Annotated in this window: 51 protein-coding genes, 1 tRNA gene and 1 pseudogene (1 of these 53 only partly in view); 23 read left to right on the plus strand and 30 right to left on the minus strand. The window is 70.6% G+C overall.

What is annotated here, in order from left to right; all coding sequences use genetic code 11:
- The first annotated feature begins 616 nt into the window (after positions 1-616).
- Positions 617-693: transfer RNA gene (locus HNR01_RS25255), tRNA-Arg, on the plus strand.
- A 212-nt stretch (positions 694-905) separates the two neighbouring features.
- A complete protein-coding gene (locus HNR01_RS25260; protein ID WP_246417654.1) occupies positions 906-3,227 on the plus strand; it encodes a xanthine dehydrogenase family protein molybdopterin-binding subunit in 2,322 nt (773 codons plus the stop codon).
- A gap of 64 nt (positions 3,228-3,291) precedes the next feature.
- Here the strand turns inward: HNR01_RS25260 and HNR01_RS25265 are convergent, their stop codons facing one another.
- The 4 genes from HNR01_RS25265 to HNR01_RS25280 all read right to left on the minus strand — a co-directional run bounded on the left by HNR01_RS25265 (position 3,292) and on the right by HNR01_RS25280 (position 11,240).
- Positions 3,292-7,164, minus strand: a complete 3,873-nt coding sequence (locus HNR01_RS25265; protein WP_183670543.1) for a glycosyltransferase — start codon at positions 7,162-7,164, stop codon at positions 3,292-3,294.
- 1,105 nt (positions 7,165-8,269) lie between these two features.
- Positions 8,270-9,040 (minus strand): anti-sigma factor family protein, encoded by a 771-nt coding sequence (locus tag HNR01_RS25270; protein ID WP_183670545.1) that lies wholly within the window; start codon positions 9,038-9,040, stop codon positions 8,270-8,272.
- An 83-nt stretch (positions 9,041-9,123) separates the two neighbouring features.
- On the minus strand, positions 9,124-9,696 hold the full coding sequence (locus tag HNR01_RS25275) for a sigma-70 family RNA polymerase sigma factor (RefSeq protein ID WP_017484733.1): 573 nt from the start codon (positions 9,694-9,696) through the stop codon (positions 9,124-9,126).
- Positions 9,697-9,923: 227 nt separating this feature from the next.
- Positions 9,924-11,240 carry a L,D-transpeptidase family protein gene (locus tag HNR01_RS25280; RefSeq protein ID WP_017484734.1) on the minus strand — a complete coding sequence of 439 codons (1,317 nt, stop codon included), beginning with the start codon at positions 11,238-11,240 and terminating at the stop codon, positions 9,924-9,926.
- Between the two features lie 342 nt (positions 11,241-11,582).
- Between HNR01_RS25280 and HNR01_RS25285 the strand changes: the two genes are divergently transcribed.
- From HNR01_RS25285 to HNR01_RS25320, 8 genes are all read left to right on the plus strand, one after another.
- Positions 11,583-11,984: a hypothetical protein gene (locus HNR01_RS25285; RefSeq protein ID WP_183670547.1), complete on the plus strand. Its 402-nt coding sequence runs from the start codon at positions 11,583-11,585 to the stop codon at positions 11,982-11,984.
- A gap of 48 nt (positions 11,985-12,032) precedes the next feature.
- A complete protein-coding gene (locus tag HNR01_RS25290) occupies positions 12,033-13,127 on the plus strand; it encodes a copper chaperone PCu(A)C domain-containing protein (protein WP_183670549.1) in 1,095 nt (364 codons plus the stop codon).
- Positions 13,128-13,251: 124 nt separating this feature from the next.
- Positions 13,252-13,818 (plus strand): copper chaperone PCu(A)C, encoded by a 567-nt coding sequence (locus tag HNR01_RS25295; protein WP_183670550.1) that lies wholly within the window; start codon positions 13,252-13,254, stop codon positions 13,816-13,818.
- Positions 13,808-14,452, plus strand: coding sequence for an SCO family protein (locus tag HNR01_RS25300; RefSeq protein ID WP_183670628.1), 645 nt, complete (start codon positions 13,808-13,810; stop codon positions 14,450-14,452). The genes HNR01_RS25295 and HNR01_RS25300 overlap by 11 nt, the downstream gene beginning before the upstream one ends.
- Positions 14,453-14,651: 199 nt before the next feature.
- Positions 14,652-15,008 carry a hypothetical protein gene (locus HNR01_RS25305; protein WP_183670552.1) on the plus strand — a complete coding sequence of 119 codons (357 nt, stop codon included), beginning with the start codon at positions 14,652-14,654 and terminating at the stop codon, positions 15,006-15,008.
- A gap of 43 nt (positions 15,009-15,051) precedes the next feature.
- The gene (locus HNR01_RS25310) at positions 15,052-17,247 is read left to right on the plus strand and encodes a TonB-dependent receptor family protein (protein WP_183670554.1); all 2,196 of its coding nucleotides are present in this window, start codon (positions 15,052-15,054) and stop codon (positions 17,245-17,247) included.
- Between the two features lie 150 nt (positions 17,248-17,397).
- A complete protein-coding gene (locus tag HNR01_RS25315; protein ID WP_183670556.1) occupies positions 17,398-17,640 on the plus strand; it encodes a type II toxin-antitoxin system VapB family antitoxin in 243 nt (80 codons plus the stop codon).
- Positions 17,641-18,042 (plus strand): type II toxin-antitoxin system VapC family toxin, encoded by a 402-nt coding sequence (locus tag HNR01_RS25320; RefSeq protein ID WP_183670558.1) that lies wholly within the window; start codon positions 17,641-17,643, stop codon positions 18,040-18,042.
- Positions 18,043-18,090: 48 nt separating this feature from the next.
- Here the strand turns inward: HNR01_RS25320 and HNR01_RS25325 are convergent, their stop codons facing one another.
- Together HNR01_RS25325 and HNR01_RS25330 are read right to left on the minus strand one after the other, a co-directional pair.
- Positions 18,091-19,515, minus strand: a complete 1,425-nt coding sequence (locus HNR01_RS25325) for a carbohydrate porin (protein WP_246417660.1) — start codon at positions 19,513-19,515, stop codon at positions 18,091-18,093.
- Positions 19,516-19,654: 139 nt separating this feature from the next.
- A complete protein-coding gene (locus tag HNR01_RS25330; RefSeq protein ID WP_083920668.1) occupies positions 19,655-20,326 on the minus strand; it encodes a GntR family transcriptional regulator in 672 nt (223 codons plus the stop codon).
- A 164-nt stretch (positions 20,327-20,490) separates the two neighbouring features.
- On the opposite strand from HNR01_RS25330, the gene dctP reads away from it, so the two are divergent.
- The 4 genes from dctP to HNR01_RS25350 all read left to right on the plus strand — a co-directional run bounded on the left by dctP (position 20,491) and on the right by HNR01_RS25350 (position 24,054).
- Positions 20,491-21,513: a TRAP transporter substrate-binding protein DctP gene (gene dctP / locus HNR01_RS25335; RefSeq protein WP_017484745.1), complete on the plus strand. Its 1,023-nt coding sequence runs from the start codon at positions 20,491-20,493 to the stop codon at positions 21,511-21,513.
- Positions 21,510-22,235: a TRAP transporter small permease gene (locus HNR01_RS25340; protein WP_183670562.1), complete on the plus strand. Its 726-nt coding sequence runs from the start codon at positions 21,510-21,512 to the stop codon at positions 22,233-22,235. The genes dctP and HNR01_RS25340 overlap by 4 nt, the downstream gene beginning before the upstream one ends.
- Positions 22,232-23,584 (plus strand): TRAP transporter large permease, encoded by a 1,353-nt coding sequence (locus HNR01_RS25345; protein WP_017484747.1) that lies wholly within the window; start codon positions 22,232-22,234, stop codon positions 23,582-23,584. Before HNR01_RS25340 ends, HNR01_RS25345 begins: the two co-directional genes overlap by 4 nt.
- Before the next feature lie 272 nt (positions 23,585-23,856).
- Positions 23,857-24,054: a hypothetical protein gene (locus tag HNR01_RS25350; RefSeq protein WP_183670564.1), complete on the plus strand. Its 198-nt coding sequence runs from the start codon at positions 23,857-23,859 to the stop codon at positions 24,052-24,054.
- 100 nt (positions 24,055-24,154) lie between these two features.
- Here HNR01_RS25350 and HNR01_RS25355 read toward each other — a convergent pair whose 3' ends face one another.
- The gene (locus HNR01_RS25355) at positions 24,155-24,373 is read right to left on the minus strand and encodes a hypothetical protein (protein WP_183670566.1); all 219 of its coding nucleotides are present in this window, start codon (positions 24,371-24,373) and stop codon (positions 24,155-24,157) included.
- A gap of 218 nt (positions 24,374-24,591) precedes the next feature.
- Here HNR01_RS25355 and HNR01_RS25360 point away from each other — a divergent pair, with 218 nt between their 5' ends.
- The 3 genes from HNR01_RS25360 to HNR01_RS25370 all read left to right on the plus strand — a co-directional run bounded on the left by HNR01_RS25360 (position 24,592) and on the right by HNR01_RS25370 (position 26,191).
- Entirely contained in the window at positions 24,592-24,825 is a 234-nt protein-coding gene (locus tag HNR01_RS25360; RefSeq protein WP_183670568.1) for a hypothetical protein, read from the plus strand.
- Between the two features lie 59 nt (positions 24,826-24,884).
- Positions 24,885-25,931: a cysteine synthase A gene (locus HNR01_RS25365; RefSeq protein WP_017484751.1), complete on the plus strand. Its 1,047-nt coding sequence runs from the start codon at positions 24,885-24,887 to the stop codon at positions 25,929-25,931.
- A gap of 107 nt (positions 25,932-26,038) precedes the next feature.
- A complete protein-coding gene (locus HNR01_RS25370) occupies positions 26,039-26,191 on the plus strand; it encodes a DUF3309 family protein (RefSeq protein ID WP_012453303.1) in 153 nt (50 codons plus the stop codon).
- A 15-nt stretch (positions 26,192-26,206) separates the two neighbouring features.
- Here HNR01_RS25370 and HNR01_RS25375 read toward each other — a convergent pair whose 3' ends face one another.
- Positions 26,207-27,649 carry a S1 family serine peptidase gene (locus HNR01_RS25375; protein ID WP_183670570.1) on the minus strand — a complete coding sequence of 481 codons (1,443 nt, stop codon included), beginning with the start codon at positions 27,647-27,649 and terminating at the stop codon, positions 26,207-26,209.
- Between the two features lie 292 nt (positions 27,650-27,941).
- Between HNR01_RS25375 and HNR01_RS25380 the strand changes: the two genes are divergently transcribed.
- The 3 genes from HNR01_RS25380 to sugE all read left to right on the plus strand — a co-directional run bounded on the left by HNR01_RS25380 (position 27,942) and on the right by sugE (position 35,844).
- On the plus strand, positions 27,942-33,248 hold the full coding sequence (locus tag HNR01_RS25380) for an alpha-2-macroglobulin family protein (RefSeq protein WP_183670572.1): 5,307 nt from the start codon (positions 27,942-27,944) through the stop codon (positions 33,246-33,248).
- A gap of 1 nt (position 33,249) precedes the next feature.
- Positions 33,250-35,388, plus strand: a complete 2,139-nt coding sequence (gene pbpC / locus HNR01_RS25385) for a penicillin-binding protein 1C (RefSeq protein WP_183670574.1) — start codon at positions 33,250-33,252, stop codon at positions 35,386-35,388.
- Positions 35,389-35,523: 135 nt separating this feature from the next.
- Entirely contained in the window at positions 35,524-35,844 is a 321-nt protein-coding gene (sugE, locus tag HNR01_RS25390; protein ID WP_017484755.1) for a quaternary ammonium compound efflux SMR transporter SugE, read from the plus strand.
- Between the two features lie 9 nt (positions 35,845-35,853).
- On the opposite strand, the gene HNR01_RS25395 is transcribed toward sugE, so the two are convergent.
- Genes HNR01_RS25395 through HNR01_RS25405 form a run of 3 tightly spaced genes read right to left on the minus strand, consistent with a single transcriptional unit; the run spans position 35,854 to position 39,505 of the window.
- Complete coding sequence (locus tag HNR01_RS25395) at positions 35,854-36,645, minus strand: helix-turn-helix domain-containing protein (protein ID WP_017484756.1); 792 nt, start codon at positions 36,643-36,645, stop codon at positions 35,854-35,856.
- Positions 36,646-36,695: 50 nt separating this feature from the next.
- Complete coding sequence (locus HNR01_RS25400; protein WP_017484757.1) at positions 36,696-37,304, minus strand: class GN sortase; 609 nt, start codon at positions 37,302-37,304, stop codon at positions 36,696-36,698.
- Entirely contained in the window at positions 37,301-39,505 is a 2,205-nt protein-coding gene (locus HNR01_RS25405; protein WP_246417656.1) for a marine proteobacterial sortase target protein, read from the minus strand. The genes HNR01_RS25400 and HNR01_RS25405 overlap by 4 nt, the downstream gene beginning before the upstream one ends.
- 239 nt (positions 39,506-39,744) lie before the next feature.
- Here HNR01_RS25405 and HNR01_RS25410 point away from each other — a divergent pair, with 239 nt between their 5' ends.
- The gene (locus HNR01_RS25410; RefSeq protein ID WP_183670578.1) at positions 39,745-40,353 is read left to right on the plus strand and encodes a histidine phosphatase family protein; all 609 of its coding nucleotides are present in this window, start codon (positions 39,745-39,747) and stop codon (positions 40,351-40,353) included.
- Here HNR01_RS25410 and HNR01_RS25415 read toward each other — a convergent pair.
- The 8 genes from HNR01_RS25415 to HNR01_RS25450 all read right to left on the minus strand — a co-directional run bounded on the left by HNR01_RS25415 (position 40,344) and on the right by HNR01_RS25450 (position 49,213).
- Entirely contained in the window at positions 40,344-41,066 is a 723-nt protein-coding gene (locus HNR01_RS25415) for a hypothetical protein (RefSeq protein WP_183670580.1), read from the minus strand. The genes HNR01_RS25410 and HNR01_RS25415 overlap by 10 nt on opposite strands.
- A 64-nt stretch (positions 41,067-41,130) precedes the next feature.
- A complete protein-coding gene (locus HNR01_RS25420; RefSeq protein WP_183670582.1) occupies positions 41,131-42,144 on the minus strand; it encodes a nickel/cobalt transporter in 1,014 nt (337 codons plus the stop codon).
- A complete protein-coding gene (locus HNR01_RS25425; protein WP_183670584.1) occupies positions 42,135-42,812 on the minus strand; it encodes a DUF1007 family protein in 678 nt (225 codons plus the stop codon). The genes HNR01_RS25420 and HNR01_RS25425 overlap by 10 nt, the downstream gene beginning before the upstream one ends.
- A gap of 93 nt (positions 42,813-42,905) precedes the next feature.
- On the minus strand, positions 42,906-43,376 hold the full coding sequence (locus HNR01_RS25430) for a cytochrome c-type biogenesis protein (RefSeq protein ID WP_017484763.1): 471 nt from the start codon (positions 43,374-43,376) through the stop codon (positions 42,906-42,908).
- Complete coding sequence (locus tag HNR01_RS25435; RefSeq protein ID WP_183670586.1) at positions 43,373-45,373, minus strand: heme lyase CcmF/NrfE family subunit; 2,001 nt, start codon at positions 45,371-45,373, stop codon at positions 43,373-43,375. Before HNR01_RS25435 ends, HNR01_RS25430 begins: the two co-directional genes overlap by 4 nt.
- A 46-nt stretch (positions 45,374-45,419) precedes the next feature.
- Complete coding sequence (ccmE, locus tag HNR01_RS25440; RefSeq protein ID WP_017484765.1) at positions 45,420-45,941, minus strand: cytochrome c maturation protein CcmE; 522 nt, start codon at positions 45,939-45,941, stop codon at positions 45,420-45,422.
- 170 nt (positions 45,942-46,111) lie between these two features.
- Entirely contained in the window at positions 46,112-47,650 is a 1,539-nt protein-coding gene (ccmI, locus tag HNR01_RS25445; RefSeq protein ID WP_183670594.1) for a c-type cytochrome biogenesis protein CcmI, read from the minus strand.
- 147 nt (positions 47,651-47,797) lie between these two features.
- The gene (locus HNR01_RS25450; RefSeq protein WP_017484767.1) at positions 47,798-49,213 is read right to left on the minus strand and encodes an ATP-binding protein; all 1,416 of its coding nucleotides are present in this window, start codon (positions 49,211-49,213) and stop codon (positions 47,798-47,800) included.
- Positions 49,214-49,305: 92 nt separating this feature from the next.
- Between HNR01_RS25450 and HNR01_RS25455 the strand changes: the two genes are divergently transcribed.
- Both HNR01_RS25455 and HNR01_RS25460 read left to right on the plus strand, forming a co-directional pair.
- Positions 49,306-49,542, plus strand: coding sequence for a type II toxin-antitoxin system VapB family antitoxin (locus tag HNR01_RS25455; protein WP_153873858.1), 237 nt, complete (start codon positions 49,306-49,308; stop codon positions 49,540-49,542).
- Entirely contained in the window at positions 49,542-49,940 is a 399-nt protein-coding gene (locus tag HNR01_RS25460) for a type II toxin-antitoxin system VapC family toxin (protein WP_183670596.1), read from the plus strand. Before HNR01_RS25455 ends, HNR01_RS25460 begins: the two co-directional genes overlap by 1 nt.
- A 4-nt stretch (positions 49,941-49,944) precedes the next feature.
- Here HNR01_RS25460 and HNR01_RS25465 read toward each other — a convergent pair whose 3' ends face one another.
- The 11 genes and pseudogenes from HNR01_RS25465 to HNR01_RS25515 form a co-directional block, all read right to left on the minus strand.
- Entirely contained in the window at positions 49,945-50,622 is a 678-nt protein-coding gene (locus tag HNR01_RS25465) for a response regulator transcription factor (protein WP_026105562.1), read from the minus strand.
- 49 nt (positions 50,623-50,671) lie between these two features.
- Positions 50,672-51,043 (minus strand): PepSY domain-containing protein, encoded by a 372-nt coding sequence (locus HNR01_RS25470; RefSeq protein ID WP_017484771.1) that lies wholly within the window; start codon positions 51,041-51,043, stop codon positions 50,672-50,674.
- A 188-nt stretch (positions 51,044-51,231) separates the two neighbouring features.
- On the minus strand, positions 51,232-51,468 hold the full coding sequence (locus tag HNR01_RS25475) for a hypothetical protein (protein WP_183670598.1): 237 nt from the start codon (positions 51,466-51,468) through the stop codon (positions 51,232-51,234).
- A gap of 20 nt (positions 51,469-51,488) precedes the next feature.
- On the minus strand, positions 51,489-51,842 hold the full coding sequence (locus tag HNR01_RS25480) for a hypothetical protein (protein ID WP_183670600.1): 354 nt from the start codon (positions 51,840-51,842) through the stop codon (positions 51,489-51,491).
- Positions 51,843-51,904: 62 nt separating this feature from the next.
- A complete protein-coding gene (locus HNR01_RS25485) occupies positions 51,905-52,108 on the minus strand; it encodes a hypothetical protein (RefSeq protein ID WP_246417657.1) in 204 nt (67 codons plus the stop codon).
- Positions 52,109-52,262: 154 nt separating this feature from the next.
- Positions 52,263-52,601, minus strand: coding sequence for a hypothetical protein (locus HNR01_RS25490; RefSeq protein WP_183670602.1), 339 nt, complete (start codon positions 52,599-52,601; stop codon positions 52,263-52,265).
- A gap of 175 nt (positions 52,602-52,776) precedes the next feature.
- Positions 52,777-52,986: a hypothetical protein gene (locus HNR01_RS25495; RefSeq protein ID WP_017484776.1), complete on the minus strand. Its 210-nt coding sequence runs from the start codon at positions 52,984-52,986 to the stop codon at positions 52,777-52,779.
- Positions 52,986-55,157: an AAA family ATPase gene (locus HNR01_RS25500; RefSeq protein ID WP_183670605.1), complete on the minus strand. Its 2,172-nt coding sequence runs from the start codon at positions 55,155-55,157 to the stop codon at positions 52,986-52,988. The genes HNR01_RS25495 and HNR01_RS25500 overlap by 1 nt, the downstream gene beginning before the upstream one ends.
- A gap of 435 nt (positions 55,158-55,592) precedes the next feature.
- Positions 55,593-55,877: pseudogene (locus HNR01_RS25505) on the minus strand (nitrilase-related carbon-nitrogen hydrolase); the annotation flags it as partial.
- A 428-nt stretch (positions 55,878-56,305) separates the two neighbouring features.
- Positions 56,306-56,506 carry a hypothetical protein gene (locus HNR01_RS25510; RefSeq protein ID WP_157228180.1) on the minus strand — a complete coding sequence of 67 codons (201 nt, stop codon included), beginning with the start codon at positions 56,504-56,506 and terminating at the stop codon, positions 56,306-56,308.
- A gap of 132 nt (positions 56,507-56,638) precedes the next feature.
- Positions 56,639-56,709: the final stretch of a dihydrofolate reductase family protein gene (locus HNR01_RS25515; protein ID WP_183670607.1), read on the minus strand. The gene runs 487 nt beyond the window's last position; the window shows 71 of its 558 coding nt (coding positions 488-558); the start codon falls outside the window, past its right edge; it ends in the stop codon at positions 56,639-56,641.

The raw sequence follows: 56,709 nt of genomic DNA on the forward strand, positions 1-56,709 counted from the left end.
CAGTTACCCGGATCAGCTCCGCTCCACCGACAATCCCGAAGACCGTCGAAGCCCTCGCCCACCAAGCGGTGGACCGCGGCGCCCCGTCGGTGAAACGGGGTATAGGGAGCCCGCGGCCGGAGGTCAATCGAAAAGTCGCGGAAAACGCATCCGGCGCCGTGGCGGAGCATCCTCGGGGCACGATGGGGCGCGTCAGGGCACGGGGTGTTGTCGCCGGCCTCCGCTCCGAAGCGTGCGGCTCGCTTGCTGACGCAGGACAGCGTGCGTCTTCTCTCCCTGCGAGATACCGAACAGCGACGTCCGGCACTCGCGAGCATCCCCTTCGACGTCGCCCTCGTGCTCACGCCACTTTTTCTCGCCCCCCTCGTCGCCCCGACGCGCTTCGGCATGGCGATCCCTCAAAGCCACGGCCGGCGACAGACCGTTTCCGTGCGGCTCTGGAGGAAGCTCGAAGGCGCCGTCCCGTTGCGGCCAGGGGATGCTTTAAGATGACGCCCGTCGCGCCGTCGAACCGGTCGGCGGCTTGTCTTTCGCGCGTCTCCGGACGGGAAAGCGCGAGCCGGCGGCGAGGCTTGACCCGGGCCCGGTCCCGTGCCTTTTGGCCCCTCTGGTACCAGACTCCGTAGCTCAGCTGGATAGAGCAGCCGCCTTCTAAGCGGCAGGTCGTAGGTTCGAGCCCTACCGGGGTCGCCAAACTCCCTCAAAGCCGATCCATGGCCGTCGAGCATGATGCTCGGCGCCACCCATCGCCTCCGCACCGGATGACGCGTCCTCGATGAGCGTCGTTTCGACGCCGCGGGGAGACCGGCCGCGCCGGCCGTCGTTGCCAAGCGATCAGGTAGCACGCCGCACTCCCGGCCGGGTCAATCCCGACGGGACGGCCTCCGGTGCGGGAGATGATTGCGATGGATCAGGCCGACACAGCCCTGGAAGGTGCCAAGAACGGTGACATGGACGGAGCCCCGGAGCGTGTCCTGGGTCGCCCGCAGGTCCGGATCGAGGGACGGGCCAAGGTCACCGGAGCGGCGCTCTACGCGTCCGATCGGCGCGTGCGCAGCACTGCGCACGCCGCCCTCGTCACCAGCACGATCGCGCGCGGGCGGATCCGCAGCTTCGATCTCGCCGCAGCCGAGGCCGTACCGGATCTGCTCGGGATCTTCACGCATCGCGACTTCGCGGGTGCGATCGCACCCGTCCCCCACCTGATGGCCGGCGGATACGCCAATTCCTCGCATCTCCCGCTCGGGTCGGACCGGGTGGCCTATGCCGGCCAGATCGTCGCCCTCGTGGTCGGACGAACGCCGGAGGCCGCGGCTCGAGCGGCCGCCCTCGTCGGCGTGGATTACGCACCGGAGCCCGCCGCCGCGACCTTCGACGATCCGGGCGCCGAAACCGTGCGGCTCGCCGATCTCAAGGCCCACCACGAGGACATCGCCACGGGCGATCCCGTCGCCGCATGGCGGGAGGCCGCGGCGCGGGTGCAGGTGCGCTACACGACGCCGGTCCAGCATCACAATCCGATCGAGTTGTTCACCACCTGCTGCGCCTGGGAGGGTGACCGACTCACCGTCCACGAGCCGAGCCGCTATATCGGCGCCGTCCGGCACGGGCTCGCGGCCCAGCTCGGCCTCGATCCCGCCCAGGTGCAGGTCGTCTCCGGCCCGATCGGCGGACATTTCGGATCGAAATTCGCCCTCGCGCAGTACACCGCCCCCGTCGCACTGGCTGCCAAGCGTCTCGGCTGCCCGGTCTCGCTGGTGCCGACCCGGCGGCAATGCTTCACCATCGCCAATCACCGTCCGGAGACGCGCCACGACATTCGGCTGTCGGCGGATCGTGACGGGCGGTTCACCGGCCTCGTTCACGCGGCGGAGGTCGTCACCTCGCGCTTCGATCCCTTCGCCATGGAGGGGACGGACGTGACCGCGAGCCTCTACGCATGCCCGGCGATCCGCACGGAGGAGCGTGCGGTCCGGGTCGACCGCAACACCCCCGGCCCGATGCGGGCGCCGCCGGAGGTCCCCTACCTGTTCGCGCTGGAGAGCGCCGTTGACGAGATGGCTTGGCAGCTCGGTCTCGATCCGATCGAACTGCGCCGCCGCAACGACACCGCCCGCGATCCGGTCTCGGGCAAGCCGTTCTCGAGCCGGCCGCTGATGGCCTGCTTCGACGCGGGGGCGGCCGCCTTCGGCTGGGCGCGGCGGTCGTCGCGACCGGAATCGAGGCAGGTGGGCACCATCCGGGCGGGATCTTGGCGCGTCGGCCTCGGCTGCGCCGCCTCCGTGCGGCCGGTGAAGATCGCCGCGGCAACGATGCGGTTGCGGCTCGCCGCGGACGGCACGGCGGAGGTGGCGTGCGCTCACCACGAGATCGGCAACGGCATCACCACGCTGCTGGCGATGGGGGCGGCCGAGGGACTCGGCGTGCCGCTGGAGCGGGTCCGGGTCGAACTCGGCGACACCGCCCTGCCTGCGGCCGGCCTCTCGGGCGGATCGAGCACCTCGACGAGCCTGATGAGCGCCTTGGCCCTCGGCTGCGAGCAGCTGCGCGAGCGGCTGGCGCGGGAGGCCACGGCCCCGGACCGACCGCTGGCGGGGCGTGATCCGGCCGGGCTGCGCCTCGCCGGCGGCCGGCTCACCGCGCCCGGCGGCGGCGCGCTGCCGCTCGCCGAGGCGGTCGCGCTGATCGACGCGGACGGGGTGGAGGCGCTCGCCGAATTCGTGCCGCCGGGCAGTGCCCCCGATGCGCTGGACGTCCTGCGCAGGGGTCATATCGGGCTCACCACAGGGGGAGATGCGCTGAAATGGGCATTCGGCGCACAGTTCGCGGAAGTGCATGTCCACGCCGAGACCGGGGAGATCCGGGTGGCGCGGCTGACCGGGGCTTTCGCGGCCGGCCGCATTCTCAACCCGCTGACGGCGCGCAGCCAGCTCCTCGGCGGGATGATCTGGGGGCTGGGATCGGCGCTTCTGGAGGAGACCGTCCTCGACGGCGCCGCCTACCGTAATCCCGATCTCGCCGAGTACCTCGTTCCCACCGCCATGGATACCGGCGCGGTCGAGGCGTTGCTTGTGCCGGATCCCGACGAAACCGTGAACCCGCTCGGCGTGAAAGGACTCGGCGAACTCGGTATCATCGGTGTCAACGCCGCGATCGCCAACGCCGTCTACCACGCCACCGGTCGCCGCATCCGCACGCTGCCGATCCGCATCGAGGACATGCTGTAGCCCGCGTCGGACTTGGCCGGCGCTTCGATCGACGGAAAGCCGGCGACCGATCGGCCGCGTCGCCTTACGGTACCAGCAGCCTGTCGTAGAGCGCGATCAGATCCTCGCCCTGATCCGCTGCGGTCCGGGGCGGTTGCGAGGGTTGCGGCGGGCTGGCCCGGAACCGCTCGGGATCGGCATCGATGCGCTGGAACACCGCGCGCAGCCCCTCCGGGGATCCGACATCGACCCGGAAGCCGTTGACGCCCTCGTCGATATCCTCGCCGATCGCGCCGAGCCGGCTTGCCACGACCCAGAGGCCCGCCGCGCGCGCCTCCCGGGTCACCAACCCGAAACTCTCTGGCCAGAGCGAGGGGGCGAGCAGCACGTCCATGTCCGCGTAGAGTTCGCAGATCTGCTCCTGCGGCACCTTCCCGACGATCCGGACGGCGGTGGCGCCCCAGGTCTCGTCGCTGACGTAATCCGTCGCCCGGGCATGGTCGACGAGGATCAGGCTCAGGTTCTCGAACCGGCCCGCCCGGAGGATCGTCTCAACCAGGGTGGCGCCCTTGTGGGCCGTCCGGCCGCCGATATGACCGAGGCGGACGCGGCCCGTCGCACTCTCCCGCCGCGCGACCGGCGTCAGGCGCGGGACGCCGTTCGGAATGGCGATCGTCTGCGGAAACCCCGCCTTGCGATAGATGTCGGCGAAGGGCTCCGATACCGCGGCGACGGTCGCCGCCGCATCGAGCACCCGCGCCAGCCCGCGGCGGCGCGCGATGGAGCCGGTCGGTGTGACGGAGCGGCTCGTTGCGTCGGCGAGGATGTCGGGCGTCGGCATCTGCACCAGCCCGTCCTCGTCGATGAGGAACTGGAAGTCCGAGATCCACCACGCGTCGTGGACGGTGACGATGTAGGGGATGCCCCTGGCCCGCACCGCCTCGACCACGCTCGCGGTCAGTTGCTGCACGCAGTGGACATGGACGAGATCGGGCTCGAAGCGATCGAGCAGGGCCTCGAATTCCGCCCGCACGCTCGGGTTGAACGGGCGCCAGTCCATGTTCCGTTCGCGCGGCGTGGCGATGCGGAAGACGGGAATGCCGCGATAGGCGTCGATGCGGGTCCGATAGGGAGGCTCGGCTTCCATGTCCGACGCGGCCACCGCGAGTTCGAACCGGTCGGCAGCATGATCGAGGGTGTGATCGATGTTGTCGCGCACGACCCGCGTGGCGCCGCCGACGGTCTGGGGCGGAAAGTAGACGTTGATTACCAGGATCCGCGGTCGGCCCTCCCGGCGCGTCCGCGCTACGGGTCCCGATGCGTCCGCGGCGGTGAGACCGGCCCAGGTCTCGGCAGCAGGCATGGGGGCGCCCTGGGTCGGACCGGCCGGCGGGCGTGACGCGACCCGTCGCTGCGACGCCTCGTGCGGAGCGGGGAAGACGCCGCTCAGGACCTCGACGGCGGCATCCAGTCCGTAGGACGCCAAGGCCTTGGCCCGCGCCTGATCCCCGATCTTCCGGCGCAGAGCCGGATCGCCGATCAGCGTGGTGAGGGCCTTCGTCCAATCCTGGACCGTCTCGGCCAGAAGGGCATCCTGCCGGTCGACGAGAATCTCCCGGTAGGTGCGCGTCGCGCTGACGATCGAGGGAATGCCGCACATGGCGGCTTCCAGCCATTTGATCTCGCTCTTGGCGTCGGCGAAGGGGCCGGGCGCGAGAACCGCGAGGTTGATGTCCGCCCCCGAGAGCGCTTCCCAGTAGGCCGCTACATCGTCGGTGAAGCCGAGTTGGCGGACGCGGTGCGCGAACCGCCGGAAGCCGTCGCCGAGGCGCAGATAGCCGGCGATCACCAGGCGGACATGGGGGTTGCGCTCCAACACCGTGAGGAGCGCGGGCGCGGCGAGGTCGTTGAAGTCCTTGTTGTGCGCGCGAGTCCCCGATCCATAGAAGATGGTCAGGGTCTTGTCCGAGAAGGGCACGCGCGGGCGTTTCAGGAAGGGGAGATTGCGCGCGTCGAGAGCGTTGCGCAGGACGTGGCAGACGCCCGAACGGACGAGCGGGCGCATCCGCTCGGCCAGGGCCGGTGTCGAGGCGAGTCCGATGTCGCAGGCCCGCATGGCGTAGCGGAACAGCGGCACGCCGTATTGCAGATCGACGTATTGCTTGTGCGTGATCTGGCCCTCGAAGCTTTCGAGGGGATCCGGGAACATGGCCGCGTCGAAGACGATGTCGTCGATCTCGTAGATTGTCGGCAGGCCGAGCGCGCGCGCGTAGAGGATCGCGTGCAGGACACCGGGAAAGGCCGCCACGCGGTAGAAGATCACCGCCGAGGCCCGGTCGAGGGCCGAGCGGCAATCGGCCGCCTCATCCTGCCGGAAGACCTCGACCGTCCAGCCGCCATGCTCGAGCTGCTGGATCTTCTGCACGACGCGGTAATGGTCGCATTGCGGAAGGTCGCGGTTGGCGACGATGACGATGTGTCCGTTCGCCGGCACCGGGAGCGGTGCCGGCAGCGGGTCGACCGACGCGATCAGGCTGGCGATCTCGTCGAGGCAGGCAGTGAGGCGGTCGTCCGCCTCCTGCCGCCGGCCGGCGGCATAGTCGGCGCACGCCTTCTCGCTCGTCAGAGCGAAGGACGCCGCGATGGCGCGATGCGCGGCGGCGCGCCACTGCGCATTGGCATGCCATTCCTCGGCTGAGCGCCGGACGCGATCGAGCGCCTCGGTCACACCGCTCGGCCGCGCGAGCAGGCCGTCGATCGCGTGGACATGGCTCCATACGACGGCGCCCGGCACGTCCGCCGCATCCGCGAAGGCCCGCGCGGCATCCTTGGTGCGGTTGAGCGCGCGCAGCGCGTCGCCACGGCGATGATGGAGGCGGCCGGAGACGCGACCGGCCCTCAGCGCCCGGTCGAAGGCTTCCTTGGCCGTGACCGCGTTGCCCTGGACGAGGTGGTACTCGCCGATCCGCTCGAGGAGCTGGGCCGAGCAGGCCTGCCGCACCGCCTCGAGATCCCAGAGCGGGAAGCCCGCCGTGATGAAGTGCCGAAGGGCGTTCAACCGACCGGGCGGCGGCGGATCGACGCCTTCGGGCAGCAGGGAACGATAGACGGTCTCGTCGAAGCTCTCGGGAAAGCGCTCCTCGCCGAGCAACCGGAGCAGCGCCGCCGCCTCGGTGCCGGGCTCCCCCTTCCGGATGCCCTGACCGAGCCAGTGACGGTACAGTTCGGCATCACGGGCGCCGGCAGGAGCCTCCGGGTTGTTCGAGCGATAGAAGGCCGGGTCGAAGCGGAGGCTCAGGGAGATCGGGGCAAGCCGGTCCACCCCTTCGGTCAGGAAGGCGACGAGGCCTTCCATTCGCGAGGTGGGCGTGCGCGGCAGCCACGCCTCGTTCAGCAGAGCGAATTCGTGGAGCACGAAGAGGTCGAGCCATCCCCCCGGGAGGACCCGTGCGGCGACCAGCAGCTGTGCGAAGCTCTCGGGATGGCGCGCCGCGGCACGTCCCCCACCCGACGCGCCACCCGACGCGAGCAGGCGCTCGTATTCCTGATCGAGGAGCGAGAGATCGGCCCGGTAGGCACGCCCCTCGAGCCGCCCGAAGCGCAGATAATGCTCCCTGAGTTCCCACGGCTCGGACAGGCCGGCCAGATCGTCGTGGAGCGCCCGGTAATGCTCCGGGATGAAATCCTTCGGCAGCGGGCTGCTGTCCCGCTCCAGGGCGGCGATGAGCGCGGCAGCGTTCCGGGCGCGGCCCTCCTTCCGTCCGTGCTTGACGTAGTGTTCCCTGAGCACTGCGCCGTCATCGCCCAGAATGGCGAGGTCCGGGTAGTAACGCCGGTAGAAGACCGGATCGAAGCCGCCCTGGCCTGTCGGCTCTCCGGAGGCTCGTAGCCCTGGTCCGCGCGGGATCCTCGTGAGCCCGACCCGCTTCGAGAGCGATTGCAAGCTGCGCCTGAACACCGTCAGCAACCTCGCGCGTGGATTGATCCACGATTTTTCGGTGGGAGCCCGGCCGAGGCCCCTGCACCGATCGGGCGACCGATGATCGGATGTGACATCAGTCCGGACGGTGCATGGGAGAGGATTTGATCGCTTCCTGCACGCTGCCTCCGCACGGGACAGCATCGAGCCCAGGGGATGCCTGTCCCGGACCCTCGTACGGATTGCCAGACGTCACATGTCGCCTCTCGACCGCACTGCAACAAGCGAAGCAGTAACCATTGCGACCCCTGGGGGCAATCCTCCTCCCGCAACCAGAAAGAGAAAACCGGCCGCGACAGATGAAGAGCGTCCGGCTGCGTAGTCCAAATCCGCCTTCGGAGGGCAGGCCGCACTGACTCGATCGTGATTGAGCAATTCTCAGAGCAGCAACTCAGCAAACTCTAAGACCTCATTTCGGATTTCTAAAAATTTGCACAATGATTTATGATCTTATATATATATCGAATTACATCGATCAGACAAAATGACCAAATATCGAACATGCCTGATGCCTTGATGATTGTATCACATCGGACGAAGCATCCTGGATTGAAATTTTAAAACCGGCAAAATATCACTAGCAAAATACTAGCAAGTCCGCACAGCTGCACTGCGCGCATCAGAATTTACTTGGCACGCATCGAAATAGCTGAAAGCGCATCGCAAGTCGTTTGCCGGCTCGAGGAGACCAGTGCCTTGAGCCCTGTGCTGGGTGTGGAACAGAATTCCGGCGACACCGTCCACCCGGAGCGGAACGCTCAAGCCGCCGATATCGCGTATCAGTCGGACCGCCGCTGCCGTCGATGCTGAGCCGCCGATTCCGACCCGCCATCGCAGAAGGTCGGCGGTATCCAAGCGGCTGCGACATGCATCTTTGCCGAGCCGATTTCTCGACCGAATCGCGTTCACGTAAGCGCCCGAAGCGGAACCCAGAGGGCCGCCCCTCAATCGGGCGCCGCGACAATCGATGCAGCTGTCCAGTGACGGAACATCGACGGGCCACGCGCCTCGGCCCGGATGAGTCGGGGCGGCGCACACGGCGCTCCGTCGAAGCCGTGCCCCGTGATCCCGCGTCGACCGCGCCTTACTCCCGGATCGCGGCGAGTCGGGCAGCGGCGGCGTGAAGGGCCGGATCGTCACGTGATCCGCTCAGCGCGTAGGCGGTGCGGCCGTTGCGCCAATAGGCGGTCGTCCCGTCGCTCGAACGGGCCACCGGCTCGCCACCTTCGACCAGAGCCAGACCGCTACTGCTCTTGGCAAACAGGGCCAACTCACCAATTTCGGCCGATTGAATCGACACCTCGATTCCGGTGCCCTTGCGGCTCGGGAAGATCTGCACGTCCCGAACCACCCAGCCCTCCGGCAGCGGCGGCAGATCGACGCCGGTCGCGGCTTCGAGATCGGCGGGATCGTAAACCGAGGCCATCGGCTGGCTGTTCGTGCGGGCGCGGATCTGGACCGCTTCCCGGGCCTGCTTCGCCTCCTCGGCGAGGGAGGGATCGATCGGCGAGGCGAAGGAGCCGGGCACGCCGAAGCTGCCGCTCTCAGTGTGGGCGAGCCACCCTGCCCCGACCAGGACGACGACCGCCGCCGCCCGGCGCAGACGGGAGCGAACCCGCTGCCAGGCGAAGGCGCGGTCGATCCGGCGCGCGCCCATGCGCAGCCGCTCCGGCGGCAGGCTCGGCACCGACAGGTAGGCTTCGCGCAGGGCGTCGCGGTCGCGCAGGTCGGCCATGACCTGCAGCGCGTCCTCCGGATTGCGCGCGAGATGCGCCTCAACTTCCAGGCGGCGCATCGGATCGAGCTCGCCGTCGACATAGGCGATAAGATCGGTTTCCGTGACTGGATCGAGCATCAGCCCACTCCGACTGTCCTGCTTGCCCACCGCCCAGCCTTGCCGCTCGCCGGTGCTGCTCGTTCAACGCTTCACCAGGGCCGTCAATTCCCGCTGACGACACGCAGATGTGAGCGGCCGCGGTCGGGCCCCTCGTCGGACGCGCCGGCCTTGCCCTTGCGGCTGCCCTCTTCGAAGGCGCGCAGGGCGGCCCGGCCGCGACCGAGCCGCGACATCAGGGTGCCGATCGGGATGCCCAGCACGGCTGCGGCATCGGCGTAGGCCATCCCCTCGAGGGTCACGAGATGAAGCGCGGCGCGCTGCTCCTCGGGCAGACTCTCGAAGGCCTTGCGGATCTGCATGAGCCGCACCTGCCCCTCCTGGGCCGGCGGGGCCATCTCCTCGGAGAGCTGCACCAGCACGTCGGCATGGCGCGCCTCGACCCGCTTGCGGCGCTGCTCGTCGATGAAGACGTTGTGCAGCACCGTCATCATCCACGTACGCAGATTCGTGTCGGGCCTCAGGTTCGCGCGCGACTCGAGGGCGCGAACCATTGTGTCGTGGACGAGATCATCCGCCTTGAGCGAGTCTCGTGTCAGCGATCGTGCGTAGCGCCGCAGGGGCACCAGCAGATCGACGATATCGGAGCGTTGCGCGCGCGTTCGATCGAGGACCATAAACCGTTGACGTCTGTCCGACGCCTTTCATCCGCTCATTTCGCCCTGGAGGCGAAATTTTTCGAAAAAACTTCGGCGAGTGGCTCGGGGCCGGGGCGTCGGACCGACGATGGAATCAACCTAGCCGAAAAGACACGACCCCGGGCCGGATGTCGAATCCGGCCCGGGGTCGTGGTCGTTCCGGCTCGCCCCGGCCGTCGCGCCGGTGGGGCGAAGGTTCGGGGTTCTCAGTTCTCCTCGTCGCCCGGCTCGAACACCTCCGGCTGGGTCGAGGCGGCGCTGGCGACCGGCGTCGGCGCCTCGATGGTCGAGGGCACGTTCACGCCGTCGCGCTTGTAGATGTCGTCGCGGAACTGCACCGTGCCGTCCGGGGTCGCCCAGGCGGTGATGTAGGTCCAGTAGACCGGCACCGGCTGCGACAGGCGGGCGTCGATGCGCTGGCCGCTCTCCACCGCCTGCTCGACATGGGCGCGGTCCCAGCCGGGCGTGTCCTTCAGCAGCCACGTGATGTACTCGCGCACGTTCTGCACGCGCACGCAGCCCGAGGAGATGAAGCGGAAGTCGTCGCCGAACACGCCGCGGGAATTGGTGTCGTGCATGAACACGCCGTGCGGGTTCGGGATGTTGATGCGCACGACACCCATCGAGTTGAAGTCGGCGCCCGAATCCTGGCGGTAGGTGTAGCGGGTGCCCTCGTCCGAATTCCAGTTCACGGAGCGCGGCGAGATCTCCTGCCCCCCTGAGAGGATGCGGATCTTGTTGTCCGTGAGGTAGTTCGGATCCTTCTGCATCTTCGGGATCAGGTCCTTCCTCACGATCGAGGCCGGGACCGTCCAAGTCGGGTTGAAATTGATCTCGACCGCCTTGGCATTCATGATCGGCGATTGGCGGTCGATCTTGCCGACGCCCGCGGCGTGCAGGGTCACGACCTGGCCGTTCTCCACCGTCTGCACCAGGGCGGCGGGGATGTTGGTGATGACGAAGCGCCGGCCGAGATCGCCCGAATAGGAGCGCAGGCGGATCACGTTGGTCTCGAGCTGGCGCAGGCGCACGTCGGCGGGGACGTTCATCGCGGCCTGCGTCGCCGGGCTCATCTGGCCGGTCTGCGACAGGCCGTGCCGGGCCTGGAAGCGCTTCACGCCGGCCGCCACGTAGGAATCGTAGGTGCCCGCGCCGCCGGCCGTGGCGTCGAGGTCGCCGGTGACGATCAGGCGCTGACGCACCGCCGCCACCGCCGGGCCGCGGGAGCCGATGCGCAGGCCCGCCGCGCCGGTCACGGCCTGCCAGCCGCCGCGCGAGACGATCGAGCGGTACTTCTCGACCATCGCCTCGGTCGCCGCGATCGTGTCGGGCGAGAGGATCGGCGTCGAGGAGCGATGCACCTGCATGGTGGCGGGCGAGGAATAGTCCTGCGCCCACTCGGCCTGGGCGAAGCCGGCCTCGCGCGCGAACGCCGGGCCGGCGAGCAGCGTCGCCCCCAGCAGAGCGGCGGCGAGCGGACGGGCAAAGGGACGGAAACGGGGTTGGCGCGCGGTCTGCAGCATCGATCCGGGCTCTGGATTGAGGGTGCGGTCGGTGAATCCGGCCGAGGTCCCGGCTCTCACGCCCCGGGTGTCTAAACCAGGGCGTGAGAGAACAAGTCTCGGCCAAGTTCTCGTGCCGCGGTTGTTGCGGTCTCGTGGTTAAGAAGCCATGCCGTTCCGGGCCATATTGTGGCGTCCGGGTGTGGCGGCGCACGCAAGGAGGTCCGGGACCGCCTGCGTGCGGGTTTCGGGCGGGCGCGGCAGGGACGACGAGCAGGCACGAAGAGTGGTGTCGAAGAGCGGCGGAATGGCACCGTCCCGGCCCCTACCGGAGCGGCGCGAAGCGGCGTAAGGCTCGTGCCCATGCCGAGCCCACGCCGCGACCGGACCGGAGGAGCGCCGCGCATCCTGCGCGGGCTGACCGCCGTGGCCGCTCTCTACGCGCTGGTGCTCCAGGCACTGCTCGGCGGTATCGCGGCGCTCCCCGTCGCGGTCGACCCCACTCCCCTCTGCCTGGCAAGCGCCGGGGAAACCGCTGCCGCGGAGGCCGCGAAGGACGGGCTTCCGGCTCCGGATGCCCACCACGCCACCTGCTGTACGGCCGCGCATCACCCGTCCGCCGCCGCGCTCCCGCCGCCCCTCTCAGCCGCGATCGCGTGGCCCGAGCGGGAGGCTGGGCGCGCCGACTGGTCCGTTGCCCAGCGCCGAACGGCCCGGCCTCCGCCCTTCACCCTCGCCCATGCTCGGGCCCCACCGGCTGCCTGACCCGCTCGATCGCCACGATCCTTCGATGTCAGACAACCGGAACCACCCATGTCGCGCTCTCAGTCACGCTCTTACCCCCGCGCCTCTCGTCCCGCTCCGCTTCGCACGCGTCTCCGCGCCGCCGGGCTGCCGCTCGTCCTGATCGCTCCCGCGCTCGTCTCGACCGCTTCGGCCCACGCCGTTCTGGAGCGCAAGGAGGCCGCGCCCAATGCCGCCTATCGCGGTGTCGTCCAGATCATGCACGGCTGCGACGGCCGCCCGACGACCCGTGTCAGCGTCACCATCCCCGAGGGCGTGACCGGCGCCAAGCCGATGCCGAAGCCCGGCTGGACCATCAGTACGGTCAAGTCGGCCTATGCCCGCGCCTACCCGTCCTTCCACGGACAGGTCTCCGAGGGCGTCACCCGGATCACCTGGACCGGCGGCAACCTGCCCGACGATCAGGTCGACGAGTTCACCTTCTTCGCCCGGGTCTCGGATGCCTTCGCGCCCGGCGCGACCATCTACTTCCCCGTCGAGCAGGACTGCACCCAGGGCAGCTACCGCTGGAGCGAGGTTCCGGCCGAAGGCGCGTCGGCGCGGGCGCTGAAGGCGCCGGCCCCGGCGGTGCGGATCGTCGCCGCCTCAGGTGCCGCGGCCCAGGCGGCGCAGGGTCAAGCGTCACAGGCTCCGGCGGCGCCCGCCGCGCGGGCCGGGGCGATCGGGATCGAGGCGCCCTGGCTGCGGGCGACGCCGGCCGGGGCGAAGGTCGCCGGCGGCTACGTCACCCTGCGCAACACCGGCACCGAACCCGACCGCCTGACCGGCGCTTCGATCCCCCGGGCCGGCCGGAGCGAGATCCACTCGATGACGACGGAGGGCGGCGTGATGAAGATGGCGCCCGTCGAGGGCGGCCTCACCCTCGCGCCGGGGGCCGAGGTCGCGCTCAAGCCCGGCGGCTACCACCTGATGTTCCTCGACCTGAAGGACGGGCTGAAGGCGGGCGAGACGGTCTCCGGCACGCTGACCTTCGAGCGAGCCGGGACGGTGCCGGTGAGCTTCACCGTGGCGCCGATCGGCGCGCAAGGACCCGGCGCTAACGGACCCGGCGCGAACGGACCCGCCGCCGCGCCTGATGCCGGCGGTCACCCGCATCACCACTGAGCGGCCGCACCGGCCGGCGACGTCAGCCGCGCGCACCGGAGCCTCATCGGAGAACCGCCGACAGGGCGGAATCCTGGGCTCGAGTTCCGCGCGCTCCCTCTCCTCCGCGAACGGAGACACGACCATGCGCCTTCACGTTTTCCCGTCCACCCTCCTCCTCGCCCTCGGCCTCGGCCTCGGCGTGACGAGCCTTGCCGTGACCAGCCTTGCCGTGACCAGCCCGGCCCATGCCCACGACTACACCGCCGGCCCGCTCAAGATCGGCCATCCCTGGTCGCGCGCCACGCCGGGCGGGGCCAAGGTCGCGGGCGGCTATCTCACGGTCACGAACACCGGCACGGAGCCCGAACGGCTCACCGGCGGCACGATCAACGCAGCCGGGCGCGGCGAGCTGCACACGATGTCGATGGAAGGCGGCGTGATGAAGATGGCGCCGCTCGCCGACGGCCTGGAGATCCCGCCGGGCCAGACGGTGACGCTCGCCCCCAGCGGCCACCACCTGATGTTCCTCGACCTGAAGGCCCCGCTGAAGAAGGGGGAGCGGGTGAAGGGGACGCTGAGCTTCGAGCGGGCGGGCCGCGTCCCCGTCGAGTTCGCCGTGGAGAGCCTCGCGGCCAAGGCGCCGGAGGCGGCGAGCGGCACGCACGACCCTTCCGGGCACGATCATGCGGGGCATGACCATGGCCACTGAGCCTCGACCTGACCAAGCCGCCTCCCCCGCCTCGAAGCGGGGGAGCACGCTGATCCTGATCGCCTTCGCGCTGGCCCTCGTCGGCATCGTGGCGACGACGGTCGCCCTCCTGCCGCGGGGGGACAAACCCTCGGCCCTGTCGGTGGTCGGCGGCCCGTTCCAGCTCGAATCCTCGAAGGGCGGCACCGTCGATTCTCGGGCGCTGAAGGGCAAGCCCTTCCTCGTCTTCTTCGGCTTCACCCAGTGCCCGAACGTCTGCCCGACGACGCTGGCCGATCTCGGCACCCTGCTCGACGAGTTCGCCGCCGAGGGCGGCGACCTTCAGGCCTACTACATCACCCTCGATCCCGAGCGGGACACGCAGGAGGTGATGCGCGAGTACATGGCCTCGTTCACCGACCGGATCACCGGATTGACCGGCACGCCGCAGCAGATCGAGGGGGTGATCCGCGACTACCGAGCCTTCGTGAAGCGGGTGCCGCTGCCCGGCGGCGACTATACCCTGGAGCACACGCTGATGGTCTACATGATGGACCGCGACGGCGGCTTCGCCGGACCGCTCGACCTGAATGCCGGGCACGCGCTCGCGCTGAAGCAGCTGCGGAAACTGGTCGCCGCCGGCCGCAATTCTTGATCGTCCCGGGCTTCGTGACGGCACGGCGCCCGCCCTTCGGCCGGCCGGGACGGAAAACAGGCTCGTCCCGATCCCGCATCGGTCGACCTTGGCACTGGCAATGACCTTCGCGTTGACCTTGGCATTGGCTTGGGCATTGACCTCGGCGCGAGCTTGGCCGTAGCTGGCGGCCATGCGAGGGCGCCTGCCGGGATGGTCCGTGTGCCGCGCGGTCATCGCCGTGGCCGCGCTCTACGCGCTCGCCCTGCAGCTCGTCCTCGGCGCGGCCGCGCTCGCCGGAACCGCCGGCCCGGACAGCGGCCTCGTCCACATCCTCTGCGCCCCCGATTCCGGAGAGGCCGGCGGTCCCTCGAAGCCGCATCCGGCGCACGGCCACCTGCCCTGTTGCCAGGCCGCGCACGTCCTGCCGAGCCTCGACGTCCCGGAACCCGCCCACGCCGCCGTCATCTGGCCGCCGCAGCGGATCGCCCTGGTCGCGTGGCGCGCCGAAATCGTGGCCCTGCCGCGCGCGCCGCCGGGAACGCGCCCGAGTCCGCGCGCGCCTCCCGTCGTCTGATCGATCGCCTCACCCGATCCTTCAGACAACGGACCTTTTCGTCATGCCTTCCCGTCAACGGGCCGTGCCGCGCGCCGCCCTGTCCTCGACCCTGCTCGCCGCCGGCCTCGCCCTCACCGCCCCGGCCCTTGCCGAGCCTTCTGCCAAGCCTCTTGCTCGGCCTCCTGCTAAGCCCATCGCCTCGCCGGAGAGCGCAGCCACCCTTTCCGAGATCAGCGTCTCCGGCGACGCCTCGGGCACCGGCCGTCCCTCGGGCACCGGCGAGACGGCCGGCTCGCTCACTGTGCCGAGCGTGGCCGCGCAGCGGGCGGCGGTGAACGCCACCGTCGGCTCGGTCGCCTTCGTCGACGCGACCACGTTCCAGAATCGGTATGCCAACACCGTGCGCGACGTGCTGAAAGACGTGCCCGGCGTGTTCGTGCAGGAGCGCTACGGTCAGGAGATGCGCCTGTCGATCCGCGGCTCCGGCATCGCCCGCGGCTTCCACGTCCGCGGCATCGAGCTGCTGCAGGACGGCATCCCGCTCAACCTCGCCGACGGCAGCGGCGATTTCTATCAGATCGATCCGCTCTCCCTGCGCTCGGTCGAGGTCTACAAGGGCGGCAATGCGCTGACCTTCGGCGCGACGACGCTCGGCGGCGCGGTGAACTTCGTGACGCCGACCGCCTACACGGCGCTGGCGCCGAATATCCTGCGGATCGACGGAGGCACCTTCAACACGATCCGTGAGCACTTTCAGGTCTCGCGGATCTCGGGACCGGCCGATGTCCTGATCTCCGGCACGGCGACCAATTCCAACGGATTCCGCGATCACGAGACGCAGCGCACGCGCAATCTCAACGCCAATTTCGGCTACCGCCTCGCACCGGGCGTCGAGACCCGCTTCTATCTCGGCTTCTACGACACCGACCAGAAGCTGCCCGGCTCGCTCTCGCTGCTCGACGCGCTGAACAATCCCCGCCTCGCCAACCCGGCGGCGATCGCCGGCAACCAATCGCGAAAGGTCACGACGGAGCGGATCGCCAACCGCACCTCGTTCGAGCTGGAGGTCGGGCGCCTCGACATCGATTCCTGGGCCATTCACAAGAACCTCTACCACCCGATCTTCCAGGTGATCGATCAGGACGGCTGGACCTACGGCGTCGCGCCGCGCTGGGCCGGCACGTTCGATCTCGGCGGCTTCCGCAACGACCTGATCCTCGGCCTGCGGGCGTTCGCCGGCATCAACGAGGCGCGGCAATTCGTGAACGTGGCGGGCCTGCGCGGCGCCCAGACCCTCGACGCCCGCCAGAGCGCCTCGAACTACGAGGCCTATGCCGAGAACCGGTTCTGGTTCCTGCCCGAGATGGCGCTGATGACCGGCGCCAAGCTGTTCTCCTCGAACCGCACCTACAGCAACCGGGGCGGCCTGCCGGCGAGCCCCGCCGCGCGCTTCGCCAACATCACCTACGAGGGCGTCAACCCGAAGCTCGGCCTGCTGTGGCAGCCGCTGCCGGACATCCAGGTGTTCGCCGACGTCACCCGCTCGCGCGACGTGCCCGACTTCTCCGACCTCGCGCAGACGAACACGCTCGGCACCACCTTCGTGCCGCTCGCGGCCCAGCGCGCCTGGACCTACGAGGCCGGCTCCCGCGGCCGGATCGATCGGCTCGCCTGGGACGTGACGCTCTACCGGGCGGAGCTGCGCGACGCGCTGATCAACTTCACGCCCAATCCCGGCCTGAACATTCCGGCGGCGACCTTCAACGCTCCGCGCACCCGCCACCAGGGCGTGGAGGCCGCGCTGACCCTCGACCTCACCGAGGATCTGACCGGCCACGGCGACCGGCTGTCCCTCACGCAGATCTGGACCCACAACGACTTCCGCTTCGTCGGCGATCCGGTCTTCGGCAACAACCGCATCGCCGGCGTGCCGGTCGACGTCCTGCGCACGGTGCTCGGCTACCGGCATCCGAGCGGCTTCTACTTCGCCCCCGCCCTCGACTGGGTGCCGCAGGGCGCGTTCGCCGACCACGCCAACACGCTGAAGGTGCCGGGCTACGCCCTGCTCGGCCTCCAGACCGGCATCGACTTTTCCAACGGCGTCTCGCTGTTCGTCGATGCCCGCAACCTGACGGACGAGCGCTACATCTCCGACATCGCGGTGGTGACCAATGCCGCCACCGTGGCGGGCGGCCCGGCGGCGTTCTTCCCCGGCAACGGCCGCAGCGTGTTCGGCGGCGTGCGGGCGTCGTTCTGAGGGTGAGAGCCCGGAATTGGTGTCGGTGCTCGGCCGACGCCGATCCCGGTGTGCGAGAACGACCACCATCGGTCCGCAGCGGCGCGAAGTCCCGTATGAACAATCACAACCGATGCGTATGTACAAAGGCGCCTGATACGGAGGCCTGTCATGCTCAGCATCAGGACTGAGGAAGTCAGAACGCTGGCCGAAACCGTCATGAGGAAGTCCGGCGTCCCCACCCTCACCGCCGCGATCAAGCTTGCCCTGCAGCGTGAGATCAAGCGGGCCGACGAGGCCACCCCGCTGATCGAGCGCGTGGCCGCAATCCGCGCTGCGGCACTGGCGAAAGCCGACCGGCCGACCGCTCCGCCTCTGAACGAGGACGAGCGCGACGCCTTGTGGACGCGCTGAATGTTCATCGACACGTCGGCGGTCGCCGCCATTCTGGCCGGCGAACCCGAAGCGACCGCTTTCGTCGCCTGCATCGAAGCTGCCGGAGGTCGGGAAACCGGTCCGCATGTCGGCCTTGAGGCGACGATCAACCTCGCGCGCATCCTCGGCCTTCCGATCGCGGTGGCCCAGAAGATGTACGACGCCTTCCTGGCGACAGCGGGGACCACCGTCGTCCCGATCGACGATGCCGTCGCCCGCCGTGGGGTCGATGCCTTCGATCGCTACGGCAAGGGTCGGGGCCACCCGGCGCAGCTCGGTTTCGCCGACTGTCTCTCCTACGCCTGCGCCGCCTCCGGTCGCGTCCCGATCCTCTTCAAAGGTCGGGATGTCACCCGCACGGACTTGGCGATCGCATCGTAGGATGCCAAGCTCGGTGGAAGCCTTCGAGCCTCAAATCCCGAAATCCCCTCAATACTGAACCGTCGCACGCAACCCCAGCACGGCGGCGTTGCGCACCCGGCGGCCTTCGGGGTCGCGCGGATTGGCGATGCCGCCGCCCGGATGCAGGATCAGCTGCACGTCCGGCTGCAGGGTGAAGCCGGGCACCACCACCGCCTGATAGGTCGCCTCGATCACCGTCTCGGCCCGCCGACGCGGCATCGCCGTGCCGGTCAGAACGATGGTGTCGATGTCGGAGCGGCGCGCGTCGTCGGAGAGGCGGACATAGGCGAGGCTGAGGCCGGCCGTGTCGTCGTCGCGGCCCTCGAACAGGCCTTTGTAGGCGAGCCCGGTATCGAGATAGGCCGAGACGAGGCTGGAGCGGGTCGGCGACCACGCCGCGCGCACGAAAAAGCCGAGCCCCTCGTCGTCCTTGCCGGATTCGCGGTAGAGCGTCTGGTCGTAGATCGCGTAGATCCCGGCGTTGCCGCGGAGCTTCCGGCCGATGCCGGTCGCGTTCGGGTCGGCGAGCGGCAGGCCGGTCTGGTCGATGCGCAAGCTCTCGAAGCGCCCGAAATGTTGCCAGCCGCCCAGCGTGATGTCGCCGGGCAGGCTTTTCGCATCCTTCTCCGTGTTGAAGGCGTAGGTCGCCTCGGCCACGACGAGAGCGGGATCGCGGGTGCGGAAGTTGGTGCCGGTGCGGTCGAGGCGCTGCGCCTCCGGGTCGTCGCCGGGGCGGTTGGCGCCGGCCGGATCGCCGTCGTAGAGCCCGGCCTGGAGCGAGAAGCCGTTGCCCGGCACGTATTTGGCCCGGATCGCGGGCGCCGCGAGCGGATAGGCCGGGCCGCCGCTCGGCAGGTCGAGTCCGGTGATCGCCGGCCAGCCGAAGGTCGAGTTCACGAACAGGGTCGCGGTCTGGCTGACGAAGAACTCGGTATCGGCCGCCTGCTGGCCGACCCTGATGCCGAGCCGGCCGTCGAAGAGCTGCTGGTCGAGCCACAGCACGTAGAGGCGGGATGAGGGCAGCGCCTCGATCACGCTCGTCGCCAACAGGTTGCCGACATAGTAGCGTGACAGGCCGGTGCCGTGGATGAAGTAGGCGTTGGCGTGCACCGTGGCGCCGTCCCAGCCGGCGAGCCGCTGCAGGTCGAGGTTGAGCCGCAGATTCAGCCGGTCCTCGACGATCGCCCCCTGGCGGAGGCCGCCGACAGGATTGCCCAGCGTCTCGGCGATGTAGGTGAGGCTGTACTCGATGCCCCGCTGCTTCAGCAGGGGCCGCAGGCCGAACGGGTCGCCGAGCGGCCCGAGCGAGGGCTCGATCGAGCGCACGTAGCCGCCCGAGGCTTGGCTCGTCGATTCCGGCTGGGAGACCGAGATCCGCGGATCGCCGCCTGCGCCCTCGTAGACCGGCCGTCCGGTGGGCTGCGCGAGGGCCGGCGGACAGGCGAGAGCCATCAGGACGAGCGCGCCGGACAGGGCGCCTGAATGGGGGCGGGCGAACAAGGGGAAACCTCTACGGCGAACCGCGAAGCTTGAGCTTACGGCCTCCGCGCCGTCCCTGCCAGAGCGCCGGAGGCGGCAGTCCCGGCCACACTCACGCCGCGCTGTGGTCCAGCGCCCGCAAATTGGCCACCAGCTCCGAGAACCCATCGCCCTGGATCAGCACGTGGCGGCGGAGCTGGTCGGCGGCGGCGGCGCCGTCTCCGGCGAGGATCGCCGTGACGACCGCCTCGTGCTCGGCGAGCGACTGCGCCACCCGGTGGCGGGTGCGCAGCTGGAGACGCCGGTAGGGGGAGAGGCGGCGATGCAGCGCCAGCGCCTGCCCGCACAGGAAGTCGTTGCGGCAAGCGCGGTAGATCACGGTGTGGAAGACGTAGTTCTCACCGTAATAGGCTTCCGGATCCCCCGTCGAGGCCGCCCGGATACACGCCGCGAGCGCCCCCTTGAGCTCCGCCTCGAGCTCCGGCGTGAGGCGCCGCGCGGCGAGCCGTCCGCAGGCGGCTTCCAGTTCCGCCATCGTCTCGAACATCTCCAGGAGATGCCCCGGCTCGGGGGCGCTCACCACCATGCCGCGGCGTGGCTTGGTCTCGACGAGGCCGGTCGCGGCCAGCTGCAGCAGCGCCTCGCGGATCGGCGTGCGCGAGACGCCGAAGCGCTCGGCCAGCTGGGTCTCGTCGAGCCGCGCCCCGAGGGCGAGACGCCCCTCGACGATCTCGTCCTCGATCGTCTGCCTGAGGCGCTGGGTCTGATTCATCGGTCGGTTCATCGGCGATTCCCTGCCGATGCATATTCAAGGGCGTTGACAAAATATGCAAGATGACGCGATCTTGCATTAAATGCTGCGCTGAAACGTATATTGTGCGCTGCAAAAAGTCCGAAGCAACGGACAATGGCAGAAGCCGCGCGAGCGGTATTCGAAGAGGAAACGCCATGACGCTCAACCGCCGCCATCTCCTCGCGGCCGGGCTTGCCGCGCCGGCTCTGCTCAAGCTCGGGACCGGCTCGGCTCAGGCCGCCACGACCCTGAAGCTCTCGCACCAGTTCCCCGGCGGCTCGATCGACGAGGGCGACTTCCGCGACCGGATGTGCCGCAAGTTCGCGGCGGCGCTCAAGGAGCGCTCGAAGGGTGCGATGGAGGTGCAGGTCTATCCCGGCTCGTCGCTGATGAAGACCAACGCCCAGTTCAGCGCGATCCGCAAGGGCGCGCTCGACATGACGCTCTACCCCTCCCCCTATGCCGGGGGCGAGGTGCCGGAACTCAATATCGGCCTGATGCCGGCGCTGGTCCCCTCCTACGCGCAGGCCCTCGCCTGGAAGAACGCCCCCGTGGGCCGCAAGATCACCGAGATCCTGGAGGCCAAGGGCGTCATCCTCGTCTCCTGGGTCTGGCAGGCCGGCGGCGTGGCGAGCCGCGAGCGCCCGCTGCTCACGCCCGAGGATGCCAAGGGCATGAAGGTCCGCGGCGGCTCGCGCGAGATGGACCTGATGATGAAGCAGGCGGGCGCCGCCACGCTCTCGCTGCCGTCGAACGAATCCTACGCCGCGATGCAGACCGGCGCCTGCGATGCGGTGCTGACCTCCTCCACCAGCCTGATCTCGTTCCGCCTGGAGGAAATCTCCAAGGCCCTGACCTCGGGCCGGGAGCGCTCCTACTGGTTCATGCTGGAGCCGATCATGATGTCGAAGATCGTGTTCTCCGGCCTGCCCAAGGACCAGCAGGATCTCATCATGGCGGTCGGCGCCGAGCTCGAGAGCTTCGGCCAGGAGGGCGCCAAGGCCGACGACACCCGCGTCGAGGAGGTGTTCGGCAAGGCCGGCGCCAAGGTCGTGCAGCTCGACGAGCCGACGCTCGGCAAGTGGCGCGACATCGCCCGCGACACCGCCTGGAAGGACTTCGCCAACAAGAACGCGAGCTGCGCTGAGCTGCTCAAGCTGGCGGAGAAGGTCGCGTGAGCCACGCCTTCGACGCGGCCTCGGCCGCTTCCGAGCCCCACAAGGCCGAGGCGTCCCGGATTCCGGGACTGCTCGGCGTCATCGACCGGACGACGCGCCGGCTCAACCACCTCATCCTGGTGCTGGGCGGCATCGCGCTCGTCGCCGCCTGCCTCGTGCTCAGCTACTCCGTGCTGATCCGCTACGTCCTGCACGAGCCGACGGAGTGGCAGGACGAGACCGCCGTGTTCCTGATCGTCGGCGCGACCTTCCTGTCGGCGGCCGGCGTCCAGGCCAAGCGCGGCCATGTCGCCATCGAGGCGCTCACCGGCCTGCTTTCGCCGGCCGTCAACCGGATGCGCCTCGTCCTTGTCGACATCGTCAGCCTCGCCTTCGTGGCGTTCTTCGCCTGGAAGAGCTGGAGCCTGTTCCACGAGGCCTGGGAGGATGGCCAGATCTCGCAATCGACCTGGGGGCCGCCGCTCTGGATCCCCTACCTGCTGATGGCCGCGGGCATGAGCCTGCTCAGCCTGCAATTCGTCCTGCAGATCGCCGAAGCCGTCCTCTACGGCCCCCGCAGCGCCGGCTGGGCCAAGCCGAAGATCGGGATCGGGGCGGACGTCAACCGCGATATGCGCGACCGCCCGGATCTGACGCCCGAGGGGCCGGACATCCTGGAGAGCACGATCACACCGAAGGCGGCCCCGACTCGGCCGGCCACGAGGACGGGAGGCAAGGCATGAGCACCGCCGCGATCGGCTTCCTCTATGCCGGGGCGACGCTCGGCGCGATGCTCTCGGGCATCCCCATCGCCTTCGCCCTGGGCTTCGTGGCCCTCGCCTTCATGTACGCGTTCATGCCCGCCGCCTCGCTCGATACGGTGGCGCAGAACGTCTACGAGGAGATGGCCTCGATCACCCTGCTCTCGATCCCGCTCTTCATCCTGAAGGGTGCGGCGATCGGCCGGAGCCGGGCCGGTCAGGATCTCTACTCGGCGATGCACGCCTGGATGCACCGCATCCCCGGGGGGCTCGGCATCGCCAACGTGTTCGCCTGCGCCCTGTTCGCGGCGATGGCCGGCTCCTCGCCCGCCACCTGCTCGGCGATCGGCTCGGCGGGCATTCCGGAGATGCGCAAGCGCGGCTACTCGCCGGGCTTCGCCGCCGGGATCATCGCCGCGGGCGGCACGCTCGGCATCCTGCTGCCGCCCTCGATCACCATGATCCTCTACGCGGTCGCCGCCGAGCAGTCGCTGGGACGGCTGTTCCTCGCCGGGATCGGGCCGGGCTTCCTCCTGGTCGCGCTGTTCGCCAGCTGGTCGGTGTACCGCTTCCGCTCGGAATTCGCGGCCGCGAAAGCGGCCTACGAGCGGACGGGCACGCAGCACCCGATCCTCAAGGAGGATACCTACAGCATGCGCGAGCGCTTCTCGACGCTGCCGCGGGTGCTGCCCTTCGTGGTGCTGCTCACCGGCGTCATGGTCGCGCTCTACGGCGGCTACGCCACGCCCTCCGAGACCGCCGGCCTCGGCGGCCTGCTGGCGCTCGCCCTGATCGCGGTGATCTACGGCGTGTGGCGCTTCCGCGATGTCGACCCGATCCTCACGGCGACGCTGCGGGAATCGACCATGCTGATGCTGATCATCGGCATGTCGCTCCTCTACGCCTACGTGATGAGCTACCTTCACATCAGCCAGGCCGCGGCCCAGGCCATCGTCGCGATGCAGCTCTCCCCCTGGGTCCTGCTCGCCACCATCCTGGCGCTGGTGATCGCGCTCGGCTTCTTCCTGCCGCCGGTCTCGATCATCCTGATGACGGCGCCGATCATCCTGCCGCCGCTGAAGGCCGCCGGGTTCGACCTCGTCTGGTTCGGCGTGGTGATGACGATCACCATGGAGATGGGGCTGATCCACCCGCCGGTGGGGCTCAACATCTTCGTCATCAAGAACATCGCCCCCGACATTCCGCTCAAGGACATCATCTGGGGCACCCTGCCCTTCGTGATCCTGATGGGCGTGGCGATCGTCCTGCTCTGCCTCGTACCGGGCATCGCCATGTGGCTGCCCGACCTGCTCCTGCCGACGACGCGGTAGGAACGCGAGAAGTCGGGCGGAGCGACGCTTCGAAGAACGGACCCTCCGCGCCGCGGGCGCGGAGGGTTAATCGTTTCTTGGCGGCGGCAGTAAAACTCGCCTTAACCCTCCAGCACCCAAGATCGTCGCCGCATGCCAGATCCGGCTGGTCCCCTGGGAACGGCGGATGTGGGCTTCGCTCGAGCGCCGCGCGGGCTGGCCGCCACGGCGTCCGCCCGGATCGGGCGGACACCCTGTGACAGCCGCTTCCGGCACCGGACGGGAGACGATCCGTGACGAAGCCAGTCGCCGAGACGAAACGCGCCAGGGGCGCGATCACCACGCCACCGCTGAGCCCGAGCGTGCGCCGCCACCTCGGCAAGAGCCTGCGCAGCCACTTCGCCGACAGCCTGACCGAGCCGGTGGGCGAGCGCCTCGAGACCCTCATCGACCGCCTGGACACGCCGCAGGATCACACGACGCGCCCGTGATCGCCCGAGGATGGGCGCATGGCCGGAAAACCCCGGCCGCGACGGGGCGCCCGGGGTCTCTGGATTCTGCGGTGGGGATTCGAACGGGGCCGCGGGACGCTCAGTCGAGAGCGACGGCGACCAGGGAGAACAGCCCGGCGAGCAGCAGGTTGCAGGCGATGAGGACGACGACCGTCATGGATTGGATTCGCGGCTGAGAGGAAATCGGGCAGGCGTCGAGGGCGGCGGGGGCCGCCGCGAGGAGAGCGTCTAGCGAGAGAAGCTTGACGGAGTGCTCATCCCACCCGATTGCGGCGCCGGCGCGGCCCGGTTCGCTCAAACCGATGCAGGAAGATCACAGGTCCCGTCCTGCGCCGCCGCGCTTGAACCGGCGCTGAACCGCCGCGCGATCCACAGGGCCGTCCGATGCGGCAGCGCGGCCACAGCGGCCGGCGCACCGAGGACCGATTCACTGTTTTCCCTCCGCCCCCGTAATATTGCCAAGATTTGGTTAACGGACTAGGCTCGCGACGTCCCGTTTCGAGACAGGATCCGGCCATGATCTCCCTGAACGAGACCCTTCTCACCGCCGCCGCCCTGTTCGGCCTCGGCGCGTCCGCCGTCTCGGTCGGGAGTTCGGCGGAGCCGGCAGCCTTCGAGGACTTCTCCCCGGACGACGCCTCGTCCCTCGCCGGCGAGAGAGCGCTGCCGCCGGAGGAGGATGCGGCGGATGATCCCTTCTTTACTGCCGTCGCCGACGCCCTGCGGGAGGCGGGCTACCTGGATTCCTGAAAATCGGTTGATTAAGCCTGCCTGACCCGCCGCCCGCCGCGGGCGTTCAGGAAGGCCGCATGTCCGCATCCCCCGCCGTCTCCCCCGACGTGCTCGCCGCCATCGGCGGCACGCCCCTGATCCGGCTGCGCCGCGCCTCCGAGGAGACCGGCTGCACCATTCTCGGCAAGGCGGAATTCCTGAACCCCGGCCTGTCGGTGAAGGATCGGGCCGCGCTCTCGATCGTGCGGGACGCCGAGGCCCGGGGCCTGATCCGGCCCGGCGGCACCATCGTCGAGGGCACGGCGGGCAACACCGGGATCGGGCTGGCCCTGGTGGCGTCCGTCCGCGGCTACCGCACCCTCATCGTCATTCCCGAGACGCAGTCGGCGGAGAAGAAGGAGACGCTGCGGCTGGCCGGCGCCCGGCTCGTCGAGGTGCCCGCCGTCCCCTTCGCCAACCCGAACAACTACGTGCACGCCGCCCGCCGCCTCGCCGAGCGGCTGGCCGAGACGGAAGCGGCCGGCGCCTTCTTCGCCGACCAGTTCGACAACACCGCCAACCGCCGCGCCCATATCGAGGCGACCGGTCCCGAGATTTTCGCGCAGACCGGCGGCGCGGTCGACGGCTTCGTCTGCGCGGCGGGGACCGGCGGCACGCTGGCGGGCGTGGCCGAGGCGCTGCGGGCGGCGAAGCCGGGGGTGAAGATCGCTCTCTCCGATCCCGAGGGCTCGGCGCTCCACGCCTATTACAGCACCGGCACCCTCAAGGCGGAGGGCTCCTCGATCACCGAAGGGATCGGCCAGGGACGCGTGACGCGAAACCTCGAAGGGTTCACCCCCGATTTCTCGTTCCGGGTTCCGGACGCGGAGGCGCTCGGCATCATCTTCGGCCTGATGCGCGAGGAGGGGCTCTCGCTCGGCGGGTCGTCGGGCATCAACGTCGCGGGCGCGATCCGGCTCGCCCGCGAACTCGGGCCCGGCCGCACCATCGTGACAATCCTCTGCGACGGCGCCGCGCGCTACGCCTCGAAGCTGTTCAATCCCGCCTTCCTGGGCGAGCGCGGCCTGCCGGTTCCGGACTGGCTCGGCCCGTCCGCCGACGCCCTGCCCGACTGGCGAGCGTGAGCCGCCGACCGCAGGATCCGCACTGAGCCGGCAACGAAATCGCCGGAGGAAGCGTTGCTGTCGGTGCTCAAGCGAGGGTGTTTGAGCGATCGGGAGACACGCCTTCGATGCTCACCACCATCCTGCTCATTCTGCTGATCCTGCTGCTCTTCGGCGGCGGCAACTTCTACGGCGGCGGGCGCTTCCGCGGGCCCGGTTTCGGGCTGGGCGGCATCCTGCTCATCATCCTGATCGTCCTGCTGGCGACGGGCCGGATCTGAGCCCCTCGCCGCCGCTCACCGGGTGCAGGTGATCGCCACGACCGCGCCGAGAACCGGCGCCGCCGCTCCGCCCAGCGTCGTCGCGGCGTCTTTCGCGGGCAGCGCGCCCGTCTTGCCCGGAACGCCACTCTCGCCGAGGAAGACCGCGACGGCCTTCCCCGGCACGATGCCGTAGCGCGTCGGCGGCATCACCCCGGCGACCAGGCGGGGCGCGGCGGGAAACCGGGCGACGAGTCCGACGAGACGGCCCGAGCGGTCGAGCACCGGCGCGCCGGCCGCGCCGGGCTGGAGCGGAGCGTAGACGCCCTCGACCACGGCGGCGGCGGGAGCGACGCTCGGGCGCCCGTTGGCCTGGGCCCCGAGCACGAGCAGGGCCTCGCCCTCGCTCACGGCCTCGGTGCGCAGCGGCGGCGGCGCACCCGCGAGCCCCTCGGCGGAGAGCAGCACGAGGCTGCCCGCCGCATCCCGGCGCTCGATCCGCGCCGCCGCACCGGCGACCCGGGGCGCGGCGCAGGCTTCGAGGACGGAGGCCACCGTCAGCGCCCGGCCGCCGCCGAGAAGCAGGCCGGTCCCGGCGGGGCGCGCCTCGGCCTGTGCGCCGGACGGCGGCGCGGCGGGCGCGACCGCCATCGCAGGGGCGGGAGCGCGCTGGGTCGGGCCGGCGGCCGCAGCCGGCGCCTCCTCGGGAAAGGGCGTGAAATTGTTGGCCACCGCGATGACGAGACGATCGACCGACTCCGCCAGCGCCCGGTCGTAGCCGAGGGTGAAGCCGCGGATGCCCGCCGGGCCCTCGGCGTAGCGGATGTAGGAGCGCCCGCCCGCCGTCTCGGCGGTGACGACGATGAAGTCCGGCTTCTTCAGCTTGTAGGTGACCTTGCGGCCGGGCATCGCGGCGGTGGCCCGCTCGAACAGGGCGTCGAGGCTGGTCTCGCCCTGCGGGAAGGACTTGGTGTCGAGGGTCACCCGCCCGTCGGGGCTCTGCCAGCGGGTGCCGCCGGGGATCGCGGTCCTCCGCGGCAGCAGCGCTTCCGGCACGCCGATCACCGCACCGCTCACCGGATCGGGCTGGACCTTGAAGCGCGCGGCCCGGCGCGCCTCCTCGGCCTCGCGCTTGAGCGCCGCGCGCTCTGCCGCCGTGAGCAGGCCCGTCGGCGCGGCGCCCGTGCGGGTCTGGTAGGTCTGGATGCCCTCGAAGCTGCGCTTGCCGAAGGCGCCGGTCGTCACGCCATTATAGTCGCCGGTCCAGACAAGCGCGTCCTGCAGCCCCCGCCGCTCCGCCTCGGGCAGGGCCTCGAAAGCCGTCCGCGCCGCCTCGAAGGCGGGATCGGGCGCGGGCGGGATCGGCGCGGCGGGCTTCGGCCGCACCGGCGGGGCCGGTGGCACCGGCGCCTGCGCGAGGGCTCCCGACGCGAGGCCGGCGGCGAGCAGGGCCGGAAAGCCGGTGCGAAAAGCGTTCATCCGTACCGTCATCGCCACCGTTCGATTCGATGTTCAGGGAGGATGGGCAGAGAATCTGCTGGGAAATCTTTCGGCGATGATGCCAGCGGGAAGGGGGCGCCTACAAGTCGCGAGCGACCACCCCTCGCCGGCGTGGCTCTGGTTTGCCGCCTGTCTCGCATCTCCTTGAAGGTCTTCCTGAACGTCGTCCCGGCCGCAGCGCCGCGCAAGCGTTGCGGCCGGCGCGGCAAGTGATAGCTTGCCGGCCGCTGACGCCCGTGGTTCGGGCGCACCGGTCGGAGGAAACGAGCGCATGTCCCAAGGCAGAAGTCTCGGGCGCCTCGGCGCGGCCCTGATCGGCGCGACGCTGCTCGGTGCCCCGGCCCCGGCTCAGACGCCGCGCCCCGTCGCACCGCCGAAATCGGCAACCGCCCCGGTCACGAAAACCTTCCTGCGCGAGGCACTGGCGAGCGCGGGTGTCCGCCTCGAGACCGCGCTCAGGAGCGAGGCGCCCCCCGGCGCGAAAACCGCCGCGCAGTGGCGCCGCGAGGCGGAGGTGGCCGCGCGGAGCGAGGGGGCCGAGCCGGATGCCGAGCTGAACGCCTACGCCGCCGCCGTCGCGGCCGACCCGAACGATGCTCGGAATTGGCTCGACTACGCCGGCGCGGCCATCGCGGCCGGCAACGACGAGGAGCGCGCCGATTATTCCGCCCGGTTCAAGCTGAAGGGCCGCGCGAGCGCCGCCGCCTACCAGGGCTACCTGCGCGCCCGCAATCCGGCGGACGAGGCACGGGCGCTGGCCCGGCTCGGCGAGATCCAGGCCGCCCAGTCCGAGTGGCGGCCGGCACTGGAAGCCTACCGGGCGAGCCTCGGGATCAAGGAGGACCCGCAGACCCGCGCGGCCTACGAGCGGCTGCGCACCGAGCACGGTTTCCGCATCCTCGACTACAAGGTCGATTCGGATGCCGCCGCGCCGCGGGTCTGCTTCACCTTCTCCGAAAGCCTTCTGCCGAAGACCGACTACACGCCCTACGTCGCGGTCTCGGGCGCGGCCAACGCCGCCGTCACGGCGGAGGGCTCCCAGGTCTGCGTCGACGGCCTGAAGCATTCCGAACGCTACGCCTTCGTCGTGCGCCAGGGCCTGCCCTCTTCGGTCGGCGAAAGCCTGCTGAAATCGGCCGATTACGAGGTCTACGTTCGCGACCGCTCGCCCCAGGTGCGTTTCACCGGGCGCAACTATGTCCTGCCGCGCACGGGACAGGCGGGCGTGCCGCTGGTCTCGGTCAATGCGGCCAAGCTCGACGTCGAGGTGCTGCGCATCGGCGACCGCGGCCTGCTGCCCGCGCTGCGCTCGGAGGAATTCCTGAGCCAGCTCAGCGGCTCGACGGCCAGGACCATCGCCGACCAGAAGGGCCAGCGCGTCTGGAAGGGCACCCTCGATACCGCCAAGGCCGAGACCAACCGCGAGGCGGTGACCGCCTTCCCCGTGCTCCAGGCGGTCGGCAAGCTGGAGCCCGGCCTCTACCTGATGCTGGCCAAGCCCACCGGCACCACGGATTCGTCGGAGGACGAGTACGGTGGCTACGAGGCGCAGGCGACGCAGTGGTTCGTCGTCTCGGATCTCGGGCTCACCGCCTTCAAGGGCCGCGACGGCGTCCACGTCTTCGCCCGCTCGCTCGCCAGCGCCAAGACCGTCTCCGGCGCCGAGATCCGGCTGGTCGCCCGCAACAACGACGTGCTGGCCAGTACCAAGACCGACGGCCAGGGCCACGCCGCCTTCGCGAGCGGCCTCGCCCGCGGCGAGGGCGGGCTGGCGCCGGGCCTCGTGGTGGCGCAACTCGGCGACGATTACGGCTTCCTCGATCTGGCGCTCGGCGCCTTCGATCTCTCCGACCGCGGAGTGAAGGGCCGCCCGGCACCGGGCGGGGCCGAGGCCTATGTCTTCCCCGAGCGCGGCGTTTACCGCTCCGGCGAGACGGTGCAGCTCACCGCGCTCCTGCGCGACCCGCAGGGAGCGGCGGTCGCCGGCCTGCCGCTGACCCTGGTGGTGAAGCGGCCCGACGGCGTCGAGTACCGCCGTGCTGCCGTTGCCGACGAGGGACTCGGCGGGCGCTCGCTCGCCCTGCCGCTGATGGCGGGCGCGATGCACGGCACGTGGCGCGTCTCCGCCTATACCGATCCGAAGGCGCCGCCGGTCGGCGAGGCGAGCTGGCTCGTGGAGGATTACGTCCCCGAGCGGCTGGAGGTGAGCCTCACCCCGAAGACGCCGACGCTCACCCGCGGCGAACCGGCGGTCATCGATGTCGCCGCGCGCTACCTCTACGGCGCGCCGGGCTCGGGGCTCGACGTCTCGGGCTCGGTCGCGGTGCAGGCGGCGGCCAATCCCGGCATCAAGGGGCTGGAGGGCTTCTCCATCGGCCTCGACGACGAGGCAGTGGAGGCGACGACCGCCGAGATCGACGGGAAGGCCACCACCGACGCGCAGGGAAAAGCCAGCATCACCGTGCCGGTGCAGGAGGTCGCCGCCCCCCGCGCGCTCGAAGCAAAAATCACCCTCGCCGTCGGCGAGCCGGGCGGCCGGGCGCTGAGCCGCAGCGTGACGCTGCCCATCCTGCCGACCCAGCCCGTGCTGGCGATCCGCAAAAACTTCGGCGGCGATCTCGCTGAGAACGCGACGGCTACCTTCGACGTGGTGATGGCCGCGCCCGACGGGCGGCGCCTGCCGCAGGACGGCGTGGCCTGGACGCTCTCGAAGGTCGAGCGGACCTACCAATGGTACCGCGCCGACGGGCGCTGGAGCTTCGAGCCGGTCAAGTCGAGCCGCCGCGTCGCCGACGGGCGCGTGGCGACCACCGCCGACGCGCCCGCGCGCATCGCCGTGCCCGTCGGCTTCGGCCAGTACCGCCTGGAGGCCAGCGTGCCGGGTCAGCCGCAGGCGGCGGCGAGCGTCTCCTTCACCGTCGGTTGGGGCGGCTCCGAGACCGCTGACGTGCCCGACCTCCTCGACCTCACCCTCGACAAGCCGGCTTACGCCGCGGGCGAGCGGCTGCGGGCCCGGCTCGCCCCGAAATTCACCGGCACCGCGACGCTCGCCATCGTCAGCGACCGCGTCCACGAGATTCGCGATGTGGCGGTGGCGGAGGGCGGCACCAGCGTCGACATCCCGGTGAAGGCGGAATGGGGCGCGGGCGCCTACCTCGTCGCCACGGCCTATCGGCCGCTCGACCAATCGGCCAAGCGGATGCCGGGCCGGGCGCTCGGGGTGGCGTGGTTCTCGGTCGACAAGGAGAAGCGCGGCCTCTCCGTCTCGATCGAGGCGCCGGAGAAGGTACGCCCCCGCGGCACGCTCACCGTGCCCGTAAAACTCGCCGGCCTCAGCCCCGGCGAGGAGGCGCGGGTGACGCTGGCGGCGGTCGATGTCGGTATCCTCAACCTGACCCGCTACGAGGCGCCGAATCCGTTCCAGTACTTCTTCGGCCAGAAGGCCCTCGGCCCGGAGATCCGCGACCTCTACGGCTACCTGATCGACGGCATGCAGGGCACGCTCGGCGCGATCCGCTCCGGCGGCGACGGCGGCGCGGCCGAACTCGCCGACGCCCCGCCGACCCAGGCGCCGCTCGCGCTCTATTCGGGCGTGGTCACGGTCGGCGCCGACGGCACGGCGAGGATCCCGCTGGAGCTGCCCGCCTTCAACGGCACCGCCCGGCTGATGGCGACCGCCTGGACCAAGGCCAGGGTGGGCCAAGCCCAGGCCGACGTGATCGTGCGCGATCCCGTGGTGCTCACCGGCACCCTGCCGCGCTTCCTCAATGTCGGCGACCGCTCGCGCTTCTTCGTCGCCCTCGACAACGTGGAGGGTGGAGCGGGCGACTACACCGTCGATCTCGACCTCACCGGCCCCGTCGTGGTGGCGGGCGAGGCGGTGCGCTCGACGATGCGGCTGGAGGCCGGCGCCAAGGGGCAGCTGGTGATCCCGATCACCGCCGCCGGCCCCGGCACGGCCCGGCTCGACGTGAGCCTGACCGGCCCCGGCATCCAGGGCAGCGCCGGCCAGTCCTTCGCGCTCGGGATCAATCCCGGCACCGGCGCGCTGGTGCGCCGGAACGTGCGCCCGCTCGAGCCCGGCGCCGGCCTCGACCTGACGCCCGACCTGCTCGCCGACATCCTGCCCGGCACCGGCGCGGTCTCCGTCTCGGCCAATCGCCTGGGCGGCATCGACGTCGCCGCCCTGCTGCAATCGCTCGACCGCTACCCCTATGGCTGCTCCGAGCAGATCGTCAGCCGGGCGATGCCGCTCCTCTACGTCAACGCGCTCGCGGCGGGCGAGAAGCTCGGCCTCGACGGCGGGCTCGACGAGCGGGTGCGCGGGGCGATCGAGCGGGTGCTGGCGCGCCAGGATTCGAGCGGCGCCTTCGGCGCGTGGTCGACGGAGAATGCCGGCGACACGTGGCTGACCGCCTACGTCACCGACTTCCTCACCCGCGCCCGCGAGCGCGGCTTCGCCGTGCCGCAGACCGCCTTCAACAGCGCCCTCGACCGCCTGCGCAACACGGTGGCCAACACGACGAACGTCGAGAACGGCGGCACGGACCTCGCCTACGCGGCCTACGTGCTCGCCCGGAACGGCCGCCCCGTGATGGGCGACCTGCGCTACCTCGCCGACACCAAGCTCGCCGACTTCGCCACCCCCTTGGGCCGCGGGCAGCTCGCCGCGGCCCTCGCTTTGCTGGGGGATCGCGGCCGGGCGCAAAAAGGCTTCGAGGCGGCTCTGCAGGCGCTCCAGGCCGAGCGTGACAAGGGCGCCTACCGCGCCGATTACGGCTCGCGCCTGCGCGACGGCGCCGCCCTGCTGGCGCTCTCGGCCGAAGCCGGGTTCTCGCAAGCGACGCTCCAGCCGGTCGCCGCCGTGCTCGGCCAGGAGCGGGCGGACGGCCGCTCCACCAGCACCCAGGAGAATGCCTGGATGGTGCTGGCAGCCCAAAGCCTCGCCAAGGAATCCGACAGCCTCGCGCTGACCGTCGACGGTAAGACCGAGACCGGTCCGCTGTCGCGGCTCTACCGGGCACCCGCCCTGGAGGCGCGGCCGGTGCGGATCGTCAATGCCGGCCGCGAGGCGGTGCCGGTCGCGGTCGGCGTCCAGGGCAACCCGATCGCCCCGGAGCCTGCGGCCTCCCAGGGTTTTTCGGTGGAGCGCGCGGTCTACCGGCTCGACGGCAGCCCGGTCGATCTCGCCAAGCCGCTCCGCCAGAACGACCGCTTCGTCGTGGTGCTGAAGGTGACCGAGGCCAAGGCCAGCGCCGGGCGCCTGCTGCTGGTCGACCGCCTGCCGGCGGGGCTGGAGATCGACAACCCGAAGCTGCTCGACGCCGACGCGCTCTCGGGCCTCAGCTTCGCCAAGAGCGAGGTGGCCCCGGTCCATACCGAGTTCCGCGACGACCGGTTCGTGGCCGCCTACGACCGCACGCCGGAGCAATCGGCCTTCTTCTCGGCGGCCTACACCGTGCGCGTGGTCTCACCGGGCCACTACGTGCATCCGGGCGCGAGCGTGGAGGACATGTACCGCCCCGAGCGGTTCGGACGCACCGCGTTCGGATCGGTCGAGGTGATCTCGGCGAAGTGAGATGAGACGCGGCGCCGCTTTCCCTCCCCCCTCTGCGGGGGAGGGTGTCTGCGGAGCAGGCGGGAGAGAACGCGTCGTCATCCTTTGCGCTCTCTCGGCTTTCCTCGCGGTTTCCGTTCCTACCCTCGCCCTCTGGCGCTACGCCGCCACGCTCCCGCCCCTCGACCTGACGCAGGCCCATCTCCGCTCTACCGTCATCCTCGACCGGAAGGGCCAGTTGCTGCGCCCCTTCGCCACCGCCGACGGGCGCTGGCGGCTGCCGGTCGCGGCGGGGGAGGTCGATCCGCGATACCTCGCCATGCTCAAGGCCTACGAGGATCGCCGCTTCGACACCCATCCCGGCATCGACCCCGCCGCCACGCTGCGGGCCGCGTGGCAGTGGCTCATCTCCCGCAGAATCGTGTCGGGCGGCTCGACCCTGTCGATGCAGGTGGCCCGCCTCGTCGAGCCGCGCAGCGAGCGCTCGCTTCTCGCGAAGCTCCGGCAGATGGTCCGCGCGCTCGAGCTGGAGCGTACGCTCGGCAAGGCGGGCGTGCTCGACCTCTACCTCGCGCTCGCCCCCTATGGCGGCCCGGTCGAGGGGGTGCGGGCGGCAAGCCTCGCCTATTTCGGCCGTGAGCCGGCCCGCCTGTCCTTCGCCGAGAGCGCCCTCCTCGTCGCCCTGCCGCAGGCGCCGGAGGCACGCCGGCCCGACCGCTTTGCCGCCAACGCCCGGCGCGCCCGCGACCGGGTGCTCGACATCGCCACGGAACGCGGCGTGCTCACCGCCGACGAGGCCCGCGCCGCCAAGGCCGAGCCGGTGCCGGCCTTGCGAAAACAATTCCCGATGCTCGCGGCCCACGCCGCCGAGCAGGCCCACGCCGCCGACCCGGAGGCGCGGGTGCAGCACCTGACGCTCGATGCCCGCCTTCAGGCGAGCCTCGAGGCGCTGGCCGCCGAGCGCGCGGCGGCCGCCGGCCCGGCGCTCTCCGCCGCGATCCTCGCCCTCGACAACCGCACCGGCGCGGTGCTCGCCCATGTCGGCAGCGCCGGCTATCTCGACGCCGCCCGCGCCGGTGCGGTCGATGCGACCGGGGCCGTGCGCTCGCCGGGCTCGGCGCTCAAGCCCTTCATCTACGCCCTCGCCTTCGAGAACGGGCTCGCCCACCCCGAAACGCTGCTCGACGACCGCCCGGCGCGCTTCGCCGCGAGCTACGCCCCGGAAAACTTCGACATGGGCTATCGCGGCACGGTGACCGCGCGGGTGGCGTTGCAGCAGTCGCTGAACCTGCCCGCCGTCGATCTCCTCGACGCGGTCGGCGCCGCCCGCTTCGTCGCGCGGCTGCGGGGTGCGGGCGCGACGATCCTGCTGCCACGCGACACCGCGCCGGGCCTGCCGGTGGCGCTGGGCGGCCTCGGCATCACGCTGAGCGACCTCGCCCGGCTCTACGCGGGGCTCGCCCGAGGGGGCAGCGTGCCGGCGCTCGCCCGGCGACTCGACGGGCCGCCCGCCGCGCCCGAACCGGAGCGGCGGATCGCCGATCCGGTGGCCGCCTGGTACATCGCCGACATCCTGCGCGGGGCCCCGCCTCCGGAGAACGCCCTGCCCGGCCGGATCAGCTTCAAGACCGGCACCTCCTACGGCTACCGCGACGCCTGGGCGGTGGGGTTCGATGCCCGCGTGACGATCGCCGTCTGGATCGGCCGCCCCGACGGCGCCTCGGTGCCGGGCCTCGTCGGGCGCAGCCACGCGGCCCCGATCCTGTTCGACGCCTTCGCCCGGTTCGGCGGCGAGCCGGAGGCCCTGCCCCGCCCCCGCGACGCCCTCGTTGTCGCCACCGCCGCCCTGCCTCCGCCCCTGCGCCACATCCGCCGCGACGCCCCCAAGACCTTCGCGGCGACGCTCGGCGTGCCGCTCAAGATCGCCTATCCGCCGGACGGCGCCCGGGTCGATCTCGGACTCAGTGAGGGGGCGCAGGCCCGCCTCGCCCTCAAGGCGCTCGGCGGCCAGCCGCCGCTGACCTGGATGGTCGACGGCCTGCCCGTGGCCGAGGCGATGCGTCGGCAGGCGGAATGGAGCCCGGAGGGCGCGGGCTTCGCGCGCATCTCGGTGATGGACGCGGCGGGCGCCAGCGACAGCGTGGTGGTGCGGCTGGAGTAGCCCGCGCCGGCCGCCGTGCGATGGCACACGTGACTCCCGCGCGCCCGGCTTTAGCTGATCCGGCGAGAGGCAACGTCCTCCCCCATCAGGGTCCAAGTCCGGGACGGCCCGGCTCATGAATCGCATGAGGCTGCCGTGGCCTGGATCGTTCTCGTCGTCGCCGGTCTGCTGGAGGTCGTCTGGGCCTTCGCGATGAAGCAGTCGGAGGGGTTCTCCCGCCTCTGGCCTAGCGTCGTCACCCTCGTCGCCATGGGCCTAAGCTTCGCCTGCCTCGCTTGGTCGATGCGCAGCCTGCCGCTCGGCACCGCCTACACGATCTGGACCGGCATCGGCGCGGTGGGCGCCTTCATCGTCGGCATCGCCTTCCTGGGCGAGGCGATGAGCGCCACCCGCATCCTGGCGGCGGGCCTGATCGTCAGCGGCCTCGTGCTGATGAAGCTGTCGAGCACCGCGTGAGAGCGGGGCTCAGCCCTCGCATCCCGGAAACACCGCGAACACATCCTCGCGCACTCGGGCGAGGATCTGCCGGTAGGCCGGTTCGCAGGACATCCCGGCGGTGATGCGTCCGTACTGCGCGCCCTCGGCCAGCGCCCCGCGCTCCGGCACCAGGGCGAGCGGGGTCGCGGCAGGGGTGAGCTGCGTGCCGCGGCCGGAGAACAGGGTGGTGAGGATGCCGAACATCTCGCCCTGGATCGTCGGCCGCCCGAGCACGGCGAGGCGGTACTGCCCCTGGAAGTTGGTGACGAGGTAGATCTGGCCCGACTGGTTCGGCACCGAGACGGTGCCGGACTGGGCGAACGGCGCGTCGAGCCGCTCGGCCTCGCGGAAGACGAGGCGGGCGCTCTCGGCATCCCAGGCGATCTCGGTGCGATAGGCGAAGATCGCCCCGGCCTGCCCGAAGGAGGGGCGCAGGGTCAGGTAGCGCCCTTCGAGGAAGGCCACCGCCTCGCGGGTGTAGGAGCCGAACTCCTCCGGCGCGTGGCGCGCCTTCTCCGCGCTCGCCACCGGCGGCGCGGCGGCCTGAACCCGCAGGGGCAGATCCAGCGCCTCCTCCAGGCGCAGAGTGGTCGCGAGGGTGAAGGGGCGGCGGCCGGACAGCGCCTTCTCGAGTGTCGAGATGCTGATGCGGGCCGCATCCGCCAGCGCCTGCCGCGACATCCGGCGGCGGGCCAGCGCCTCGCGCACCGCCCCGGCGATGAGACGGCTCTGCGCGTCGGGCAGCTCGGTCTCGGGAAGATCGGCCTCGATCGGCGGCATGATGTGGGTTCCGGACGGATCCGCACAGAACCGCACCGGGGCGGGAACCGTCAAGGTTCGGCCACCGCCCTCACCAGCAATCGCTCCGGCCCCGGCGTCACCGCATCGAGCGGCCAGCAGGTGGCGAGAACGAGATGGCGGCCCGGCGCGTCGGGGTCGAGGCCGGAGGCGTCCCAGCGCACGACCCGGTGCCCGGTAACGCGGAAGCGGACGCTTCGGCCGTCCCGGCGCACGACCTCGATCGGATCGCCGGCGGCGAGCCGGCCGAGGCTGCGGAACTGGGTGTCGCGGTGGGCGGCGTAGACCGCGGTGCCGGGCTCGCCCGCCTCCGGGGTGCCCTCGACATGGCCGGGACCGAAGGCGAGCGCCTGTCCGCTCGATCCGGCGAGCGCGACGTAGCTCTCCCCGAGACTCGGGAAAACGATGCGGGCGACGGGCACCGTGTCGGCCCAGGGCCAGGGGGGCTGCGCCGTCCCCTCGGCCAGGGTGCGGGCGAAGGCGCGCTCCAGAAGCCTCTGCGCCAGGGCGGCCTTGGCCGGAATCCAGGCGGCCTGCGCGAGCAGGAGGCCGGCCGCCGCGAGCAGGAGGGCCGGCAGGGTTGTGACGCCCCGCCGGCCGGGACACCGGGCGACGGCGTCCCGCTCTGCGACCCCGCTCACGCCGCGGCCCGGCGGTGACGGAGGGACAGGCCCAGGCCGAGCGCCAGCAGCAGGCCGCCGAGCCAGGCGCGGATCTCGAAATCCGTGGCGGTCTGCGGCAGCACGACCGGCGGCGCGGCGGCGAATTGGGCGGTGGGGACGGCGGCACGGCGCTGGCGCGGCGGCGCGGGAAGCGGCTGCGCCTCGCCCTCGCCGAACACGCTGGCGAAATCCCAGCCGGCCGGCAGGTTGAGCGGCAGCTCGGTGCTGACGAGGCGCGCGCCGTGCGGTCGGCGCGGGGTGGCGTCCACCGCCACCAGCGAGGTCAGGCGGGTGGTGAGCCCGTGGTCGAGGGCGAGCCGCAGGATCGCGGCGTCGGCGGCCTCCGCCGAGAGCCGGCCGGTCAGCCGCGCCGTCTCGGCCTCGGCGATCTTCGCCCGCGCCCAGAGCTTGCCGATGCCGGCGCCGGCCTCAGCCGTATCGAGCTGCAACATCGTCTGCCAGGGCTGTCCGCCGATCCGGCCGGCGAGGGTGAGCGTCCCGCGGGCCTGCTCCATCCGGGCCGGAAGGGCGAGCGGCTCGCCGCGGTAGAGGTCGGGCAGGCGGGCGGGCGCGGCGTCGACGCCGGGCTCGGAGAAGATCGCGGTCAGGTCGGTGACGGCCGGGCTCTCCAGCTTCAGCAGCAGCGCACGCATCCGCTCGGTCACCTGATCCGGCGTGCCGATCTCGGTGAAGCTGCCGCGGCCGAGTTCGGCCGCGTGGCGCATCAGGTACCCGTTCGGGGCCGAGCCGATGCCGACCATGAACAGCCGCGAACGCCCGCGCTCCGCCGCGATCGCGGAGAAGATCTGCGCCTCGTTGCCGATGGCGCCGTCGGTGAGGAACACGACCTGCCGCAGGCGGCCGGTCTCTTCGGGCGTCGTGTCCCGCAGCGCGGCGCGCAGCGGCGCCAGCATCTCGGTGCCGCCGCTCGCCTCCAGGTCGGCGACGAAGCGCTTCGCCCGGTCGAGATGAGCCTCGTCGCCGGGGACGAGGTCGGGGAACAGCGTGTCGAAGCTGTGATCGAAGCGGATCACGTTGAAGCGGTCGCCCGCGCCCAGCCGGTCGAGGCCGATCAAGAGGCTCGCCTTGGCCTGACGCATCGAGGCGCCGCCCATGGAGCCGGAATTGTCGATCACGAACACCACGTCGCGGGGCACGGATGCAGCCGGGCGCGCCGATGCCGGCGGGGTCACCACGGCGAGCACCGCCTCGCCGCCCGCGACCCGCTCGCGGAACAGCCCGACCGAGGGCGCCGCGCCCGCGGCGGCGGTCCAGGTCAGCTCGAAATCGCGGTCGGCGGCGGTGGCGCCGTCGGCGAGCGTGATGCGGCGCTCGGCCCCGGACCGCTCCTCGACGCGGATCGCGTGGGTGGCGCTGCGCACATGGCCCAGCGGAAAGCCGGCCTTGAGATCGATGCTGAGCGTCATCGGGTTGACCGGCGCGTGGCGGGCCGGATCGAGCACCGGAGCCGCGATTCTTTCGCGGTCGGGGACGGGATCGGCGGCGGAGGCTCCGTCCGCGACGGCGGTGACGGCCGGCGGGGCCGGGCTGTAGCGCGGGGCGGCCACGGTCGGCAGGCGCAGCGCGTAGGTGCCGCCCGATTGCCGCACCGGCTGGTGGTACTCGATCTGCACCAGAACCGTCTCGCCGGGGCCGATATTGGCGACCGCGTTGGTGAACAGGTTGGGCCGTTGCTGCTCGGTGAGCGCGGCGGTCTTGCCCTCGGCCTTCGCCGCCTCGTAGGCGCGCCGCGCCGCCTCGCGCTCGCGGATTTCGGCGACGATGACCCGGTCGCCGACCACCAGCTTCATCGTGTCGACCGCCGCATCCTCGGGCAGCGGGAACAGGTAGGTGCCCTCGACCCATTCCGCCGTGGTGTTGCGGAAGGCCTGGGTGATCGTCGCCCGCGCGGTAGGGCCGCTCACGGTGATGGCGGCATCTGCCTTCAGGCGGGGCGCCTCGACGGGCGCGCCACTCTCGGAGCGCAGCAACAGGGTGCCGCTGCCATCTTGCTCCCGTGCCTCCTGCGTCCGTGCCTGCTGCGCCTTTGCCGGCGCGATGCCGGCGGCGAGGGCGAGCAGGAGGGCGATCAGCGGGCCGAGAAGCAGGTTGCGCGTCAGGCCCGGAGCCGGGGGTGCGAGCGGCGTCGAATGATGCGGGGACAGGGGGAGCGGGAGCATGGGAGCCTCCATCGACGGATGCCGGCGCGGTCGGCCGGTTCCTGCCAAGGCTCCTCCGGCGCGGGCCGGGCCGCCACGGGACGCTTCGCCAACCTTCGGCCCCGCGCCGCACCGGAGCGGCGGCCGATGTCCGGAAAGCGGCGCAGTTCGCCGCTCGACGTGACGCTTCGTCCGGATCGGTGCGGGGCGCGGCGTCGCGGCCCGCTGTGCGGCGCGCGCGAACCGCCTACATCGAGCCCATGTCCCGCTTGTCTGCCCCGTCCACCCGCATCGTCTGCATCCGCCACGGCGAATCGACCTTCAACGCGCATCACGAGGCGACGGGGCGCGATCCCGGCCATATCGATGCCCGCCTGTCCGAGCGCGGCCATGCCCAGGTCGCGGCCGCACGCGAGGCGCTGCGCGACATTGCCTTCGAACTCGTCGTCACCTCGCCGCTGACCCGGGCCCTGCAGACCACCGCCGGGATCTTCGCCGATCACCCGGCCCGGCCCGACGTGCTGGTCGAGGTGCTCCACCGGGAATGCCAGGAGAGCAGCTGCGACATCGGCCGGGCGGCCTCGGTGCTGGCGCGGGAGTTTCCGGCTTTCCGGGTCGATCACCTGCCCGAGACGTGGTGGTACGCGCAGGGCGAGGCCGGGCCGGAGGGCTGGCACGTCGAGCCGCGTCCCTTGTTCGACCAGCGGGTCTCGGGATTTCGCGACTGGTTGCGGGCGCGGCCTGAGCGGACCATCGCCGTCGTCGGGCACTGCACCTTCTTCTACCACCTGACCGGGCGCTGGCTCGCCAACTGCGAGGCGCTCGACGTCGATCTCGGGCAGGAGCCGCGTCCGCGCGCCTACGGCTGAGCCCGGGCCGCCTCCAGGCGGTCGCGGGCGGAGACGAGGTCGATCGCGGGCGCCTGCCGGCCGATACCGAGCGCCTCGTCCAGGATCGTGAGGGCGATGCGCCACGTGCCCTCGGCAAAGGGGGCGGCGCCCTCCGCAACTTCCGCCGCGCTGCGGGGATCGGCGAAGGCGCGGATCGCGGCGGTGGCGGTGCGCGCGACTGCCGAGGCGCGGGCCCCCGCGATCCAGGCATGGCGGCAGGCGGCGGCCTGCGAGAGCGCGCCGCCCTGAGCTTCGGCGGTGCGCAGGGTCTCGACGGCGCCGTGCGGATCGGAGGCGGTCTCGCAGCGGGCGGCGAGGGACGGCAGGCCGGCCGCGTCGAGGAGCGGGGGCAGGATGCGGCGCACGCTCTCGAGCGCCAGGAAACCGGTACGGGCGGCCTCGACCGCGGGCGCATCCGCCGAACCGGAGAGTCGCAGCACGAAGGCCATCAGCCCCTGCCGCTCGGTCCCCGGCATGGCGTCGTTGAGGCCGAGCGCGTAGGCCGCGAGCGGGCGCGAGAAGCAGGGCGGACAATCGTCGGTCGCGGTGATCGCCCGGTAGGGCAGCCCTGCCGCGACGATCGCCGCCTCGTTGATGCAGGTACCCCCGTCCGGTCCGGGGAAGGCGTGCGATCCCTTCAGGAGCCGCCAGTTGAGAATGGGCGCGAAGGCGTCGAGGGCGTGTTCGCTCAAGCAGGGCTCCCTTCGATCCGGGAGGAAAGCTTGCACCGCTTCGAGGGGCTTGGCGAGGGGGCGTTTAGCCACCCAGGCCGGAGGCCAATCCCGACAGCATGGCAAGTCCCAGCACCAGCACGAAGGCTCCTGCCAGGAGCTCCAGCCCTCCCACCGCGACGATCCCGGCCTGCCCGCGCCCGCCCGCGAGCCGCAGCGCCAGCGCCTTGGCGAAGACCGCGAGGCTCGCCAGCGCCCCCGTGGTGAGCGCGGTGCCGAGCGCCATGGCGAAGGTCGCGGCGATGCCGGCGGCGAGCATGCCCTGCGCGGCGCAGAACACGAGGATCAGCACCGCTCCGGCGCAGGGGCGCGAGCCGGCGGCGAGCACCACGCCGGCCCGCTCGCGCCAGCCGCCGAGCCGCTCGAGGGCGGCGGCGTCCGTCAGGTGAGCGTGGCCGCAGCCGGGGCCGCACGCCTCCGTCGGCGCATCGCTGACGAGGCCGGCGAGCCGCCCGGCCTTGCGCCACGTCACCGCGGCGCCGAGCCCGGCCACGAGGGCGAAACTGACCGTCTCGATCAGGGTGCCGGCCCGCGTCATGCCGGCGGCGGTCGCGCGGAGGATGAAGACGCCGACGAGCACGATGGCGATGGCGACGCAGGCCTGGAGCAGGGCCGCGGCGGCGCTGAGGGCGAAGCCGCGGCGCAGGGTGCGCTCGCCGGCGACGATGTAGCCGGCGATCACCGCCTTGCCGTGTCCGGGCCCGGCGGCGTGGAATACGCCGTAGGCGAAGCCCATCACCACGAGCGGCGTCCAGGGGCCGCCCGCCTTCAGCGCCGTCACCGCCGCGCGGAGATGACTCGAAAAGTTGGACTGCACCGCGAGCAGCCAGCCGCCGAGTCCGCCCGTCGCGGGTGCGGCCTCGCGAAAACCGATGCCGAAGGGCGAGCGCGGCGGCGGCGCGGCAACGGGGCCGAGCACCGCGGCCAGTGCGGCGAGGAGGCCGGCGGCCGCGAGCACCGCCCCGGCGGCGAGCGCCAGCCGGAGCGGCCACCGGCCGCCCGCCATGCCCGCGGGGCGCAGGGCGGCGGTCAGGGACATGCGACGATGGCCCGGTTGGCGAATTGCTCACCGTAATTCGAGGCGGCGGTGAGGGCCTCGAACATGGCCTCCGTCATCGACTGGCCCGCGGACGCCACCGCAGGTTCGGCGTTCTTCGCCCGCGTCACCGTCATGCTGCAGCCGGACGCGGCGCCGGCCAGGCGCAGCGCGTCGGCACCCTCGGCGAGGCTGAAGGCGATGAAGTAGGTGGGATCGTAGATCTCGATCGCCGCGACGCCCTTGCCCTGGGCGGCGGGGGTCTTGAGCGGCAGCAGGAAGCTCAAGGTGAGCTTGCCGCCCTCCATCGCCATGCGCGCCTCCTGCGGCTCGGCGAAGGTCTGCTCCTTGCCCGCCACCTTGAGCTTCGTGAAGTAGGCGAACTCCGCGAGGTTGCCGGCGTGCTCCTTGGCCGAGCCCTGCAGCTCCTCGGGCGAGACCTTGCCGTCGCCGTTCGCGTCGAGCCCCTGCGTCAGGAAGGCGGTGTATTCGGGATCGAAGGTCCAGGCGTGGCGGATGCCGGTGACGCGGCCCGCCTCGTAGGCGAGTTCGGCCTTGGCGGTGATCCAGACATGGGGGTGGGCGGAGGCCGGGCTCGAAGCGGCAAGACCGGCCGCGAGGCCGAGCGCGGCGGTGACGGCGAGACGTCTGAGAGTTGCGGCGGTCGGCATGGCGCTCGGATCGAGGCTCGCTGCGTGTCGGAAGGTGGCGACGGTGCGAACGGACCCTGCCCGGACGATCGGGCGAAAGCAGGGCGCGCCGGCCTAGGGCCGCTTGAGCAGCGCCTCGACCTCGGCCTTCTCCGCGGCGGACAGGTCGTCCGCCTTCGGCGCGCGGCGGCGCGACAGGCGCCAGATCCCGAAGGCGCCGAGGCCCACCGCCAGCAGCGGGCTCAGCCAGAGCAGCAGCGTGTGCCAGCCGAAGACGGGACGCAGCAGCACGAACTCGCCGTAGCGGGCCACGACGTAATCGACCACCTGGCGGTTGCTGTCGCCCTCTTTCAGCCGCTCGCGCACCAGCACGCGCAGATCCTTGGCGAGCGGCGCGTCGGAATCGTCGATCGACTGGTTCTGGCAGACGAGGCAGCGCAACCCCTCCGAGATCTCCCGCGCCCGCGCTTCCATGGCGGGGTCCTTGAGCACCTCGTCCGGCTGCACGGCCAGTACCGGGCACGGGAGGAGGCCCGGTGCGAGGCACAGCGCCAGGGCGACGATCGTGGAGCGAAGGCGGTTCATTCGGCGGGCACCGCGGAGGGGGGCAGCTTGGCGCGTGCCTTGACCGGGGCGCCGACGCGCATGCGCCGGTCGGTGAGCGAGAGGCCGCCGCCGGCCGCCATGATGAGCGAACCGATCCAGATCAGCAGCACCAGCGGCTTGTAGTAGAGCCGCATGCCGATGGAGCCGTCGGGCAGCACCTCGCCGAGGCTGGCGTAGATCTGGCTCACGCCGACCGTCTTCAGGCCGGATTCGGTCACCGTCATGCGGCGGGAGGGATAGAAGCGCTTGCCGGTCTCGACCGTGCCGACAGAGTCGCCCGCACGGTTGCGCAGGGTCAGGAAGGCGGTGGTCTCCTCGAAGTTCTCGCCCTTGGTCGGACCGACCCGGTCGAGGGTGGCGACGTAGGGACCGGAGGCGATCTGACCGCCCGGCCGGATCGTCGCGAGGCCCTCCGTCGCCCAGCCCTGCCCGGCGATGCCGAGCACGACGACGCCGACGCCGGCATGGGCCAGGGCGGTGCCCCAGGCCGAGCGCGGCAGGCCGATCGCCCGGCGCCACGTGGTCGCGAGGTCGCGGGTCCGGTTCTGGCCGTAGCCGCGGGCCCGCGACCAGATTTCGAGGACGGATCCGATGATGAGGTAGGCGCCGAAGCCGAGGCCGACCGGCGCCATCACGGGACCGCCCCAGGCCAGGGCCGCGGCGGCGAGCGCGACGACGAGCGCCACCGCGAAGGCCGCGAGCAGGCGCTGCGCCGCCGCCGCCGCGTCGCCCCGCTTCCAGGCCAGCGCCTGACCGAACGGCACGATCACGAGGAGCGGCAGCGCCAGGGGGATGAAGGTCCAGTTGAAGAAGGGCGGGCCGACCGAGATCTTCTCGCCCGTCAGCATCTCCAGGAGCAGCGGGTAGAGCGTGCCGACGAACACCGTGGCGCAGGCCGCGACGAGGAACAGGTTGTTCATCACCAGGGCGCCCTCGCGGGAGATCGGCGCGAACAGGCCGCCCTGGCGCAGGGTCGGCGCGCGCCAGGCGAACAGGCTCAGCGCGCCGCCGATGAACAGCGCGAGGATCGCCAGGATGAACACGCCGCGGCTCGGATCCGAGGCGAAGCTGTGCACCGAGGTGAGGAGCCCCGAGCGCACGATGAAGGTGCCGACCAGGGAGAGCGAGAAGGTGAGGATGGCGAGCAGCACCGTCCAGACCTTGAGCGCGTCGCGCTTCTCCATGACGACGATGGAGTGCAGGAGCGCGGTGCCGGCGATCCAGGGCATCAGCGAGGCGTTCTCGACCGGGTCCCAGAACCACCAGCCGCCCCAGCCGAGCTCGTAATAGGCCCAGTACGAGCCCATGGCGATGCCGAGCGTCAGGAAGCTCCAGGCGATCAGGGCCCAGGGCCGCACCGCCCGCGCCCAGACCGCGTCGATGCGCCCCTCGATCAGGGCGGCGACCGCGAAGGCGAAGGTGATCGAGAAGCCGACATAGCCGAGGTAGAGCAGCGGCGGATGGATCGCGAGGCCGAGATCCTGCAGCAGCGGGTTGAGGTCGTTGCCCTCCAGCGGCGCCGGTGCCACGCGGGCGAACGGGTTCGAGGTCGTGATGATGAACAGCACGAACACGAAGGTCACGCTCGCCTGCACCATCAGCGTGTTGGTGCGCAGCACCGGCGGCACCGAATTCTTCGCCGTGGCGACCCAGGCCCCGAACAGGGCGAGGATCAGCACCCAGAGGAGCATCGAGCCCTCGTGGTTCCCCCAGACGCCGGAGATCTTGTAGATCAGGGGCTTGGCGGTGTGCGAGTTCTCGACGACGTTCTGGACCGAGAAGTCCGACGTCACGTGCGCGTAGGTGAGCGCGCAGAAGGCGAACAGGATGCAGGCGAAGGTGCCGAGCGCGGCGGGTCCCGCCACCTCGCGCAAAGCCGCGTCGCCGGAGCGGGCGGCCCAGGCGGGCATCACCGCCTGCACCAGGGACAGCGCCAGCGCCAGAGCGAGGGCGTAATGGCCGATCTCGACGATCACCGGCGGCTCCCTCGCGCGGTTTCGGTCCGGATGGTCATGGAATCTCTCACCGCTCGCTGCGCTGACCCAGGGCGGCGTCGGCCGAGGCCGGCTTCGCCGCGTCCTTCGGGGTTTCCTTCGACCCCTCCTTGCCCCCGCCCTCCTGCCAGCGCCCCTGCGCCTTGAGGGCGTCCGCGACCTCGCGGGGCATGTAGTTCTCGTCGTGCTTGGCCAGCACGGTGTCGGCCCGGAACACGCCGCCGGCATCGAGCGTGCCCTCGGCGACGATGCCCTGTCCCTCGCGGAACAGATCGGGCAGCAGGCCGCGATACTGCACCGGAACCGTGGCGTTGGTGTCGGTCACGGCAAACTCGACGTTCTGGTCGGACCCGCGCTTCACCGAACCATCCTTGACGAGGCCGCCGAGACGGAACCGCGTGCCCGGCGCGACGCCCTGCGCCGCCACCTCGGCGGGGGAGCGGAAGAACACGATCGAGCCGCTCATGGCCGACAGGATCAGCCCGAGCGCCAGCGCCAGCACGGCGCCGCAGGCGGCGATGAGGATCAGGCGGCGGCTCTTGCGGGTCACGACGGTTCCGTCCCGGTTCGTCGGATTCTTCTCGTCCCGTCAGGCTGCGAGAGCCTGAAGGCGGTCCGACGTCTACGATTGATCGAGACCGGTTTCGGCCCGACCGCCCGCCGGGTCAAGGTTGGATGGGCGGGACCGATTGTCAGGGGACGCGGTCCGCCGCGGTCCCGCTAGGGCTGGACGGGGCTCAGGCCGAGCTCCTTGCCCAGCGCATCGAGGCGCTCCACCGCGGTCGGGTTGGCGGCGAGCGCCATCTTGGCCCGGTCGAGCGCCTGGGCGGCGGCGGCGCGGTCCCCGAGGATGCCGTAGGAGCGCACGAGCCGCATCCACTCGTCGGCGGAGCCGCCCTTGGCGGCGAGCCGCCGGTCGAGACTCGCGACCATGCCGCGGATCGCCGCCTCGCGCTCGGCCGGCGGCATCGCCTTGATCGCGGCCGCGGCGGCGTCGGGCTCGGCCGCGGGCTTGTCACCGGGCTTGTCGCTGGTCCTGTCGCCGGCCTCCGGCTTTGGCGGCGCGCCGGCCCCGGGCAGACCGAGTTCGTGGGCCTGCGCGTCGAAGCGGGCCAGGGCCTCGCGGTCGTCGCGGAACGCCTTGCGCGCCCGCTCCAGGGCATCGAGCGCCTTGTCGCGCTCGCCGAGCACCGCGTGGGAGCGCACGAGGCGCAACCATTCGTCGGCGGAGCCGCCCTGCTTGGCCAAACGGCGCTCCAGCCCCTCGACCATGCCGCGGATCGCGTCGATCCGCTCGGAGGGCGGCAGGGCCTGGATGTTGCTGCCGGGCCCGGCCACCGGCGCATCGACCTTCGGCCCCTCCCCGTTCCCCTCGGCCTTGGGCTCGGCGGCGGTCTCACCCTTCAGCCGGGCGAGGTTGTCCCGCACCGTCGGCAGCCACGGCGCATCCGCGGGCGCGGCGGCCGCCATCGCCTCGAGCCGCCGCACGGCGCCGGCCACGTCGCCGGACTGCTCGTCGCCGCGGGCGAGATAGAACTGGGGCTTGGCCGCCTTCGGGTCGGCGGCGAGCGCCCGGCCCAGCACCTTGCGCGCCTCCGGCGAGACCGTGCCGTCGGCCGCCGCGACCAGGGCCTCGCCCCAGTCGGACAGGGCTTGGGCGTCCTCGCCCTTGAGGCGTACGAGGGCGGCGTAGGCGCGGGCCGCGTCGTCGAAGCGTCCGAGCCGCATGTAGACCGGTCCGAGCACGCTCCAGCCGCGGGCATCGTCCGGGTGGTTGGCGAGCCGTGCCTCGATCTGGCCGATGGCGGTCATCAGGTCCTGGGCGCCCGCCCGGGTCGCCTTACGGTCGGCATCGGTCTGCGAGGGGAGGTTCGGCGAGCCGTAGAGGCCGTACACGACGAGCGCGACGAGGGGGATGGTCGAGAGCGCGAAGGCGGAGGCCGCCCGACGCTGACGCAGGTGCGGCTCGGCGATCGGCGCGGCGCCCGATGCGTCGGCCCGCTCCTCGCGGCTCGCCCGCAGCAGCCGGCGCGCGGCCTCGGCCCGCGCGGCCTCGGCCTCGGCCGGGGCAATGAGGCCGCGGCCGAGATCGCGCTCGATCTCGGCGAGCTGATCCTCGTAGAAGCCGGTCTCGGTCGCGAGACCGTCGCCCGCCGCCTCGGGCGCAGCCCCCTGCCGGCGGCGCCGCGACATCGGCCAGAGCAGCGCGAACACAGCTGCGCCGGTCATGGCCGCCAGGATGAACCAGATCGCCGTCATCAGACCCAAAGATTTAAGCTCGGCCCCGTGTAGAGCCCGAGCGGGGCCTGCACGACATCGCTTCCGGGTGACACGTCGTCACGCGCGGGTGAAGCATGGCCATAGCACAGGCGGGATGCAGCGTAACCTTCGCCGATCCATTGCCACTCAACGTTGTCCGGCACCGGCCGGCGCGTCGCCGGGCACCTCGATCACGGCGCGCAGGCCTCCGAGAGCCGCCGCCTCCAGCCGGAAGCGGCCGCGATAGAGCGCGGCGAGATCGGCGACGATCGACAGGCCGAGACCGGACCCGGGCTTGGTTTCGTCCAGGCGCCGGCCGCGCTTCAGCACCGCCGCCCGATCCTCTTCCGGCAGGCCCGGCCCGTCATCCTCCACGGCGACGAGGAGGTGGGGATAATCGTGCTCGCCCGTCGGCGCGGCGGAGATCGAGACCCGGCCCGCCGCCCATTTCGAGGCGTTGTCGACGAGATTGCCGATCATCTCCTCGAAATCCTGCTTCTCGCCGCGGAAGCGCAGGCCCGGCGGCACGTGGACCTCGTAGGCGATGTCCTTGTCGCGGTAGATTTTTCCGAATGTCCGGACCAGGCCGGCCAGCGCCGGCTCGACCTCGGTGGAGGTGCCGAGCGTGCCGGCGAGCGCCGCGGCGCGGGCGCGGTCGAGATGGTAGTTCACCTGGTCGCGCATCACCGCCGCCTGCTCGCGGATCTTCTCCGACAACTCGGGCGGGGCGTCGCTGCCGCCGGCCTCGTTGACGATGATCGAGAGCGGGGTCTTGAGGGCGTGGGCGAGGTTGCCGACCTGGGTGCGGGCGCGTTCCAGGATCTCGCGGTTGGTCTCGATCAGGAGGTTGATCTCGCCCGCCAGCGGAGCGATGTCGCGGGGATACTCGCCGTCGATCCGGTCGGCCTCGCCGCGGCGGATCGAGCCCAGCGCCGTGCGCAGCTTGCGCAAGGGGGCAAGGCCGAAGCGGATCTGCAGGAGCGCGGTCGCCGCGAGGGAGAAGCCGAGCAGACCGAAGGTCATGAACAGCGAGAAGCGGAAGCGCTCGACGTCGTTGACGATCTCGTCGGCGGGTCCGGCCACCCGCACGGTGTAGCGGCCGTCGGCGCCGACATCGACGTCGCGCTCGACGATGCGCAGGGTCCGGTCGTCCTGCCCCTTGCCGTAGCCCTGGCGGATCTGGCCGATGGTGGCGGTGCCGGCCTGATCCGGCCCCTTCAGCGGCACGCCGACGAGCGAGCGCGAGGTGCGCAGATCCCGCGGCTTGGCGTCGGGCCGCCCGACCTGCCAGTACCAGCCCGACAGCGGCAGGTCGAAGCGCGGATCGCCCAGCGAGAAGGAGCGCGTCTCGGGCTCGCTCGGGCTGACGAGATCGGTGGCGAGGTTGTTGGCGAAGACGAGCAGGCGGCTGTCGAAGGCGCGCTCGGTGTTCTCGCGGTAGAGCGTGGTGAGGATGAAGGCCGCGATGACGAGGATCGCGGTGCTCGACAGGAACGAGGAGACCGCGAGCCGGACCGCGATCGAACGGCGGCGCAGGGGGAGCCAGGCGAGACGGTCGGTCATGAATCCTGGCTCGAATCTCGGCTCGCTCGCATAGGCGCGGGCATGTACATCATGCGCACCGAGTTTCTACACCGCCCGCCGGCGAGACGCTCATGGCCCTGCATATCCGCGATGCGGAGACGGACCGCCTCGTCCGCCTCCTGGCCGAGCGGAAGGGAGTTCCGCTCATGGAAGCCGTCAAGCTCGCCGTCCTCAACGAGTTGGAGCGGGAGGAGCGCCGCCCCGGCCTGTGGGAGCGGCTGAAACCTCTGCACGAGCGCGTGGCCGCGCGGCCCTCCACGGGTCTCGAGGCCGACAAGGCCTTCTTCGACGGGCTGAACGACGAGTGATGTTCGTCGATGCCTCCGCCCTGATCGCGATCATCACGGAAGAGCCGGAAGGACGGGCCCTCGCCGAACGTCGCGAAGCGGCGGACCTGCCGATCACCTCGCCGGTTGCCGTCTACGGGGCGGCCCTCGGCATCGCCCGCAAGAAGCAGGGTGGGCTCGAGGCGGCCAGAGCGGATGTCGCGATGCTGCTCGATCTCGCCCGGATCAGTCTCGTCCCGATCACGCCGGAGGATGCGGAGCGGGCGTTGGACGCCTTCGGGCGCTACGACAAGGGAACGGGGCATCCGGCTCGCCTGAATATGGGCGACGGCTTCGCCTACGCGGCTGCGCAAGGTCACGGCGTTCCGCTCCTCTACGAGGGAGAGGATTTCGCGCTCACCGACCTCGGCGGCCCATAGGGTCTCACCCCCGCCCCGGCGGCTGGTTCGGATCGATCAGGTAGCCCAGCCCCCGCACCGTCTGGATCAGATCGACGGCGAGCTTCTTCCTCAGCCGCCCGACGAACACCTCGATGGTGTTGGAATCGCGATCGAAATCCTGGTCGTAGAGGTGCTCGGTCAGCTCGGCGCGGGAGACGACGCGGCCGGTATGATGCATCAGGTAGGACAGCAGCCGGTACTCGTGGCTCGTCAGCTTGATCGGGGCGCCGTCGACGAAGACGCGGCCGGAGCGGGTGTCGAGGGTGACGGGACCGCAGGCGATCTGGCTCGACGCATGCCCCGCCGCGCGGCGGAGGATGGCGCGCACCCGGGCCATCAGCTCCTCCATGTGGAAGGGCTTGGTGACGTAGTCGTCGGCGCCGGCATCGAAGCCGTCGACCTTGTCGGACCAGCGGTCGCGGGCGGTGAGGATGATCACGGGGGTCTTCACCCCGGCCCGGCGCCAGTTCTGGAGCACGGTGACGCCGTCGGCCTTGGGCAGGCCCATATCGAGGATGATCGCGTCGTAGGGCTCGTTCTCGCCGAGATAGCCGCCCTCCTCGCCGTCGAACGCCTTGTCGGCGACGTAGCCGGCCTCTTCCAGCGCGGCCACGACCTGCCGGTTGATGTCACGGTCATCCTCGACCACGAGCAGACGCACGGTCGTCACTCCTCATCCGGGGCGGCGATGGACGCCCCTACAGGTGCCCTCACCATTGCCCGCTCACCTGCCCCGACTGGGCATCGACCATGACGTGCATGAATTGCCCGTCCCGGCGCAAGGCCGTCAGCAGGTAGACGAGCCCCGCCTCGTGGCGGCACAGGCTCGCCCGCTGGATCTCGGCGCGGGGAACGATCTGACGCGCCGCGCGGATTGCGGCGATGGGCGCCACGACGCGCTTCTCGGCCACCGCCTCGCGCAGGTCGGCGGGCGACAGGCAATCGTCGCCGCGGTTCAGCGGCTCCCGCTGCGCCGGCACGGGCGCGAGGGCCCCGGTCTCCTCGGCGAGCGGGCCGACCGCCCCCGCCGCGAGAACCGCGGCGGTCGAGACGACGATCAGCAGGGCGAGAGCTTGGCGCATCGAGGATGACTGTCGCGCCAGCGCACTGAATGCGCCCTGAATGTTTGCAAGCGCGGGCGCCCTCGGTGATGGGCTCGGCGTGAAAGCTGTCTTACGGTCGGGGGCCATGTCCGAAGTCGGCGCTGTTGCCGGAGACAAGGCGGGATCGGCCCCGGAGTTCCCCGCCGGGGACGGGCCGGACATTCGCCTCACGCCGCCCCCTCGGCCCTCGCACGAAGGCGGCGCTCGCCGCAGATCCGCAGCGAGAGGTGTGCCAGATCTCCGCTGTCGATCGCATCGAGCGCGGCCCGGCGCAGAGCGATCAGCGAGCGCTCGAAGCCGTGGCGCGCCGCCTCCAGGCGTCCGGCGGCGGCGCGGGAGCGGCTCCGGCGCGAGAGCCTCCGCCCGGCGGGGGCCGTGCCGGTGGCGGGCGCTTGGGCAGGCATGGGTTTCTCCCGGGGATGGGTCAGAGGTTCGTCCGGTGTTGCAACTCGCCGATGCGCCGCAGGAGATCCTCGAACCGTTCCCGCGCGCGCTCGTCGCTGCTCGCGACCGCGCGGGCGGTCTCGCCCGTGAGCCGGACCAGATCCTCTAGCACGCGGGTGCGGCTCTCCAGGGCGGCGGCCACGGCGGCGTTGGTCTGAGAGGCCCGCTCCAGGGCCGCGGCGGTGGCCCCCGTCTCGGCGATGCGCGCCTCCAGCACCCGCAGGCCGTCGCGGTAGAGGTGGAGGCAGGCCAGCCCCAGCAGCACCGCGACGATCCAGCCGGCGCCGCCATCGGCGAAGAGGAGGCGCGCGGCCTCCGCGGCGATCTTGTCCATGGGTCCTGCTCCCGACACGAACCGCCGGATCGTCGGTCGCGGAGGAGCGCGACGTCGGCAGGTCAGATCGTCTCGCGGGCCTCCCGCGCGAGCCCGCGCCCCAGGACGCGCTCCAGCGCCGGCTCGAGGGTGTTGCCGACGGTCGCCGCCGCTTCCAGCGGAAGCGTCCGGAACACCTTCTGCGCGACGCCCTCGCCGCCGCTCGCCGCCCGGAGCAGCCAGGCCGGCGCCTGATCGAGTGCCCGCTGTGTAGCGCGACCTAACATTTAATTCCTCAAATCCGGCAAGCCCTTGATGCGGCGTGCGGAGCGTTATCTATTTTCTATTCCTATCATCACGAAGTCGTGTCCTCAAATGGCTCAATGACTTTTATCTCTAAATCATCACTATATCTCATATTTTGGCATCTAAGAAAAACTCCTATCTGTAGCTGTCGATCTTCCAAAACCCCGGCAGCAGATGGAGATCGGTAATCGGCGAAGTGGCCTTGATGCCGTCTCCAAGATCATCGATCGTGGGATCATCCCCAGCCAGCGTCAGCGCATCGAGTCTGCGGCCGAGCGTCGCCACGTTGTGGAAGAGCGCCGCTGCCGACGTGCCCCAGAGCGTCGTTCCATCGGGGCCGGACAGGGCGGACCCCAGGATGCCGGGGATCAGGACGACGACGTTCGAGTATCCAGCCATGCCTGCTCCGATACGAAAACACTGGCCGGTCCGAATACCGCGTCGGCGCGGCTCCTGTGGAAGGGCATCGTCCACGCCAGCATATGTTCCTGTTTTGTTCCAACAACGGGTTCTGGCCTTGTGAACGAGGCGGTCTCCCGAGTGACCCGCCCCCGTCGGAGGGGCCGCCTTCCGGCATGCCTTTCGCACCCCTGATTTTTGATCCTGACCCTGCACCCATTTGGAATTCGAGCCATCCGATAGAGGCGGATCACAGACGCTTGTCGGTCGATCGCTGCGCCCGACGATGGTCCGAGTCCAGCCGGCGGTTCTCGAACTCAACTCTCTTCCGGACGATCTCGGCTAGAGCCTCGATGACCACCTCGCGGTCGCCGTCGAGGATTTCGCACAGCGCGTCGATCGCTTCCGAGAGCGGTTGCAGGTCGCCGATGTCCAGGGCGGATGGTGGCAGCGCGAACATCACCGCTCCTCCTCGACACGCCCGACAGGCCCGATGGCCTCCCGGCTCATCTGCATCCCCGCAGAAGCCAACACGTGCTCCAATCCTTCTCGAGCGAGGTAGCCGGTTTCCTCGAGCCGGTGGGCGATCGCCTGCAGTGCCGGCCTATGCTCCATCAGGATGCTCCGAGCCCGGTCGCTGGCGCGACGCAAGCGCTCGGCGACAGCCGGCAGCAAGCCCGCAATCGGAATCATATCGGTGGCGACGGCCTCCACATGGACGTTCCCAAGATGGCCGAGGCCATAGCTCAGCTCGATGTCGCGCGCGATCCTGGTAGCCATGGCGAGGTCGGAACCCAGGCCGAACCCGGCGCCGATCGAGCCGGAGCCCAGCTCGATCTCCTCGGCGATCCGGCCGGCCAGGAGCGATGCCAACGCCGCCTCGAGCTCCTGAAGCGTTGCAGAACCATCGACCGCAATCTCAAATCGGGCTCGCCCGCCACCGTCATGAAGCGACAAGTCCAGGAGAGTGCCGAAGCCGAGCGCCCGGCTAACGACCGCATGGCCGGATTCGTGGATCGCGACGCGACGCCTGACCGCGGGTGGCGCCGCCGTCCGGCGCTGGCGGATCTCGCTCAGCACGTCCTCCGCGGTCACGGCTCTGCCGTTGCGACGCGCCGTGCCTTTGGAACGTCGCACGAAGGCCTCCACGTCCGCGCCCGTCATGCCGCTCGCTGCCAGTGCCAGAGGGAGCATCGGTGTGTCGGGAAGGATCTCGCGACCGAGGTGATGGCGGAAGATCTTGGCGAGCGCGGCTGTGTCCGGTTTCTCGATGGCAATCTCCCGATCCAGGCGCCCAGCCCGCTTCACCGCAGGGTCGATCTTCTCCGGATGGTTCGTGGCCGCCACCACGACCACGCCTGGCCGCTCCTCGGCCCCGGCGAGAAGCTCGAGAAACAGATTCACGATCTGCGTCCAGTACTGCACGTACTCGCCCCGGATCTGGCCGCGGTCGGAGATGCCGTCGAGTTCGTCGATGAACAGGATGCAGGGCGCCTGAGCCTTGGCTTGGGCGAAGACCTTGCGGATTGCCTGCAACGTGCCCGAGAGGTAGTCGGCCGCGTTCCACTCGGCGACCGAGGTTGCCACCAGCGGCACGCGTGCACTCTTGGCCAATGCGCGGGCGAAGCTCGTCTTGCCGACACCGGGCGGGCCAGAAAGCAGCAGCCCACGGTTGTCGATTTCGGGCCAGTTCAGCTGGCAATTGCGATATGCCCGCAGGTCGGCTGCCACGGCCAGGCCCCAGATCTTGGCCTCGCCATAGCCGTCGAGCTCCTCCAGCGCAGGTCCGTCGCCGAGGTAGTCTGCCTTCGCGCCAACAATCCGCTCCACCGCCTCGATGCAGGCATCGGGCGTGCCCATCCTGCGGAAGGCGACGGGCAGATCGGCAATGTCGATCATGCGGAGGAGATCGGGATCGATCCTGCGCGCAGGCGCAGCGCCCGTGACCGCCTCGACGACGAGAGCGAGGCCGGATTGATCAAGACTCGGCAATGCGATCCTGTGCTCGGCGGACCGCATCAGGTCGCGCGGCAGCTGACGCTTCGGATCCGGCGCAATGCCGACGATCGGGACCCGGACATGCAAGGCGGCGGCGATCACCTCGTTGCCCTTCTCCGGTCGAGCATCGCGGCCGATCCCGTCGCAGACGAACAGGGCGGCGTGCCTGCGGGTCAATTCACGACTTCGCCCGGCAGCGAGATCCACGACCTTAGTGTCGGGCCGGAACAAGCACTTCTCGGCAACGATTCGGAGGGGTTCGACGAGATCGGCGACATGGGTGGCGAGTGCGACGACGGGAGCCTCGCGGCGCAGCCGGCGCACGAGATCGGGTTCCGCTGCGACCGCGCGGGCGAGCATGACGGCCACGGCGGCGAGATCCGCGGGCACAGGTACATGCGTACTTTCAGGGCGGTCCGCCTCGTCTTGCGCGATGATCTGCTCCACGGCGTCGCTTTCGTCGATCAGCGCTTCGTTCTCGAAGTCGTAGGAATTGGAGCGGTGGTTGGCTTTGAGCCGCCTGCGCTCGTCCTGTGCGAGTTGCTGCAGAAAGGCGCGGGCGAGTTGGTCGACGGGCCCATCGTCCGGAGGAATCGAACTGACGGGTGAAGAGCCGAGGGATAGGGCGAGCATGCGAGATCTCCCACGGCCGAACACGGGAGCTTCGGCCGTCAGCTTGGGTGCTGGGATGGGTGCGGCGACGCGGCTGGCTCGGCGAGGTCGAAGGGCTCGGCCGGCGTCGGCTTCAGGAGACCGCCTGCGTCATAGGCGATGTGCGTTGATAGAACGTATGGAGAACAATGACTAGCAATGGCCGGGCTTATCCACAGCCGTAGGAATTTTCGTGCTTTGAACAGCAGCGCGCCACCAGTCGACATTGGGGCTCGCAGGAGTTGAAGGGCCGCTCCCGGCCCCACTCGGACCTACAGCCGACAGATGTTTAGCCTGCGCTTCTGACCCCCTGCGGACATTCGAGAGGCTGCAGCCGAAGGTCCGTTCCGGTTGGAGGCTGTGTGAGAATGCGATTTGGTGTGCCGGTTTGGCCTCCATGATCGAGAAGCAGCCTCAGATCCGGTTGTCGCGGCAGGCCTGCTTGAACGCCGCGACCTCGGGGCCGTCGAGCGTGCAGAGGATTTCGGGCCGGGTGTCCATCGACAGGCCGTGCAGGCCGTATTCGGGGAAGACGACCAGATCCATCGTCGCCATGTTGACGCGCGCCTTGGCGACCATCGCGACGATGCGCTCGGCCTGGGCGGTCACGTCGACCCGTGTGGTGATGGTCGGCAGTTGAAGCTGGACGAGGCCGATGACGACGCCGTTCGGGGATTTGTTCAGTCCGCCAAGTCCGTTCATCAGCCCTCCCTCTAGATCGAAATGCGCCAAGCTCGCGACCGGGCCTGTACTCAGGTCGGGATCCGAAACGATAGAGCCTGCCCTCACAGTCCAAATTATAACCACTTTTTCGCACGAAACGCTGGTTGCAACTGCTTATGCGGCCATTAGAAAAACTTATCTGCCATATGTCTTGCCTTGACCTGATAGTGCGTAGTGACTTCATTCGATGCTGGCACGCGGGTTGCTGCAGTGCGTCCGAATGCGGATCCACGGGCATCGCGATATGACCGCCGAAGGCAAATCTTTCAGGCTCGAAGCGTCCTGCGCATGCGGATGCGGCGGATCGCCGGCCGATCATCGCGATCCGTTTTCAGACCTGAAGCTGCAAGAGGCTCCGCTTCGGTTGGCTTGCAGACGCTCCCGGCTGGAGCGAGCGGGCTGTCACTTCATAGGCGCGCACGCGATATGATGCGGTAGCCGACGAATATCAGCGTTAAGCCCGGCATCGTCACGTGCCAGTTGTCCTCAAATACAACGCCAAATGTCCGACGGCCGTCGCCAAGGCGGTCGATTAAAATGATAGCTACGTAAAGCAGCAAGGCAGCGCCACTCGTCCAAATCGCTACACCAAGCGTGATGCGTGTCATGGCTGTCATTTGGGTCGATGCGCAAAGTCATCGTCTGCAAGGGGTGGGAGGCCGACGTAGCTGCTCGACTGTTAGGTGGCAGCGCATCCGGGGCGCCTCCGTTGTCGAGCGGTGCATGCGGGTTGCGTTGGGTCAGGCCCCACGTCGGTAGTGCATCGCAACCGCGCCGTTCCGGAGCGGCGTCGCCGAGATCAGCTCAAGTC

The organism is Methylorubrum rhodesianum (assembly GCF_014199985.1).
GTDB classification, from domain to species: domain Bacteria; phylum Pseudomonadota; class Alphaproteobacteria; order Rhizobiales; family Beijerinckiaceae; genus Methylobacterium; species Methylobacterium rhodesianum.

Bases quoted from the DNA above. Each gene is read 5' to 3' on its own strand.
- HNR01_RS25270 (WP_183670545.1), bottom strand. From the start codon at position 9,040: ATGCTCGATCCAGTCACGGAAACCGATCTTATCGCCTATGTCGACGGC.
- HNR01_RS25405 (WP_246417656.1), bottom strand. From the start codon at position 39,505: ATGCTCCCGCTCCCCCTGTCCCCGCATCATTCGACGCCGCTCGCACCC.
- HNR01_RS25280 (WP_017484734.1), bottom strand. From the start codon at position 11,240: ATGCTGCAGACCGCGCGCCAACCCCGTTTCCGTCCCTTTGCCCGTCCG.
- HNR01_RS25285 (WP_183670547.1), top strand. From the start codon at position 11,583: ATGCCGAGCCCACGCCGCGACCGGACCGGAGGAGCGCCGCGCATCCTG.
- HNR01_RS25510 (WP_157228180.1), bottom strand. From the start codon at position 56,506: ATGACACGCATCACGCTTGGTGTAGCGATTTGGACGAGTGGCGCTGCC.
- HNR01_RS25395 (WP_017484756.1), bottom strand. From the start codon at position 36,645: ATGCCGCCGATCGAGGCCGATCTTCCCGAGACCGAGCTGCCCGACGCG.
- HNR01_RS25290 (WP_183670549.1), top strand. From the start codon at position 12,033: ATGTCGCGCTCTCAGTCACGCTCTTACCCCCGCGCCTCTCGTCCCGCT.
- HNR01_RS25475 (WP_183670598.1), bottom strand. From the start codon at position 51,468: ATGCCTGCCCAAGCGCCCGCCACCGGCACGGCCCCCGCCGGGCGGAGG.
- HNR01_RS25410 (WP_183670578.1), top strand. From the start codon at position 39,745: ATGTCCCGCTTGTCTGCCCCGTCCACCCGCATCGTCTGCATCCGCCAC.
- HNR01_RS25320 (WP_183670558.1), top strand. From the start codon at position 17,641: ATGTTCATCGACACGTCGGCGGTCGCCGCCATTCTGGCCGGCGAACCC.
- HNR01_RS25480 (WP_183670600.1), bottom strand. From the start codon at position 51,842: ATGGACAAGATCGCCGCGGAGGCCGCGCGCCTCCTCTTCGCCGATGGC.
- HNR01_RS25345 (WP_017484747.1), top strand. From the start codon at position 22,232: ATGAGCACCGCCGCGATCGGCTTCCTCTATGCCGGGGCGACGCTCGGC.
- HNR01_RS25260 (WP_246417654.1), top strand. From the start codon at position 906: ATGGATCAGGCCGACACAGCCCTGGAAGGTGCCAAGAACGGTGACATG.
- pbpC (WP_183670574.1), top strand. From the start codon at position 33,250: ATGAGACGCGGCGCCGCTTTCCCTCCCCCCTCTGCGGGGGAGGGTGTC.
- HNR01_RS25310 (WP_183670554.1), top strand. From the start codon at position 15,052: ATGCCTTCCCGTCAACGGGCCGTGCCGCGCGCCGCCCTGTCCTCGACC.
- HNR01_RS25375 (WP_183670570.1), bottom strand. From the start codon at position 27,649: ATGAACGCTTTTCGCACCGGCTTTCCGGCCCTGCTCGCCGCCGGCCTC.
- HNR01_RS25425 (WP_183670584.1), bottom strand. From the start codon at position 42,812: ATGCCGACCGCCGCAACTCTCAGACGTCTCGCCGTCACCGCCGCGCTC.
- HNR01_RS25455 (WP_153873858.1), top strand. From the start codon at position 49,306: ATGGCCCTGCATATCCGCGATGCGGAGACGGACCGCCTCGTCCGCCTC.
- HNR01_RS25330 (WP_083920668.1), bottom strand. From the start codon at position 20,326: ATGAACCGACCGATGAATCAGACCCAGCGCCTCAGGCAGACGATCGAG.
- HNR01_RS25275 (WP_017484733.1), bottom strand. From the start codon at position 9,696: ATGGTCCTCGATCGAACGCGCGCGCAACGCTCCGATATCGTCGATCTG.
- dctP (WP_017484745.1), top strand. From the start codon at position 20,491: ATGACGCTCAACCGCCGCCATCTCCTCGCGGCCGGGCTTGCCGCGCCG.
- HNR01_RS25470 (WP_017484771.1), bottom strand. From the start codon at position 51,043: ATGCGCCAAGCTCTCGCCCTGCTGATCGTCGTCTCGACCGCCGCGGTT.
- HNR01_RS25360 (WP_183670568.1), top strand. From the start codon at position 24,592: ATGATCTCCCTGAACGAGACCCTTCTCACCGCCGCCGCCCTGTTCGGC.
- HNR01_RS25430 (WP_017484763.1), bottom strand. From the start codon at position 43,376: ATGAACCGCCTTCGCTCCACGATCGTCGCCCTGGCGCTGTGCCTCGCA.
- HNR01_RS25420 (WP_183670582.1), bottom strand. From the start codon at position 42,144: ATGTCCCTGACCGCCGCCCTGCGCCCCGCGGGCATGGCGGGCGGCCGG.
- HNR01_RS25450 (WP_017484767.1), bottom strand. From the start codon at position 49,213: ATGACCGACCGTCTCGCCTGGCTCCCCCTGCGCCGCCGTTCGATCGCG.
- HNR01_RS25380 (WP_183670572.1), top strand. From the start codon at position 27,942: ATGTCCCAAGGCAGAAGTCTCGGGCGCCTCGGCGCGGCCCTGATCGGC.
- HNR01_RS25370 (WP_012453303.1), top strand. From the start codon at position 26,039: ATGCTCACCACCATCCTGCTCATTCTGCTGATCCTGCTGCTCTTCGGC.
- HNR01_RS25295 (WP_183670550.1), top strand. From the start codon at position 13,252: ATGCGCCTTCACGTTTTCCCGTCCACCCTCCTCCTCGCCCTCGGCCTC.
- HNR01_RS25365 (WP_017484751.1), top strand. From the start codon at position 24,885: ATGTCCGCATCCCCCGCCGTCTCCCCCGACGTGCTCGCCGCCATCGGC.
- ccmI (WP_183670594.1), bottom strand. From the start codon at position 47,650: ATGACGGCGATCTGGTTCATCCTGGCGGCCATGACCGGCGCAGCTGTG.
- HNR01_RS25315 (WP_183670556.1), top strand. From the start codon at position 17,398: ATGCTCAGCATCAGGACTGAGGAAGTCAGAACGCTGGCCGAAACCGTC.
- HNR01_RS25495 (WP_017484776.1), bottom strand. From the start codon at position 52,986: ATGTTCGCGCTGCCACCATCCGCCCTGGACATCGGCGACCTGCAACCG.
- HNR01_RS25485 (WP_246417657.1), bottom strand. From the start codon at position 52,108: ATGTTAGGTCGCGCTACACAGCGGGCACTCGATCAGGCGCCGGCCTGG.
- HNR01_RS25460 (WP_183670596.1), top strand. From the start codon at position 49,542: ATGTTCGTCGATGCCTCCGCCCTGATCGCGATCATCACGGAAGAGCCG.
- HNR01_RS25500 (WP_183670605.1), bottom strand. From the start codon at position 55,157: ATGCTCGCCCTATCCCTCGGCTCTTCACCCGTCAGTTCGATTCCTCCG.
- HNR01_RS25300 (WP_183670628.1), top strand. From the start codon at position 13,808: ATGGCCACTGAGCCTCGACCTGACCAAGCCGCCTCCCCCGCCTCGAAG.
- HNR01_RS25325 (WP_246417660.1), bottom strand. From the start codon at position 19,515: ATGGCTCTCGCCTGTCCGCCGGCCCTCGCGCAGCCCACCGGACGGCCG.